The organism is Sphingomonas adhaesiva, from assembly GCF_036946305.1.
GTDB lineage: Bacteria > Pseudomonadota > Alphaproteobacteria > Sphingomonadales > Sphingomonadaceae > Sphingomonas > Sphingomonas adhaesiva_B.
Genome location: NZ_JAQIJJ010000004.1, coordinates 164,919 through 221,283 on the forward strand (window position 1 = coordinate 164,919; position 56,365 = coordinate 221,283).

Annotated in this window: 50 protein-coding genes and 2 tRNA genes (2 of these 52 only partly in view); 24 read left to right on the forward strand and 28 right to left on the reverse strand. The window is 69.6% G+C overall.

Going from position 1 to position 56,365, the window contains the following annotated elements:
* The 5 genes in view from PGN14_RS07225 to PGN14_RS07245 are tightly spaced (at most 32 nt apart) and all read right to left on the reverse strand, a layout consistent with a single transcriptional unit that may run on beyond the window.
* A protein-coding gene (locus PGN14_RS07225) for an acyl-CoA dehydrogenase C-terminal domain-containing protein (protein WP_335298799.1) crosses the window boundary here: on the reverse strand, positions 1 to 872 show its beginning. Its footprint begins 931 nt before the window's first position; the window shows 872 of its 1,803 coding nt (coding positions 1-872); its start codon is at positions 870 to 872; its stop codon lies beyond the left edge, outside the window.
* A 4-nt stretch (positions 873 to 876) separates the two neighbouring features.
* Complete coding sequence (locus PGN14_RS07230; RefSeq protein ID WP_335298801.1) at positions 877 to 1,296, reverse strand: MerR family transcriptional regulator; 420 nt, start codon at positions 1,294 to 1,296, stop codon at positions 877 to 879.
* A 32-nt stretch (positions 1,297 to 1,328) separates the two neighbouring features.
* Positions 1,329 to 1,835: a hypothetical protein gene (locus tag PGN14_RS07235; protein ID WP_335298802.1), complete on the reverse strand. Its 507-nt coding sequence runs from the start codon at positions 1,833 to 1,835 to the stop codon at positions 1,329 to 1,331.
* On the reverse strand, positions 1,832 to 2,194 hold the full coding sequence (gene hisI, locus PGN14_RS07240) for a phosphoribosyl-AMP cyclohydrolase (protein ID WP_335298803.1): 363 nt from the start codon (positions 2,192 to 2,194) through the stop codon (positions 1,832 to 1,834). The genes PGN14_RS07235 and hisI overlap by 4 nt, the downstream gene beginning before the upstream one ends.
* A gap of 32 nt (positions 2,195 to 2,226) precedes the next feature.
* Positions 2,227 to 2,475 (reverse strand): DUF7218 family protein, encoded by a 249-nt coding sequence (locus tag PGN14_RS07245; RefSeq protein WP_335298805.1) that lies wholly within the window; start codon positions 2,473 to 2,475, stop codon positions 2,227 to 2,229.
* Positions 2,476 to 2,591: 116 nt separating this feature from the next.
* On the opposite strand from PGN14_RS07245, the gene purF reads away from it, so the two are divergent.
* A complete protein-coding gene (gene purF / locus PGN14_RS07250) occupies positions 2,592 to 4,049 on the forward strand; it encodes an amidophosphoribosyltransferase (RefSeq protein ID WP_335298806.1) in 1,458 nt (485 codons plus the stop codon).
* Positions 4,050 to 4,056: 7 nt separating this feature from the next.
* On the forward strand, positions 4,057 to 4,767 hold the full coding sequence (locus PGN14_RS07255; RefSeq protein WP_335298808.1) for an SDR family NAD(P)-dependent oxidoreductase: 711 nt from the start codon (positions 4,057 to 4,059) through the stop codon (positions 4,765 to 4,767).
* 3 nt (positions 4,768 to 4,770) lie between these two features.
* On the opposite strand, the gene PGN14_RS07260 is transcribed toward PGN14_RS07255, so the two are convergent.
* From PGN14_RS07260 to PGN14_RS07280, 5 genes are read right to left on the reverse strand one after another with little or no spacing between them, the layout of a single operon-like run.
* Complete coding sequence (locus tag PGN14_RS07260; RefSeq protein WP_335298809.1) at positions 4,771 to 5,982, reverse strand: cyclopropane-fatty-acyl-phospholipid synthase family protein; 1,212 nt, start codon at positions 5,980 to 5,982, stop codon at positions 4,771 to 4,773.
* An 11-nt stretch (positions 5,983 to 5,993) separates the two neighbouring features.
* Positions 5,994 to 7,334, reverse strand: coding sequence for a cryptochrome/photolyase family protein (locus PGN14_RS07265; RefSeq protein WP_335298810.1), 1,341 nt, complete (start codon positions 7,332 to 7,334; stop codon positions 5,994 to 5,996).
* A gap of 17 nt (positions 7,335 to 7,351) precedes the next feature.
* Entirely contained in the window at positions 7,352 to 8,374 is a 1,023-nt protein-coding gene (locus tag PGN14_RS07270) for a 2-oxoacid:ferredoxin oxidoreductase subunit beta (protein WP_335298811.1), read from the reverse strand.
* 51 nt (positions 8,375 to 8,425) lie between these two features.
* Complete coding sequence (locus PGN14_RS07275) at positions 8,426 to 10,411, reverse strand: 2-oxoacid:acceptor oxidoreductase subunit alpha (protein ID WP_335298812.1); 1,986 nt, start codon at positions 10,409 to 10,411, stop codon at positions 8,426 to 8,428.
* Between the two features lie 31 nt (positions 10,412 to 10,442).
* Positions 10,443 to 11,396, reverse strand: a complete 954-nt coding sequence (locus PGN14_RS07280) for a histone deacetylase family protein (RefSeq protein WP_335298813.1) — start codon at positions 11,394 to 11,396, stop codon at positions 10,443 to 10,445.
* A 54-nt stretch (positions 11,397 to 11,450) separates the two neighbouring features.
* Between PGN14_RS07280 and PGN14_RS07285 the strand changes: the two genes are divergently transcribed.
* The 8 genes from PGN14_RS07285 to PGN14_RS07320 all read left to right on the forward strand — a co-directional run bounded on the left by PGN14_RS07285 (position 11,451) and on the right by PGN14_RS07320 (position 20,177).
* Positions 11,451 to 12,431, forward strand: a complete 981-nt coding sequence (locus PGN14_RS07285) for an alpha/beta hydrolase (protein WP_335298815.1) — start codon at positions 11,451 to 11,453, stop codon at positions 12,429 to 12,431.
* Positions 12,432 to 12,588: 157 nt separating this feature from the next.
* Entirely contained in the window at positions 12,589 to 13,074 is a 486-nt protein-coding gene (locus PGN14_RS07290; RefSeq protein ID WP_335298816.1) for an RNA pyrophosphohydrolase, read from the forward strand.
* Between the two features lie 2 nt (positions 13,075 to 13,076).
* Complete coding sequence (locus PGN14_RS07295) at positions 13,077 to 14,024, forward strand: DUF481 domain-containing protein (RefSeq protein WP_335298817.1); 948 nt, start codon at positions 13,077 to 13,079, stop codon at positions 14,022 to 14,024.
* A 38-nt stretch (positions 14,025 to 14,062) separates the two neighbouring features.
* Positions 14,063 to 15,265, forward strand: a complete 1,203-nt coding sequence (locus PGN14_RS07300) for a hydrolase (protein ID WP_335298818.1) — start codon at positions 14,063 to 14,065, stop codon at positions 15,263 to 15,265.
* Entirely contained in the window at positions 15,262 to 16,281 is a 1,020-nt protein-coding gene (locus tag PGN14_RS07305; RefSeq protein ID WP_335298819.1) for an arginine N-succinyltransferase, read from the forward strand. The genes PGN14_RS07300 and PGN14_RS07305 overlap by 4 nt, the downstream gene beginning before the upstream one ends.
* Positions 16,282 to 16,283: 2 nt before the next feature.
* Complete coding sequence (locus PGN14_RS07310; protein ID WP_335299185.1) at positions 16,284 to 17,540, forward strand: N-succinylarginine dihydrolase; 1,257 nt, start codon at positions 16,284 to 16,286, stop codon at positions 17,538 to 17,540.
* A gap of 77 nt (positions 17,541 to 17,617) precedes the next feature.
* Complete coding sequence (locus tag PGN14_RS07315; RefSeq protein WP_335298820.1) at positions 17,618 to 17,845, forward strand: hypothetical protein; 228 nt, start codon at positions 17,618 to 17,620, stop codon at positions 17,843 to 17,845.
* A 211-nt stretch (positions 17,846 to 18,056) separates the two neighbouring features.
* Entirely contained in the window at positions 18,057 to 20,177 is a 2,121-nt protein-coding gene (locus tag PGN14_RS07320) for a TonB-dependent receptor (protein WP_335298822.1), read from the forward strand.
* Between the two features lie 133 nt (positions 20,178 to 20,310).
* Here PGN14_RS07320 and PGN14_RS07325 read toward each other — a convergent pair whose 3' ends face one another.
* The 4 genes from PGN14_RS07325 to dksA all read right to left on the reverse strand — a co-directional run bounded on the left by PGN14_RS07325 (position 20,311) and on the right by dksA (position 22,165).
* On the reverse strand, positions 20,311 to 21,099 hold the full coding sequence (locus PGN14_RS07325) for an SDR family oxidoreductase (RefSeq protein WP_335298823.1): 789 nt from the start codon (positions 21,097 to 21,099) through the stop codon (positions 20,311 to 20,313).
* Between the two features lie 67 nt (positions 21,100 to 21,166).
* Positions 21,167 to 21,250, reverse strand: a tRNA-Leu gene (locus tag PGN14_RS07330).
* A 73-nt stretch (positions 21,251 to 21,323) separates the two neighbouring features.
* Entirely contained in the window at positions 21,324 to 21,638 is a 315-nt protein-coding gene (locus tag PGN14_RS07335) for a PilZ domain-containing protein (RefSeq protein WP_335299186.1), read from the reverse strand.
* A gap of 101 nt (positions 21,639 to 21,739) precedes the next feature.
* On the reverse strand, positions 21,740 to 22,165 hold the full coding sequence (gene dksA / locus PGN14_RS07340) for an RNA polymerase-binding protein DksA (RefSeq protein WP_335299187.1): 426 nt from the start codon (positions 22,163 to 22,165) through the stop codon (positions 21,740 to 21,742).
* 435 nt (positions 22,166 to 22,600) lie between these two features.
* Between dksA and PGN14_RS07345 the strand changes: the two genes are divergently transcribed.
* A complete protein-coding gene (locus tag PGN14_RS07345; protein ID WP_335299188.1) occupies positions 22,601 to 23,554 on the forward strand; it encodes a hypothetical protein in 954 nt (317 codons plus the stop codon).
* A 192-nt stretch (positions 23,555 to 23,746) separates the two neighbouring features.
* Here the strand turns inward: PGN14_RS07345 and PGN14_RS07350 are convergent, their stop codons facing one another.
* Positions 23,747 to 24,178: a host attachment family protein gene (locus PGN14_RS07350; protein ID WP_335298824.1), complete on the reverse strand. Its 432-nt coding sequence runs from the start codon at positions 24,176 to 24,178 to the stop codon at positions 23,747 to 23,749.
* A gap of 110 nt (positions 24,179 to 24,288) precedes the next feature.
* Here PGN14_RS07350 and serS point away from each other — a divergent pair, with 110 nt between their 5' ends.
* The 4 genes from serS (at position 24,289) to PGN14_RS07370 (ending at position 28,385) form a co-directional block, all read left to right on the forward strand.
* Positions 24,289 to 25,569 (forward strand): serine--tRNA ligase, encoded by a 1,281-nt coding sequence (gene serS / locus PGN14_RS07355; RefSeq protein WP_335298825.1) that lies wholly within the window; start codon positions 24,289 to 24,291, stop codon positions 25,567 to 25,569.
* A 155-nt stretch (positions 25,570 to 25,724) separates the two neighbouring features.
* Entirely contained in the window at positions 25,725 to 26,741 is a 1,017-nt protein-coding gene (locus tag PGN14_RS07360) for a peptidoglycan DD-metalloendopeptidase family protein (RefSeq protein ID WP_443019490.1), read from the forward strand.
* 24 nt (positions 26,742 to 26,765) lie between these two features.
* The gene (tyrS, locus tag PGN14_RS07365; RefSeq protein ID WP_335298826.1) at positions 26,766 to 27,995 is read left to right on the forward strand and encodes a tyrosine--tRNA ligase; all 1,230 of its coding nucleotides are present in this window, start codon (positions 26,766 to 26,768) and stop codon (positions 27,993 to 27,995) included.
* A gap of 84 nt (positions 27,996 to 28,079) precedes the next feature.
* Positions 28,080 to 28,385 (forward strand): PilZ domain-containing protein, encoded by a 306-nt coding sequence (locus PGN14_RS07370; RefSeq protein ID WP_335298828.1) that lies wholly within the window; start codon positions 28,080 to 28,082, stop codon positions 28,383 to 28,385.
* Between the two features lie 116 nt (positions 28,386 to 28,501).
* On the opposite strand, the gene recG is transcribed toward PGN14_RS07370, so the two are convergent.
* Positions 28,502 to 30,556 (reverse strand): ATP-dependent DNA helicase RecG, encoded by a 2,055-nt coding sequence (gene recG, locus PGN14_RS07375; RefSeq protein WP_335298830.1) that lies wholly within the window; start codon positions 30,554 to 30,556, stop codon positions 28,502 to 28,504.
* A gap of 123 nt (positions 30,557 to 30,679) precedes the next feature.
* Between recG and PGN14_RS07380 the strand changes: the two genes are divergently transcribed.
* A complete protein-coding gene (locus tag PGN14_RS07380; protein ID WP_335298831.1) occupies positions 30,680 to 30,955 on the forward strand; it encodes a succinate dehydrogenase assembly factor 2 in 276 nt (91 codons plus the stop codon).
* A 125-nt stretch (positions 30,956 to 31,080) separates the two neighbouring features.
* Entirely contained in the window at positions 31,081 to 34,542 is a 3,462-nt protein-coding gene (mfd, locus tag PGN14_RS07385; protein WP_335298833.1) for a transcription-repair coupling factor, read from the forward strand.
* Between the two features lie 137 nt (positions 34,543 to 34,679).
* Here the strand turns inward: mfd and PGN14_RS07390 are convergent, their stop codons facing one another.
* A complete protein-coding gene (locus tag PGN14_RS07390; protein ID WP_335298834.1) occupies positions 34,680 to 35,090 on the reverse strand; it encodes a YybH family protein in 411 nt (136 codons plus the stop codon).
* Positions 35,087 to 36,373, reverse strand: coding sequence for a GGDEF domain-containing phosphodiesterase (locus PGN14_RS07395; RefSeq protein ID WP_335298835.1), 1,287 nt, complete (start codon positions 36,371 to 36,373; stop codon positions 35,087 to 35,089). The genes PGN14_RS07390 and PGN14_RS07395 overlap by 4 nt, the downstream gene beginning before the upstream one ends.
* 89 nt (positions 36,374 to 36,462) lie before the next feature.
* Here PGN14_RS07395 and moaA point away from each other — a divergent pair, with 89 nt between their 5' ends.
* The 5 genes from moaA (at position 36,463) to PGN14_RS07420 (ending at position 40,350) form a co-directional block, all read left to right on the forward strand.
* Positions 36,463 to 37,470: a GTP 3',8-cyclase MoaA gene (moaA, locus tag PGN14_RS07400; protein WP_335298836.1), complete on the forward strand. Its 1,008-nt coding sequence runs from the start codon at positions 36,463 to 36,465 to the stop codon at positions 37,468 to 37,470.
* Positions 37,467 to 38,246, forward strand: a complete 780-nt coding sequence (locus PGN14_RS07405) for an NAD kinase (protein WP_335298837.1) — start codon at positions 37,467 to 37,469, stop codon at positions 38,244 to 38,246. The genes moaA and PGN14_RS07405 overlap by 4 nt, the downstream gene beginning before the upstream one ends.
* A 146-nt stretch (positions 38,247 to 38,392) precedes the next feature.
* A complete protein-coding gene (locus tag PGN14_RS07410; RefSeq protein WP_335297500.1) occupies positions 38,393 to 39,391 on the forward strand; it encodes an IS30 family transposase in 999 nt (332 codons plus the stop codon).
* Positions 39,392 to 39,511: 120 nt separating this feature from the next.
* Positions 39,512 to 39,586: transfer RNA gene (locus PGN14_RS07415), tRNA-Asn, on the forward strand.
* Between the two features lie 149 nt (positions 39,587 to 39,735).
* Positions 39,736 to 40,350, forward strand: a complete 615-nt coding sequence (locus PGN14_RS07420) for a CC0125/CC1285 family lipoprotein (protein ID WP_335298838.1) — start codon at positions 39,736 to 39,738, stop codon at positions 40,348 to 40,350.
* A 99-nt stretch (positions 40,351 to 40,449) separates the two neighbouring features.
* Here PGN14_RS07420 and PGN14_RS07425 read toward each other — a convergent pair whose 3' ends face one another.
* The 3 genes from PGN14_RS07425 to PGN14_RS07435 all read right to left on the reverse strand — a co-directional run bounded on the left by PGN14_RS07425 (position 40,450) and on the right by PGN14_RS07435 (position 44,747).
* Positions 40,450 to 41,448, reverse strand: coding sequence for an IS30 family transposase (locus PGN14_RS07425; protein ID WP_335297500.1), 999 nt, complete (start codon positions 41,446 to 41,448; stop codon positions 40,450 to 40,452).
* Positions 41,449 to 41,635: 187 nt separating this feature from the next.
* On the reverse strand, positions 41,636 to 44,374 hold the full coding sequence (gene secA, locus PGN14_RS07430; protein ID WP_335298839.1) for a preprotein translocase subunit SecA: 2,739 nt from the start codon (positions 44,372 to 44,374) through the stop codon (positions 41,636 to 41,638).
* 103 nt (positions 44,375 to 44,477) lie between these two features.
* Entirely contained in the window at positions 44,478 to 44,747 is a 270-nt protein-coding gene (locus PGN14_RS07435; protein WP_335298840.1) for a hypothetical protein, read from the reverse strand.
* Positions 44,748 to 44,836: 89 nt separating this feature from the next.
* Here PGN14_RS07435 and argJ point away from each other — a divergent pair, with 89 nt between their 5' ends.
* Together argJ and PGN14_RS07445 are read left to right on the forward strand one after the other, a co-directional pair.
* On the forward strand, positions 44,837 to 46,063 hold the full coding sequence (gene argJ, locus PGN14_RS07440; protein WP_335298841.1) for a bifunctional glutamate N-acetyltransferase/amino-acid acetyltransferase ArgJ: 1,227 nt from the start codon (positions 44,837 to 44,839) through the stop codon (positions 46,061 to 46,063).
* Between the two features lies 1 nt (position 46,064).
* Positions 46,065 to 46,676 carry a glutathione S-transferase family protein gene (locus PGN14_RS07445; RefSeq protein ID WP_335298842.1) on the forward strand — a complete coding sequence of 204 codons (612 nt, stop codon included), beginning with the start codon at positions 46,065 to 46,067 and terminating at the stop codon, positions 46,674 to 46,676.
* 49 nt (positions 46,677 to 46,725) lie between these two features.
* Here the strand turns inward: PGN14_RS07445 and trxA are convergent, their stop codons facing one another.
* The 7 genes from trxA to PGN14_RS07480 form a co-directional block, all read right to left on the reverse strand.
* A complete protein-coding gene (gene trxA, locus PGN14_RS07450) occupies positions 46,726 to 47,049 on the reverse strand; it encodes a thioredoxin (protein ID WP_335298843.1) in 324 nt (107 codons plus the stop codon).
* Positions 47,050 to 47,094: 45 nt separating this feature from the next.
* Positions 47,095 to 50,514, reverse strand: coding sequence for a double-strand break repair helicase AddA (gene addA / locus PGN14_RS07455; RefSeq protein ID WP_335298844.1), 3,420 nt, complete (start codon positions 50,512 to 50,514; stop codon positions 47,095 to 47,097).
* 111 nt (positions 50,515 to 50,625) lie between these two features.
* Entirely contained in the window at positions 50,626 to 53,610 is a 2,985-nt protein-coding gene (addB, locus tag PGN14_RS07460) for a double-strand break repair protein AddB (protein WP_335298845.1), read from the reverse strand.
* Complete coding sequence (locus tag PGN14_RS07465) at positions 53,603 to 54,358, reverse strand: nucleotidyltransferase family protein (RefSeq protein WP_335298846.1); 756 nt, start codon at positions 54,356 to 54,358, stop codon at positions 53,603 to 53,605. Before PGN14_RS07465 ends, addB begins: the two co-directional genes overlap by 8 nt.
* Positions 54,355 to 55,350, reverse strand: coding sequence for an aminoglycoside phosphotransferase family protein (locus PGN14_RS07470; RefSeq protein WP_335299190.1), 996 nt, complete (start codon positions 55,348 to 55,350; stop codon positions 54,355 to 54,357). The genes PGN14_RS07465 and PGN14_RS07470 overlap by 4 nt, the downstream gene beginning before the upstream one ends.
* Positions 55,347 to 55,808 carry a tRNA (adenosine(37)-N6)-threonylcarbamoyltransferase complex ATPase subunit type 1 TsaE gene (gene tsaE, locus PGN14_RS07475; RefSeq protein ID WP_335298847.1) on the reverse strand — a complete coding sequence of 154 codons (462 nt, stop codon included), beginning with the start codon at positions 55,806 to 55,808 and terminating at the stop codon, positions 55,347 to 55,349. Before tsaE ends, PGN14_RS07470 begins: the two co-directional genes overlap by 4 nt.
* A protein-coding gene (locus PGN14_RS07480) for a sensor histidine kinase (RefSeq protein WP_335298849.1) crosses the window boundary here: on the reverse strand, positions 55,805 to 56,365 show its 3' end. It continues 1,773 nt past the right edge of the window; the window shows 561 of its 2,334 coding nt (coding positions 1,774-2,334); the start codon falls outside the window, past its right edge — the gene reads right to left on this strand; it ends in the stop codon at positions 55,805 to 55,807. The genes tsaE and PGN14_RS07480 overlap by 4 nt, the downstream gene beginning before the upstream one ends.

Sequence of the window (56,365 nt, forward strand, 5' to 3'; positions counted from 1 at the left end):
ATGATGAACATCGCGGCGAGGCCCTTCATCTCCTCGCCGACCAGCCAGCCCTTCGCGCCGTCATAGTTCATGACGCAAGTCGCGCTGGCGCGAATGCCCATCTTGTGCTCGATCGAGCCGCACGACACCGCATTGCGCTCGCCCAGCGAGCCGTCGTCGTTCACCATGAACTTTGGCACGACGAACAGGCTGATGCCCTTGCTGCTGTCGGGCGCGCCCGGCGTCTTGGCCAGCACCAGATGGACGATATTCTCGGTCAGGTCATGCTCGCCCGCCGAAATGAAGATCTTCGTGCCGGTGATCGCATAGCTGCCGTCCGCCTGCGGTTCCGCCTTGGTGCGGATCAGGCCCAGATCGGTGCCGCACTGCGGCTCGGTCAGGTTCATGGTGCCGCCCCATTCGCCCGACACCATCTTCGGCAGATACTTCTGCTGCTGCTCGGCCGAGCCCTTCACCACCAGCGCCGCGATCGCACCATGCGCCAGCCCGGGATACATGGCGAACGCCATGTTGGAGGAGATCATATATTCCTGGAACGCGGTCGAGACGACGTGCGGCATCCCCTGCCCACCGAACGCCTCCGGCGCGCTCAGCGTGCCCCAGCCCGATTCAACGAAGCGGTCATAGGCCTGCTTGAACCCGGCGGGCGTCGTGACGCTGCCGTCGTCATGCCGCTTGCAGCCTTCCTGATCGCCCGACTGGTTGAGCGGGAACAGCACCTCGGCGACGAAGCGGCCGCCCTCCTCCAGCACCGCGTCGACCGTGTCCGGCGTGGCGGCGGCAAACCCCTCGACATTGGCATAGCGGTCGAGCCCGACGACATGCTCCAGCACGAAGCGGGTGTCGCGGACGGGCGGCGTGTACTGCGGCATGGGGTCAGTCTTCCTTGGCTTGCGCGCTCTCGACCACGCCGAGGAAGGCGGTCAGCTCCTCGATCGCGGCGTCGATGTCGCGCTTCTGGTTCTTCAATGCGTCGATCCGCGCCTTGCAGCGGTCGATCGTGACGGCGCGCTGGACCTGTCGCCCGTCGCCGATGTCGTAGAGGTCGATCATCTCGCGGATCTCGGCGAGGCTGAAGCCGACGCGCTTGCCGCGCAGGATCCAGGCGACGCGCGCGCGATCGCGCTGCGAATAGATGCGCGCGAGGCCGCGCCGCTCCGGCGCGATCAGCCCCTCATCCTCATAGAATCGCAGCGCGCGTGGCGTGATGCCGAATTCGCTCGACAGATCGGTGATGCTGAAGCTGTCGCGGTCGGGCCGCGGCGGGACGACGGCATAGGCGGCGGACGAACTCATGCCCTCGCTTCTACATTCCGCTTACGTGAACGTCAATCGGCGCACAGCAGCTTCCCGTCGGCACCGCGCAGGCGCGATGCCTCGGCTGCGGCATCGCTCAACCGCTCGACCCGCAACGCCGCCAGCGTCGCGCGCCCCTCACATACCGTCTCGCACGACGCCGGCAGGACGCTGGGAAAGACGAGCCGATCGCCATCGCTTTGCGCATCGAACCGGCATCCGCTGCCGAAGTCCACCGCCATCGTGCTACGCCCGGTCGCGGCGCCGCGCGCCGTGCAGCGCTGACCCTCGCCATAATCAACGCTGGCGCCCAGCCGATAGCCATCCTCCGCGTCGCGCCCCTTGGGCACCACACAGACGCGGTCGCCATCCGCGACGAACACGCCGACCGGCGAAACCCGGGCGGGATCGGGGACGAGGTCGGCGGTCCGGGCCGCTTGCTCCAGCGCCTGACCACCGCGCGGATCCGCCGCGCCCGCCTCCCCCGACCGATCGCAGCCGGCGAGCAGCAGCAGCACGGCGCCCGCGATGGGCCTCAATCGACGCGCTCCAGCCCGTCCGCGCCGACCCGGCGATAGAAGCAGCTCGTCGCCCCGGTATGACAGGCGGGACCGGCGGCATCGGCGACGATCCACAGCGCGTCCTGATCGCAGTCGACGCGCATCTCCACCACGCGCAGGACGTTGCCGGAGGTTTCCCCCTTCCTCCACAACCGCCCGCGGCTGCGCGAGAAGAAGGTTGCCTCGCCGCTGCTGCGGGTCGCCGCGATCGCCTCGGCGTTCATATGGGCGACCATCAGCAGCGCGCCCGACGCGCGGTCGGTGACGACGGCGGTCACCAGCCCCGCGGCATCGAACTTCGGTTGAAAAATGCTGCCCTGCTCACGATCGTCGGCCATGGCACGTCGCCTAGCACCGCGGCGACCATGTGTCAGCGGTCGCGGATCGCCGCGATCAGCTCGTCCTTGGTCATTCCGGACCGGCCCTCGATGCCGATCTCTTTCGCCTCGTCGTACAATGCCTGCTTCGTGCGATCCTCGAGCCGGGTCGATTCGTGATCGAGCGAGCCGTTGGCTTTTGCGTTGGCGATTCGCGCCGCTTTCTCCTTGGACGCGCCCTGATGACGCAGCTCCTCGTACAGCGCGTCGTCCTTGATCTGCGATCCGTGGTCCCTGGCCATCGCGAACCTCCTGTCGAACCGACCGGAACGCGGCGTGCGGCGAAACGCTCCGCGATTTGATGACATTCGCGCGTCAGTCGCTATATGCGGCCCCGCACGATGGAAGCCCCCGCCACATGCTGACCACACATCCGTTCGACGACGACCATTTGCACGAGGAGTGCGGCATCTTCGGTGCCTCCGGCTCCGACGGCGCCGCCGCCCTCGTGGCGTTGGGGCTGCATGCGCTCCAGCATCGCGGTCAGGAGGCCGCCGGCATCACCAGCTTCGACGGTCGCGAGTTCCACACGCACCGCGCGATGGGGCATGTCGCGGGCAATTTCGACCGCGACGAGGTGATCCGCGCGCTCCAGGGCGATGTCGCCTGCGGCCATGTCCGCTACTCGACCACCGGCGAGACCGCGCTGCGCAACGTCCAGCCGCTCTATGCCGAATTGCAGTCGGGCGGGTTCGCGATCGCGCATAACGGCAACATCTCCAATGCCATGCGGCTGCGGCGCGAGCTGGTGCGGCGCGGGTCGATCTTCCAGTCGACCTCCGATACGGAAACGATCATCCACCTGGTCGCGACCAGCCAGTATCGCACCCTGCTCGACAAGTTCATCGACGCGCTGAAGCAGGTCGAGGGCGCCTATGCGCTGATCGTCATGACGCCCGACGGCATGATCGCCTGCCGCGATCCGCTCGGCATCCGTCCGCTGGTGATGGGCAAGCTGGGCGATGCGGTGATCTTCGCGTCCGAAACCGTGGCGCTCGACGTCGTGGGTGCGGAGTTCGTCCGCTCGGTCGAGCCGGGCGAGCTGGTGATCGTCCAGGGTGACGAGATCCGCTCGATCAAGCCGTTCGAAAAGGTCGCCGCGCGCCCGTGCATCTTCGAATGGGTCTATTTCTCGCGCCCCGATTCGATCGTCGAGGATCATTCGATCTATTCCGTGCGCAAGAATATCGGCGCCCAGCTGGCGATCGAGGCGCCGGTCGAGGCCGATCTGGTGATTCCGGTGCCCGATTCGGGCGTCCCCGCCGCGATCGGCTATGCGCAGGAAAGCGGCATCCCGTTCGAACTGGGCATCATCCGCTCGCATTATGTCGGCCGCACCTTCATCCAGCCGGGCGACAAGGTTCGGCACCTGGGCGTGAAGCTGAAGCACAACGCCAATCGCGCGCTGATCCAGGGCAAGAAGGTCGTCCTGATCGACGATTCGATCGTGCGCGGCACCACCAGCCTCAAGATCGTGCAAATGATGCGCGACGCGGGTGCGGCCGAGGTGCACATGCGCATCGCCTCGCCGCCGACGCGGCACAGCTGCTTCTATGGCGTCGACACGCCGGAACGCGCGAAACTGCTCGCCGCGAAGCTCGACCTGGGCGGGATGACGGAGTTCATCCATGCCGACAGCCTCGCCTTCGTGTCGATCGACGGGCTGTACAAGGCGCTGGGCGAGACGCACCGCGCCGACATCCGCCCCAAATATTGCGATGCGTGCTTCACCGGCGACTATCCGACCGCGCTGACCGACCATGACGAATCGAGCGCGGTGGACCAGTTCGCGCTGCTCGCCGAACGGGTGAACTGACGCGACGATGACGCAGGATCTGAAGGACAAACTGGCGCTGGTCACCGGCGCCAGCCGCGGCATCGGTGCGGCGACCGCGATCGCTTTGGCCGCGCGGGGGGCGCATGTGATCCTGACCGCGCGGACCGCGGCGGCGCTGGAGGAGGTCGAGCAGGCGATCTTCGACGCGGGCGGATCGGCGACGATCGCGCCGCTCGATCTGGCGCAGAGCGATTCGATCGCGAAGCTGGCGACGGCGATCGGCGAGCGCTGGCAGGCGCTGGACGTGATGGTGCTGAACGCGGGGATGCTGGGAACGCTCGCGGCGGTGCCGGCGATCGACGCCAAGGAATTCGCGCAGGTACTGACGCTCAACGTCTCCGCGCAACTGGCGCTGTTGCAGGCGTTCGATCCGATGTTGCGGCGGTCGGACGGCGCGCGCGTGATCGGGGTCACCTCCTCGGTGGGGCGGACACCGCGCGCCTATTGGGGCGCCTATGGCGCGTCCAAGGCGGCGTTCGAGACGCTGCTGGAGGCCTATGGCGACGAGATGGCGGAGATCGGCCGCATCCGCGTCGCGGTGCTCGACCCCGGCGCTACGCGCACCAAGATGCGCGCGCGCGCCTATCCGGGCGAGGATCCCGCGTCGGTGAAGCCGCCGGAGATGGTGGCGGAGCGGATCGCGACGCTGGCGGTGGACGGCTTCGAGCCGAACCACCGCGAGCGCGTCGCGGGCTGATGCTCATTCCCTGACCAGCGTCACCTGCATCACGTCGATTCCGCCGCCGCGGAAGCCGCCCTCGCAATACATCAGGTAATAGCGCCACAGCCGCTGGAAGCGCGCATCGAAGCGCGATGGCAGGCGCCCCTGTGCGACCGCTGCATCGAACCGGTCGCGCCATTGGCGAAGCGTTTCGGCATAATCCTCGCCGAACGACAGCGCGTCCTGCCATGACAGCCCATGGCGTTGTGCGATCGCGCGGAAGCGGCGTTCGGAGATCAGCGATCCGCCCGGGAAGACATAGCGCTGGATGAAGTCCACGCCGCCGGCATAGGCGTCCCACACGTCGTCCGCGATCGTGATCAGCTGGAGCGCGGCGCGACCGCCCGGCTTCAGCACGCGGGCGATCGTCGCGAGATAGGCGGACCAATATTCGGGGCCAACCGCCTCCACCATCTCGATGCTGGCGACTGCGTCGAACGTGCCCTGGACATCGCGATAATCGGTCAGCCCCACCGTCACGTCGGGCAGCCCACGCGCCAGCACATGGTCGCGCTGCTCGGTCGACAGCGTCAGCGCATGGACCCCCACCCCCGCCGCGGCGGCGGTCGCGGCGAAGGAGCCCCAGCCGCAGCCGATCTCCAGCACGCGCTCGCCGGCCCGGGCGCCGGTGCGGCGCAGGATCGCGTCGAGCTTCGCCTGTTGCGCGGCGGCGAGCGGCTGATGGGGATCGGTGAACAGCGCGCTGGAATAGGTGAGCGTCGGGTCGAGCCATTCGCGGTAGAAATCGTTGCCCAGATCGTAATGCGCGGCGATGTTGCGCTTCGCCCCGGCGCGGTCGTTGCGGCGCAGGCGGTGGAGAAGGCGCGCCGCCAGCTTCGCACTCGCCTTCGCGCGGGCGACGTCGCCCAGCGCGGCGCGGTTGCGCATGAACAGGTCGAAGATCGGCACCTCGTCCGGGCTGGTCCAGTCGCCCGCCTCCCACGCCTCGTACCAGCCGATCGAGCCGCCGCTCACCAGCCGCCACAAGGCGCGCCAGCGTACCACCCGGACGATCGTGAGCGGGCCGGCGGCGTGGCCGCCCAGCAGGCGGCGCGTGCCGTCGGGGAGTTGTGCGTCGATCGCGCCCTCGCGCAGACCCGCGTCGATACGGTCGAGCACGCGATGAAATACCCGGCCGAGCCACCGCGCGGCGGGAGGAGGAGGAGTGATCCGGGTGGTCGCCGCGTCCATGCGCAGCGCGCCTATCGCACCTTCCGCCCCGCCGCCAGCGCGCGTTCGCGTGCTTCGCGATGTCCGATCAGCGGCGCGGGGTAATCGCGTGGGCGGCACCCTGCCCCCTCAGGATCATGGATGACGTCGTCGGCCAGCCCGGCAAGTTCCGGCACCCATTGGCGAATATAATCGCCGGCGTCGAATTTCGCCGATTGCGAGAGCGGCGCCATGATCCGGCCGAACATGTTGGCGTCCACCCCGGTGCCCGCCACCCACTGCCAGTTGACCGCGTTATTGCCGTAATCGGCGTCGACCAGCGTGTCCCAGAACCAGCGCTCCCCCTCGCGCCAGTCGATCAGCAAGTGCTTGATGAGGAAGGAGGCGGTGATCATGCGGACGCGATTGTGCATCCAGCCGGTGGTCCATAGCTGGCGCATCCCGGCGTCGACGATGGGGTAGCCGGTGCGGCCCTGCTGCCATGCCTTGAGGTCACGCCGCGCCTCCGCGCCGGTGCGCCAGGGGAGCTTGTCGAAGGCGGGGCGGCCGTTTTCCTCGCCGTATCGGGGGAGCGCCCGGATGACGCCGCTGGTAAAGTCCCGCCACGCCAGTTCCTTGCGGAAGGTGGTGTCGCCACGTCCGGTGGCCTGCCAGACGGTGCGCGGCGACACCTCGCCGAAGTGGAGGTGGGGCGACAGACGCGAACTGCCCTCTTGCGAGGGCATGTTGCGGGCGGTGTCGTAGTCGTTGATATCAAGCGACTTTACCTTCGCCAGTGCGGCCGCTTCGCCGGGTGTCCAGTCGAAGCCGCCGGACCAGTCGGGACTGGTCGGCAGCAGGTTCCAGTCGGCCAATCTGTCGCTCTTCGGCCACGTATCCGGGGCCGGGATCGAGCGGGGCATGGGGAGCGGGTCGTCGGGAGGAAGCTGCTGCTGGAGCGCCTTCCAGAAGGAGGAATAGATGCGATATTGCCCGCCCGATCCGGTGGTGACCTGCTCCGGCGGGGCGAGATGGTTGCCGTCGTGGAGGCAGAGCCGATCGCCGAGCGCATCTTCGAGCTTGCGCCACCACGGCTCGTAATGGCGGATGGCGTGGATCGTCTCCGCACCCGTTTCGGTGGCAAGGTCGGCCAGCACCTCGGCCGCGTTACCGCGGCGTAGGATCAGCTTACTTCCTTTCTCTTTCAGTGACTTAGATAAGGGTGTTAAGCTGTGATGGAGCCACCATCGCTGCGCCCCGCCCATGCGCCACGCGCCCGGTGCTTCGTCGTCCAGCACATAGACCGGGATCACCGCGCCGGCATGAGCGGCGGCGGTGAGCGCGGGGTGGTCGTGGAGGCGGAGGTCCTGGCGGAGCCATAGCAGACTGGTCATCGCCGGACGCTACGCGGCTACTCCACCCGCGGTTCCTTCTCGACCATCCACGTCTGGCCCTTGGCGAGCAATTTGGCGAGATCGGGGGTCTTGCCGGCGGCGACCTGCGCATTCTGGGTCACGACAGCGCTTTCGAAGGTGGGTGCAGGGTCCTCGTAAATGACGCCAAGAGCCATCGGAAAGGTGCCGAACGGCATCTCGACCAGCAGATGCGCAATGGCGCGGTTGGCCTTGTCGTGGACCAGCACGTTCGCGTCATCGCCGGCAACCACCTTGAGCGACAGCGTCGCGGGATCGAGCGCCAGTCCCTTGGCGCCGTTCGCGAAGGTCAGCGGCTTGCCGTGTTCGACCCACATCTGCCCCTCGGCCGCGTTCGCCTTTTCGGTGAAGGGCGCAAAGACGTCGTCGTTATAGACGATGCAATTCTGGAAAATTTCGACGAAGCTGGCGCCCTTGTGCGCATGGGCCGCCTTCAGCACGCCGACCAGATTCTTGTGGACGTCGATGCCGCGCGCGACGAAGCGGGCGCCGGCGCCGAGCGCGAAGGCGCAGGGGTTGGCGGGACGGTCGACCGAACCGAACGGTGTCGAGGGCGATTGCGTACCCACCCTGGATGTTGGCGAATATTGGCCCTTGGTGAGGCCGTAGATCTCGTTGTTGAACAGCAGGAGTTGGCAATCGAGGTTACGACGCAACAGGTGCATCGTGTGATTGCCGCCGATCGACAGCGCATCGCCATCGCCGGTGATGATCCAGACATCGAGGTCCGGATTGGCCAGCTTCACCCCCGTCGCCACCGCGGGCGCGCGACCGTGGATGGTGTGGAAGCCGTAGGTCTCCATATAATAAGGAAAGCGAGAAGAGCAGCCGATCCCGCTGACGAAGACGGTGTTTTCCGGCCGCACGCCGAGTTCGGGCATGGTCCGCTGCACCGCCTTCAAAATGGCATGGTCGCCGCAGCCGGGGCACCAGCGGACTTCCTGATCGGTCTCCCAATCCTTGGGCTTGGTCACCGCGAAACCGGGAGTCATGTCGTTCATCGGGCGGGTCCTGCTGGGCGGATGTTGGCGATGGTGGCGCGAAACGCGACCTCAAACACTTTGCGGAGAATGCGCCTCCGGTCGGAGCGAGCCGTCGTCATGGCCCGATTGCGGGGTCGGCAGTTGGGCGGCGTCGGCCGGCACCTCCCCGCCCTCGTTGCCCGGCACGCCGTCGAAGAAGGTCGCGATCGCGGCCTCGATCTCAGAAATGCGGAAGGGCTGGCCCGACACCTTGTTGAGCGGTTTGGCGTCGACCAGGAACTGGTCGCGCAGCACGGTCTTGAGCTGGCCGGTGTTCATCTCGGGCACGAGGATATGCTCAAAGCCGCGGAGTAGGACAGCGAGATTGTGCGGCATCGGCCAGATATGGCGGATGTGGATGTGGCTGACGTCCAGCCCCTTGCGGCGCGCGCGGCGCACCGCCTGATGGATCGGGCCGAAGGTGGAACCCCAGCCGACGACCGCGAGCGTGCCCGAGGTATCGCCGAGTTCGACCTGCTGATCCGGCACGCGGATACCGTCGATCTTCGCCTTGCGGGTGTCGGTCATCTCCTGATGGTTGGCGGGCGAATAATCGATGTTGCCGGTGCCCTGCTTCTTCTCGATCCCGCCGATGCGGTGGAGCAGCGCGGGGGTGCCGGGCTTGACCCAGGGGCGCGCCAGCTTGTCGTCGCGGGCGTAGGGCTGGAACCCGCCCTCCGGCACATCTTGCAAGAACGCAACAGGAAACGGATCGAAGCTGTTGGGATCGGGGACTTTCCATGGCTCCGCGGCATTGGCGATATAGCCATCGGTCAGCAGCATGACGGGGGTCATATATTGGGTGGCGATGCGGCACGCCTCGATCGCGACCTCGAAGCAATCCGCCGCCGAGCGCGCGGCGATCACCGGCATGGGCGCGTCGCCATTGCGGCCATAAACCGCCTGATAGAGATCGGACTGTTCGGTCTTGGTCGGCAGGCCGGTCGAGGGGCCGCCGCGCTGCGAATTGACGATGACCAAGGGCAGTTCGGTCATGATCGCAAGGCCGATCGCCTCGCCTTTCAACGCGATGCCGGGGCCGGAGGAGGAGGTGACGCCGAGTTGCCCGGCGTAGCTGGCACCGATCGCGGAGGCGATGGCGGCGATCTCATCCTCCGCCTGGAAGGTGGTGACACCGAATTCCTTGAGCCGCGACAGATGGTGGAGGATCGCGGACGCGGGCGTGATCGGATAGCCGCCGAAGAACATCGGCAGTTCGGCGAGCTTCGCGCCGGCGACGAGGCCGAGGCTGATCGCCTCCGCGCCGGTCACGGTGCGGTAGAGGCCGGGTTCGGCGGGCGCGGCGGGGAGCGCGTGCTGCTTGACGGTCTGGCCCAGTTCCGCCGTCTCGCCATAGGCGTGGCCGGCGTTGAGCGCGGCGATGTTCGCCTCCGCCAGCGTCGCGTTCTTCGCGAACTTCGCCTTGAGCCAGTCGACCAGCGGCTGCCGGTCGCGGTCGAACATCCAGAGCGCGAGGCCCAATGTCCACATGTTCTTGCAGCGCAGCGCCTCCTTGTTGCCGAGGCCGAAGGGCTTCACCGCGTCGAGCGTGAGTTGCGAGATGTTGAGGCGGATCACCTGCCAGCGCGCGAGCGTGCCGTCGTCGAGCGGGTTGGCCGGGTATTTCGCCTTGTCGAGGTTGCGCTGACCGAACTCGCCCTCATCCGCGATGATGAGGCCGCCCGGCTTGAGCGCATCGACATTGGTCTTGAGCGCAGCGGGGTTCATCGCCACCAGCACGTCGAGCATGTCGCCCGCGGTCTCGATCGACGTCGAGCCGAAGTTGATCTGGAAGGCGGAGACGCCGAACAGGGTGCCGAGCGGCGCGCGGATCTCCGCGGGGAAATCCGGGAAGGTGGCGAGGTCGTTGCCCGCCAGCGCGGTGGAGAGCGTGAATTGCCCGCCGGTCAGCTGCATCCCGTCGCCGCTGTCGCCGGCGAAGCGCACGACCATCGACTCCGGTGCGGGTGACGCGGCCGCCTCTTCGGGCGTGACCTGATGCGCGGCGGTGGCCATCGGCTCTCCTTCGTTTTCTTTTGCCACCTTCTTACGCGGGTGGCGCTTCACCGGCCAAGGTAAAAGGATATTGCGTCGGCGCAACCTCCGCTTGTCCGAACATGTCGGAAAGCGTCCCGATGACGCGCACATGCCGCTGCGCCAGCGCCATGACGTCATCGCCATAGCCGCCGCCCACGGTGCTGGCGACCGGCACACCGCGCGCGATGGCGAGCGCGGCGATCAGACGGTCGCGGCGGACCAGCCCGTCCTGCGAAAGCGCGAGACGGCCGAGGCGATCGTCGGCGAACGGGTCGACGCCGCCCTGGTAGAGGATGAGGTCGGGACGGTGCCGGTCGAGCAGCGGGGTGAGCGTGGTGGCGAGCGTGTCGATATAGTCGTCGTCGCCGGTGCCGTCCGCCAGCCCGACGTCGAGCGTCGAGCGCGCCTTGCGAACGGGAAAGTTCTTCTCGGCATGGATCGAATAGGTGGCGATGCGCGGGTCGGCGGCGGTCAGCGCGGCGGTGCCGTCGCCCTGATGGACGTCGACATCGACGATCAGGAGGCGCGCGACGCTCCCCTCCTCCACCAGCCGCGTCGCGGCGATGGCGAGGTCGTTGAACACGCAATAGCCCGCACCGGTGGTGGCAAGCGCATGGTGGCTGCCGCCCGCGGTGTTGGCGGCGAAGCCGTGGCGCAGCGCGAGGTGCGCGGCGAGCCAGGTGCCGCCGGGGACGACCTGCGACCGGCGCGCGACGGTGGCGGTGACGGGGAAGCCGATGCGGCGTTCCTTCTCGCGCGGGACGGCGGCGGCGAGCACCTCGGCGACATAATCGGGGTCGTGCGTCGCCTCCAGCCAGTGTTGCGGCATCGGCTGGGGTTCATGCCACGCGACGTCGGTGCGCCGGCGCAGCAGGTCGCGGATCGCGCCGTTCTTGCCCGAGCGATAGGTGCTGCGCCCCGGTGCCTCGGTCACGTAATCGGGGTGGTGGACGACGTGGATCATATCGATAAGATAGGTTGCAAAGGCGAACGCGCCACCTGAGCAGGAGAGACGTGCATGACCGATACCGGCCCCTTCGTTCGCGCGGACGTGCGCGGGTTCCTCGACTATCTCAACAGCGTTCCGGGTCCGAAGATGCACGAGCAATCGGCGGCGGATGCGCGCGCGGTCTATTATGCGATGAAGGACGTGGCCGATCCGCCGGTCGGCGCGCTCGCGGTGATCAAGGACCTGTCGATCCCGGGGCCGGGCGGCGACATCAAGGCGCGGCTGTTCGATGCGCGCGAGACGCGCGCGCCGGGGCCGGTGGTGGTCTTCTATCACGGTGGCGGGTTCGTGATCGGGGACATCGACACGCATGCCAGCTTCACCGCGGAGATGGCGCGGTTGCTCGACCTGCCGGTGGTGTCGGTCGACTATCGCCTTGCGCCCGAGGCGAAATGGCCCGCCGCGCCCGACGATTGCGAGGCGGCGGCGCGCTGGGTCGCGGGCAATCCGGCGGAACTGGGGCGGACCGCGACCTCGCTGGTGCTGTCGGGCGACAGCGCGGGCGGCAATCTGACGATCGTGGTGGCGATGGCGCTGCGCGACGATCCCGCGGCGGTGCCGGTGGTGGTGCAGGCACCGATCTATCCGGCGGCGGACATGGCGAAGGAATATCCCTCGTTCAACGACTTCGCCGACGGCTTCCTGCTGACGCGCGACGGGATGATCTGGTTCGGGGAACATTATGGCGCGGACCCGGCGCACCCGCGGTCGTCGCCGCTGGCGGGCGAGCTGAAGGGGCTGCCCCCCGCGGTCGTCATCACCGCGAGCCTGGACCCGATCCGCGACCAGGGGCGCGCCTATGCCGCAGCACTCGCGCTGGCGGGGGTGCCGGTGACGTTCCGCGAGGCGCAGGGGATCGTCCACGGCTTCATCACGCTGCGGCAGGCGATCCCGTCCGCGCAGGGCGATGTCGCGGGCTATCTGGCGGCGGTGAAGGCGGCGATCGTCGAGGCGGAGGCGCAGCGGGTGATGGCGCAGGCGGCGGGATAGGATCAGGGCGTTCCTCCCCTGCAAGGGGAGGTGGCGGGCCGCAGGCGCCGACGGAGGGGCGTCGCGCCAACGATCGCGCGCCCCCCCTCCACCACCGCTTCGCGGCGGTCCCCCTCCCCTTGCAGGGGAGGATAGGGTCCGTGCTAGGGAGCGAGGCATGACCGATCATGCCTCCCTCCCCTATCGCCCGTGCGCGGGCGTCATGCTGCTCAATCGCGAGGGCCGGGTCTTCGTCGGGCAGCGGCTCGATAACGTGCTGGAGGCGTGGCAGATGCCGCAGGGCGGCGTCGATCCGGGCGAGGACGCGCGAGACGCCGCGGTGCGCGAATTGTGGGAGGAGACCGGCGTCACCGCGGACAAGGTGACGCTGATCGCGGAGGCGCCGGGCGAGTTCGTCTATGACCTGCCGCCCGAGATGATCGGGAAGGTGTGGAAGGGGAAATATCGCGGGCAGGTGCAGCGGTGGTTCCTGTTCCGCTTCGACGGCACCGACGACGACATCCGCATCGACACGCCGCACCCGGAGTTTCGCGCGTGGCGCTGGGCCGATGCCGCGGACCTGCCGCACCTCATAGTGCCGTTCAAGAAGAAGCTGTATGAGGATGTGATCGCGGCCTTTTCCGGGCATCTGCCGATCGCCTGACGATGCTGGCCGCCTCCCTGACCCTGGCCGCGGCGCAGGTCGTGGCGCCACCGCTCGACGTGCCGGCGCCGGTGCTGACCGATGTCGGCGTCGCGCTCGACACGATCCCGCAGCCGGAAATCCCGCCCGAGGTGCGCGCGATGCTCGACGCGGCGATGCAGACCGGGGACGAAAGCGGGGTCGATACGATCGTCAAATATTCCCGCGTCGCCGATCCGGGATCGGGCGACCTGGTGCTGCGCCGCGCGACCGAGTGGCGCGAGGCGCGCGCCCGCGCGCGCGACCAGCGGGTGCGCCGCGCGGGCGCGCTGGAGCTGTGGAGCGGGCGGATCGAGGCGGGTGGCTTCGCCTCCAGCGGCAATACCGACGTCACCGGGCTGACAGGCACACTGGACCTGACGCGCGAGGGGCTGCGCTGGCGCCACCGCGTGCTGGCGCAGGCGGATTTCCAGCGCACCGCGGGCGTCACCAGCCGCGAACGCTACGTCGCCGCCTATCAGCCGAACTACAAGATCGACGATCGCAGCTATATCTACGGCAATGCGCAATATGAGGCGGATCGCTTCCTGGGCTATGACAATCGCTATTCGGTGTCGGTCGGCGCGGGCTATGGCGTGCTGCGGCGGACCGGGCTGACCGCGGATGTGGAGCTTGGCCCCGCCTTTCGCGAAACCGACTTCACCGACGACACGATGCAGCGCAGCCTCGCGGTGCGCGGCAGCCTGGACCTCGACTGGACGCTGGTGAGCGGGCTGGTCGTCACGCAGGACGCCGCGATGTATCTGGAGCGGTACAACAGCACGATCCGCAGCGTCTCCGCGATCGAGGCGAAGCTGCTCGGCCCGCTTTCCGCCCGGCTGTCCTATACGGTGCAATATGAAAGCGCGCCGACCGCGGGACGGGTGCCGACCGATCGCACCAGCCGCGCGTCGCTGGTCTATACCTTCTGACGGTTCCGTTCGCACGCCGCGGTCGCTAGGCTGACCACATGGATCAGCTTTCCCCGAACGAACGTGACGCGATCGAGCGCTTGGATGCCGCGGCGATGCTGGCGCGGGTGGAGCGCTGGGCGGCGGTGAACAGCGGGACGCGCAACGTCGCGGGGTGCGCGACGATGGCCGGGCTGCTGGCGGACGCCTTTGCGGCGCTGCCGGGTGAACTGTCGCTGGTCGAGCCGGCGGCGGCGGAGAGCGTGGGCGTCGACGGCACGGTGACGGCGCTGGCGCATGGGCGCCACCTGCATCTGTCCGTGCGGCCGGAGGCGGCGGTGCGCGTGCTGCTGACCGGGCATATGGACACGGTCTATCCGGTCGATCACCCGTTCCAGACGCTGGCGTGGCGCGAGGAGGGCGTGCTCAACGGCCCGGGCGTCGCCGACATGAAGGGCGGGCTGGCGCTGATGCTGGAGGCGCTGCTGGCGGTGGAGGCGGGCGGCATCGCGATCGGTTACGACGTGGTCATCAATTCGGACGAGGAGACCGGCTCCTTCTCCTCCGCCGCGCTGCTGGCCGATGCGGCGCGCGGCAAGGTGGCGGCGCTGACCTACGAACCCGCGCTGCCCGACGGCACGCTGGCGGGCGCGCGCGGCGGCACCGGCAATTTCTCGATCGTGGTACGCGGGCGTGCGGCACATGCCGGGCGCAACCCGGAAGACGGTCGCAACGCGATCGCGGCGGCGGCGGCGCTGGCGGTGCGGCTGCACGCCGCGCGCTCGCCGCGGCTGGCGGTGAACCCGGCGCGGGTCGACGGCGGCGGGCCGAACAACGTCGTCCCCGACCTCGCCATCCTGCGCGTCAACTTCCGGCCCAAGGATGCGGGCGAGATCGCGCGCGCCGGGGCGCTGATCCGCGAGACGGTGGCGGCGGTGGCGAGCGAATATGACGTCGCGATCGACACGCATGGCGGGTTCAACCGCCCGCCCAAGCCGATCGACGCGGGTGCCGCGCGGCTGTTCGCCACGGTGCGCGACGCCGGCGCGGCGCTGGGGCAGGCGATCGCGTGGCGCGACACCGGCGGGGTGTGCGACGGCAACAACATCGCCGCCTGCGGCGTCCCCGTGGTCGACACGATGGGCGCACGCGGCGGGGCGATCCATTCGAGCGAGGAGTTTCTGATCGTGGACAGCCTGTCCGAACGCGCGGCGCTCTCCGCCGTCACGCTGCTGCGCATCGCTGACGGAGCGATGGCATGACGTTCGTGGTGCGTGCGGCGCAGGACGACGACCTGCGTCATCTGTACGAGATGGCGAAGCTGACCGGCGGGGGGTTCACCAACCTGCCCGCGGATCGCACATCGCTGCGCAACAAGCTGGCGCTGAGCCGAGCCGCGTTCGAGCGCGACGACACGGCCCTGTCGGACGAGCAATTCGTGCTGATGCTGGAGAACACCGCCAACGGCGACGTGCGCGGTACGTGCCAGCTGATCACGCATGTCGGGCAGAAGCACCCCTTCTATAGCTATCGCATCGGCACCCTGACGCAGCACAGCCGCGAGCTGGAGCGGACGTTCCGTGCCGAGATGCTGTCGCTGACCACCGACCTGGAGGGAGCGAGCGAGGTCGGCGGGCTGTTCCTCCACCCCGGCGAGCGCGCGGGCGGGCTGGGACTGTTGCTGGCGCGCAGCCGCTATCTGTTCATCCGCGCGCATCGCCCGCGATTCGCCGACCGCGTGCTGGCGGAGCTGCGCGGGGTGATCGACGAGGCGGGCGGGTCGCCGTTCTGGGACGGGCTGGCGGGCCGCTTCTTCGGGATGAATTTCCAGGCGGCGGACGAGTTCAATGCGATCAACGGACACCAGTTCATCGCCGACCTGATGCCCAAGCATCCGATCTATACCGCGATGCTGTCGGAGACCGCGCGCGCCGCGATCGGCCTGCCGCACCCTTCCGGACGCGCGGCGATGAGAATGCTGGAAAACGAAGGCTTTGCGTTCGAAAGCTATATCGACATCTTCGATGGCGGGCCGACCATGACGGCACGCACCGACCAGGTGCGCACGATCAAGGAAGCGCGCGACGGCAAGGTCGCCGCGATCGCGGACACGCCCGGCGGCACCGAGGCGCTGGTGGCGACCGGGCGGCTGAAGGCGTTCCGCTGCGCCTATGGCACCGTCGGCGAGCGCGACGGGGCGGTGACGCTGTCGTCCGCGGCGGCGAGCGCATTGGGGGTCGCTCCGGGCGACACGATCAGCTGGATCGCGCGGCTGTGAGCATGATGCGCGAGATCAACTTCGACGGGATCGTCGGGCCGAGCCACAATTATGCCGGCCTCAGCCCGGGCAATCTGGCCGCGACCGGCAATGCCGGCGCGGTAGCGCACCCGCGCGCCGCGGCGTTGCAGGGCGTGGCGAAGATGCGCGCGAACATCGCGCTGGGGCTGGTGCAGGGCGTGTTCGTTCCCCACCCCCGCCCCGATCATGCATGGCTGGCGGCGCTGCATAGCAATTATGCCGATGCCGATACCTTCCTGAAGGCGCGCGCGCTGTCCGCCTCGGCGATGTGGGCGGCGAATGCGGCGACCGTATCGCCCGCGCCCGACTGCGGCGACGGACGCTGCCACCTGACGGTCGCCAATCTGGTGACGATGCCGCATCGCAGCCACGAATGGCCCGCGACGCTGGCGCAACTGCGCCTCGCCTTCGCGCATCCGGCGTTCGCGGTCCACGCCCCGGTCCCGGCGCCGTTCGGCGACGAGGGCGCGGCCAACCATATGCGGCTGACGGAGCGGCATGGCGCGGCGGGGGTCGAGCTGTTCGTCTATGGCACCGCGGGCGGCGCCTTCCCCGCGCGCCAGCATCTGGAGGCATGCCGCGCAGTGGCGCGGGCGCACCGGCTGGATCCGGCGCAGGTGCTGTATGTCGAGCAATCGGCGCAGGCGATCGCGGCGGGCGCGTTCCACAACGACGTGGTGGCGGTGGCGAACGAGCGTATCCTGTTCGCGCATGAGCAGGCGTTCGCGAACCGCGACGCCACCCATGCCGCGATCCGCGCGCTGATGCCCGACGTGGAGATCGTCGAGGTGCCCGCCGCGTCGGTGTCGCTGGCGGATGCGATCGGCTCCTATCTGTTCAACGCGCAACTGGTGACACCCGCGGACGGCGCGCCGACGCTGATCGTGCCGGGCGAGGCGCGCGACAACCCGCGCGTGTGGCAATGGCTTCAGGGGCATCTGGCGGGCAATGGCGCGATCCGCCGGGTCGAGGTGGTCGACGTGCGCGAATCCATGGCCAATGGTGGCGGGCCGGCGTGCCTGCGGCTGCGCGTGGTCGCCGATCCGGCGACGGTCGATCCGCGCTTCCTGGTCGATGCGGCGAAGCTGGACCGGATCGCCGGGGTGATCGAGCGCCACTGGCCAGAGGCGATCGCGGCGGAGGCGATCGGCGACCCCGTGCTGATCGCGCAGATCGAGGCGGCGCATCGCGCGCTGCTCGACGCGCTGGACCTGGGCGCGCTATATCTGTCGGATTAACTGACAGGTAACCATGTCCGATGGCCAGAGACTCGCGCTTTTCCGCCGCTGGCACGGTCCTTGCGGCGGTGCGGGGCATGTTGACCCGCCTCGGCCGCCTGTTCGTGATCAAGACCCGGTTCGAGGCATTTCTCGTCATCTATGCGCTCGCCGCGGGCGCGGTGGAGCGGGGCATGGGGTATCTCCATCGCTTTCCGGGGACGCAAGGGTGGATCCTGTTCGCGGCCTGCACCGCGGCGGTGTTCATGGCCGGGGGCAAGATCCTCGACGCGGTGGCGTATGAACGGGGCGACGCGGTGCGCTGAGGGTGACCGTCATGCCGGGCTTGACCCGGCATCCATCGATCCGCGCACACCGACGCCGATGCGCAGGCGGCAGGTTGGACCCCGGGTCAGGCCCGGGGTGACGATGAACGCGCGATCATGACATTCCTGCAACACATTTGCCGCAACCGCGAACATGCCTTGATACGTTGTAACATTCCGTTATCAGGCACCCCAGTTCATGGAGTTGCCGATGAAGACCTTGCTGCTTGCCGCCGTCGCCCCGCTTGCGATCGCCCTGCCCGCCACCGCGCAGGACGTGCGCCAGCCCGATCCGCATCGCTCCGACGATATCATCGTCTCCGCGCCGATCCGGCAGAGCGAGGCGGACGTGTTGCAGGGCACGTCGGTGCTGGCGGGCGAGGACCTGACGCGCGAGCTGCGCTCCACGATCGGCGAGACGCTGGCGCGGCTGCCGGGCGTGTCCTCCACCTCGTTCGGCCCCAATGCGTCGCGCCCGATCCTGCGCGGCTTCCAGGGCGATCGCATCCGCGTGCTGACCGACGGCATCGGGTCGATCGACGTGTCCAACACCTCGGTCGACCATGCGGTGATCATCGATCCGCTGCTGTCGGAGCGGGTCGAGGTGCTGCGCGGGCCAGCGGCGCTGCTGTACGGTTCCTCCGCGGTGGGCGGCGTGGTCAATGTGGTCGACCGCCGCATCCCGCGCGCGCTGCCGGAGAAGGGATATCGCGTCGATGCGCTGGCCAATTACGGCAGCGCGGCGGACGAGCGCTCGGTCGCGGGCGCGGCGGACGTGGTGGCCGCCGGGCCGCTGGTGCTGCACGTCGACGGATCCTATCTGAAGGCGGACGACCTGCGCATCGGCGGTCCGGTGCTGTCCGCGCAGGCGCGGCGCGATGCGCTGGCCTCGGTCGGGCTGCCGCAGCCGGACGCGGACGAGCCGATCGATTTCGCCGCCACCGCCGCGCTGCGCGGGCGCCTGCCCAATACCGCGGTCGAGACGTGGACCGCAGGCGCAGGCGCGGCGATCGTGACCGATGGCGGGACGCTGGGCGTGTCCTATGGCCATTATGACAGCGTCTATGGCCTGCCGATCCGCTACGCGACCGCGCCGGGACAGGAGCAGGAGGCGCCGCGGCTCGACGTGGTGCAGAACCGCTACGACCTGCGCGCCGAGGTGACGCCGCGCGGCAGCGTGATCGATGCCATCCGGCTGCGCGCGGCGCATGCCAATTATCGCCATTTCGAGCTGGAGGAGGATGGGTCGGTCGGCACCGCCTTCTACAACAAGGGGCTGGAAGGCCGGCTGGAGGTCGTTCAGGCGAAGCGCGGCGGCTGGCAGGGGGCGACCGGCGCGCAATATTTCAGCCGCGCGTTCAACGTCGTGGGCGAGGAAGCCTTCCTGCCGCGCAACGACACGCAGCAGGTCGGGCTCTTCACGCTGCAGCAATATGACGACGGCCGCTTCAAGGCCGAAGGCGGCGTGCGGTACGAGAGCACGACGCTGAACGCCAAGCCGGTGACCGACGATCGCGGGTTCTTCGGCGGGCAGCGGCGGTTCGATACCTGGTCGGGGTCGATCGGCGCGAGCTATGCGCTGGCGGAGGGCGTGCGCATCGGGCTGAACGGATCGCGTACCGAGCGCGCGCCGTCGGCCGAGGAGCTGTTCGCCAACGGGCCGCATGCGGGGACGCAGGCCTATGAGCTGGGCAACGCCGATTTCCGCGCCGAGAAATCCTGGGGGCTGGAGGCGACGTTCCACGCGCACAGCGACGCGTTCAGCCTGGACGCATCGGCCTATTACAACTGGTTCGACGATTATATCTACGAGACGCGGGTCGTCGATACGGTGTGCCAGGCGGCGACGCCATCGGGCGATATCGATGGCCTGCCCTGCTTCCAGTACAGCCAGGCCAAGGCGCGCTATTACGGGTTCGAGGCGGATGCGTCGGCGCGACTGGCGACGGTGGGCGCGCATGTGATCACGGCGGACCTGCTGGGCGATTACGTCCATGCCGAGGTGGTGGACCGCGGCCCGGTGCCGCGCATCCCGCCGCTGCGGCTGCTGGGCGGGCTGGAGGCGCGCAGCGCCACCAGCAGCGCGCGCGTCGAGGTGGAGCATGCCTTCGCGCAGCGCCGGGTGGCGCCGCTGGAGACGACCACCGACGCCTATACGCTGGTCAACGCCTCGCTGTCGTTCCGCCCGTGGGGCGACGGCGACCGGCGCAGCATCCTGCTGGCGGCGAACAACATCTTCGACGTCGAGGCACGGCGCGCGACCAGCGTGCTGAAGGATTTCGCGCCGCTGGCGGGGCGCGATATCCGGGTGACGCTGCGGGTGGGGATTTGATCCGTTTTCCAGCCCCTCCCCTTCAGGGGAGGGGTTTGGGGTGGAGTGGGTCTCGCAGAGAGTGTCGCGTATGACTGCCTCCGGCGGACTGCCCCACCCCTAGCCCCTCCCCTGAAGGGGAGGGGAACTTTGGTCAGCGCGTCGGCACGGTCAGCGCGTCGGCGCTGGCGTCGCCCAGGTCGCTGCCGCCGTCGACGTTCAGGATCGTGCCGGTGATGTATTTCGCCGCCGGGCTGGACAGGAACATCGCCGCCTCCGCGATATCGGCCTTGGTGCCATAGTCGCGCAGCGGCAGCGATTTCTTGATCTTCGCCTCGCGCTCCGGATCGGCGAGGCGGCGCATCCCCTCCGTATCCGCGATCGGGCCGGGCGAGATCGCGTTGACGCGCACGCCGGCCGGACCCCATTCCAGCGCCAGACACTTGGTCACCATATTGACGCCCGCCTTCGCGGCACAGGCGTGGATCTGGAACGAGGACGCGCGCACCGCCTGTCCCGCGGTGATCGCGATCAGCGACGCCCCCGGCTTCACCAGATGATCCCAGCTGGCGCGGAACACATTGTACGTGCCCAGCAGGTCGATATCGATCACGGTCTTGAACGCATTGGCGCTGACGCCCAGCGCAGGCGCCAGGAAATTGCCCGCGGCGCCCGACACCAGCACGTCGATCGCGCCGTGCGCGGCCACCGCCTGCGCGAACGCCGCCTCCAGCCCGGCATAGTCGCGCACGTCGCACGCGATGCCGAGCGCGGTGGCACCGGCGTCGCGCAGCCCCTGCGCCGCCGCCTCGATCTTCTCCGCGCTGCGGCTGAGCACGGTGACCTTCGCCCCCTCCGCCGCGAAGCCGTGCGCGATCGCCAGGTTGATCCCGCTGGAGGCGCCGGCCACGAACACGTGCCGACCGCTGAACTCGCCCATCATCACTCTCCCTTTACGTTGGTAAAAGGATGGCGCGTGGCGCGCGCGGGCGCAAGTCGATCGTTTTAGCTGGTACGGGCGGTCGGACTCGAACCGACATGTATTGCTACGGCGGATTTTGAGTCCGCTGCGTCTACCATTCCGCCACGCCCGCGTGGAAGAGCGCGCGCCTTGCCACGGTTGCGCCCTGCGCGTCCAGAGCGGAGTTGACGCGCAGGACGATCAGTTCAGCGCGACGGGCCGCCGTCGCCGTCGATCAGATCGGGATCGATCGCGCGATCGAAGGCGATGCCGGCGCGCCCCTCCGTCTGCCACACGACGCGGCCCGCGACCCAGCCGACCTGCGGCAATTCCACCTCGACCGCGCTGTCGGGTGCGATCGCATGCGGCAGTTCCGCCATCAGCCCGCCCGACGAGAAGTTGCGTACCCGCACCTCGAATCCGTCCTGCCCGATCAGGCGCAGCTGCGCGATCGCGAAGACACTGCGGCGTCCGCCGACCCGGATCGGCTGCTGGTGTGGCGTCCTTGAACAAGCCTCGATCGATTCGTCCCATTGCTCTCACCGCGGATGTCATTTGCGGGGCGGTACCGCGATCCGGGTAAAGCCGAAATTAATCTGGCGCAATTTCGCGACGAAGCGCCTCAATCGTCGCGTGAAATCTTTTCGTTGCGTTCATGACGCTCCTGCGCCTCGACCGTCATGGTCGCGATCGGGCGCGCTTCCAGCCGGCCCAGGCTGATCGGCTCGCCGGTCACCTCGCAATACCCGTATTCGCCCTCGTCGATGCGGCGCAGCGCGGCATCGATCTTCGAGATCAGCTTGCGCTGGCGATCGCGCGTGCGCAGTTCCAGCGACCAGTCCGTCTCGCTCGACGCGCGATCGTTGAGATCCGCCTCGCGCAGCGAATCGAGCTGGAGCTGCGACAGCGTGCCGAGCGATTCGCGCAGGATCGCCTCCTTCCACGCCAGCAGCTTGGCCCTGAAATAGGCCTGTTGCCGCACATTCATGAACGGTTCGTCGGCGCCGGGACGATAACCGTCCGCGGCATCGTTCGCCGGAACCGTCATTCCGCCGCGCCCATTGTCGATATCCGTCACCGCCGTTGCCATGACCATCTCCCGCCCCCGGAGCCGGCAGACCATTGGCCTTACCGGTATGCCCCGGGCCGCGCCTATAAAGAGGCGCGCGTGCGCCGACAAGCGAGGATGCCGTCGGATCAGACGCTTGGCGGCACGTCCTGCCGCTCCGCCCGCCGCCCGTCGGCGTTCCGCAGTCGAACGCGCGTCGCGCCCGCGATCTTCCGCCCCATGATGGGACGTTAACCATGTTCTTCTACGCGACTCCCGATGAATACAGGCTGCACGCGGCAATATGGTGGTAAACGAGCTTGCGCTTAATCCTTTGTTTCGCACTTTGGCGGATGAGGACGACCATCATTCGTCTTTGATTCCACGGCGCAAGTTCCGCGTCGTCAACGAAAGAACGACGTTATGTCCGTGCGCATGGCTCTTGCGAAACTTTGTGCCTGCACCTGCGGCGGCGCCCTGATCGGCGGCGGCGCGGTGCATGTGGCGGAGCGCAACCACACGCGCACCGTCTATGCGAAGAAGGCGACCGCGCGCGTCGTGCGCCGTTCGGTGGCGAGCAACAGCAAGGTGCGCCGGGTGGTGAAGGCGCGCGGCGCGGGCGCCTGCGCCGCGACGACGGTGACGATCGCCAGCCAGGGCGCGCCGGTGCCGATCCCGCTGGCCCCCGCCCCCGTCTATGCCGCGGCCGACAGCGGCCCGGGCTTCGTCGGCGGGACGGGTGGCGGCTTCGGCGGTGGTGGCTTCGGCGGCGGCGGGTTCTTCGCGGGCGGCTTCTTCGGCGGATCGGGCGGGAGCAGCGGCAGCAGCGGGGGGATCGTGATCTCGTCCACCTCCAGCTCTAGCACCAGCGGATCCAGCTCCACCTCGTCGTCGGGGAACGTGTCCAGTTCCACCAGCAGCTCCACGGGCGGGGCCACGGTGGACATCGACAATTCAAATTCCAACACCAGCAACAATAACAATTCGAGTAACAACAGCAGCAACAATACGAACAACAACAATAGCAGCAGCAACAACACCAACACGAACAACAATTCGAACAAGAACAACAACGAGCAGAGCCAGAACCAGGGCCAGCAGCAAGGCCAGCAACAGGGGCAAGGTCAGGGTCAGGGTCAGGGTCAGAGCAGCACGTCCAGCACCTCCTCCTCGTCCTACGGCTCCAGCTCCAAGGGGTGGGGATCGAACCACGGCTGGTCGTCGAACGGCGGCTGGCACGGCAGCAGCGGGGGCAAGCCGCCGTCGAGCAGCGGGTCGAGCAGCGGCTCCCCCGCGCCGGTGCCGGCCCCGCCGATGATCCTGCTGTTCGGCGCCGCCGCCGCGGGGCTGGTGGCGCGGCGCCGGTTCGCGCGGAAGGCGGCGGCGTAGGCGGGACCCCGGCGGACGTCCCAACCCCTTCCGTTCCCCGGCGAAGGCCGGGGTCCAGTTGCGATCGGTTTTAGTATCTTACAAGCCGGCCGTTACTGGCCCCCGGCCTTCGCCGGGGAACAAGTGAGGGGTCCGCAGAGGTTTTAAAACACGTCCGGGGTGACGACAGAATCAAGGTAGCCGCCCCCTCCCCTAGGCGTTGAGCAGCGCCTGTTCGATATCCGGGATCGGATGGCCGGTCAGGTCCTTGCTGACCTCGCCGGTCAGCCGCTGCGTCACCTCCTTGTGATAGTGTTTGCGCAGCTCGCCGAGCGTCTTCGGCGCGGCGACGATGATGAGCGACTCGAACTCGTTGGCCAGTGCGCGGCGCTTGAGCAGGTCGGCCGCGTCGGCGGCGAAGCGGTCTTCCTCCTGCTGATGGAAATCCACCTCCTCCATATTGCCCGACCGGGTCGACGACGCGCTGCCCGCGGCGTCGGTCTTCTGGTCGCGATCGGCCGGGTTCTCGCGCTCCTCGGCATGTTCGACCTGGAGGTTGGGATAGTCCGCGTCGCCTTCGTTGCGCAGGAACAGCAGCTTGCGCCCGTCGACCACCAGCACCACGGATTGATGCGGGACCTGCATGGCTCGTTCTCCTTTTCTCGTTGGCGTTCGGGAAGGAGAACCCGCGGCGGCGGCGTGGGTTGCGGGGCGCGGGTTGCGCACGCCCTGCCCGCCCGTCATAGCGCGGCGCCATGCACGACATCCGCCTGATCCGTGACGATCCCGCCGCCTTCGACGCCGCGATGGCGTTGCGCGGTGCCCCTGCCTCCGCCGAGGCGCTGGTCGACCTCGACCGCCGCCGCCGCGAGGTGACGACCGAGGCGCAGGGAGCGCAGGCGCGCCGCAACGAGGCGTCGAAGGCGATCGGCGCGGCCAAGGCGCAGAAGGACGAGGCGACCGCCGCCGCGCTGATGGCGGAGGTCGCCGCGCTGAAGCAGCGGCTGCCCGAGCTGGAGGCGGAGGAAGCGCGGCTGGGCGCGGCGCTGGACGCGGCGCTGGCGGCGCTGCCCAACATCCCCGCCGCCGACGTGCCGCAGGGCGCGGACGAGGACGACAATGCGCTGGTGCACGAACGCGGGCGCCGGCCGGCGTTCGATTTCGCCGCCCGCGAGCATGATGCGATCGGGCCGGCGCTGGGGCTGGATTTCGAGACGGGCGTGGCGATCGCGGGGGCGCGGTTCACGCTGGTGCGCGGGCACGCGGCGCGGCTGCAACGCGCGCTGGGGCAGTTCATGCTCGACCGGCTGACGCGCGACCATGGTTATGAGGAGGTCGCCCCGCCGCTGATGGTGCGCGACGAGGCGGTGTTCGGGACCGGACAGCTGCCGAAGTTCGCCGACGACCTGTTCCGCACCACCGACGGGCGCTGGCTGATCCCGACCGCGGAAGTGTCGCTGACCAATATCGTGCGCGAGAAGATCCTGGGCCACGACGTGCTGCCGCTGCGGTTCGCGGCACTGACGCCGTGCTTCCGGTCGGAAGCGGGGGCGGCAGGGCGCGATACGCGCGGCTATATCCGCCAGCACCAGTTCGAGAAGGTCGAGATGGTGTCGATCGTCGCGCCCGAGGCGAGCGAGGACGAGCATGAGCGGATGACCGCGTGCGCCGAGGGCGTGCTCGACGCTTTGGGGCTGGCCTATCGGCGGATGAAGCTGTGCACCGGCGACATGGGGTTCACCGCGGCGCGGACCTATGATCTGGAGGTGTGGCTGCCGGGGCAGGCGCGGTATCGCGAGATTTCGAGCTGCTCGACCTGCACCGACTTTCAGGCGCGCCGGATGAATGCGCGCTACCGGCCGGAGGGCGAGAAGGCGACGCGGTTCGTCCATACGCTCAACGGGTCGGGGCTGGCGGTCGGGCGGACGCTGGTGGCGGTGCTGGAGAATTACCAGCAGGCGGACGGGTCGGTCGCGGTGCCCGACGTGCTGCAGCCGTATCTGGGCGGGCTGAACCGGCTGGAGCCGCGAGCGTGATCCTCCCCGGTACGGAGAGGGGGACCGCTCGCGCAGCGAGTGGTGGAGGGGGATCGCCACGAGCGATGCATGTGCGGAAGCCCCCCTCCACCAGCCTGCGGCTGGTCCCCCTCCCCGTGCCGGGGAGGATATTGTCCGCGGCGCTGGCGGGATCGATCGTGCTGGCGGGGTGCGTTCCCGCGGGGCGGCGTTCCGCCCCCGTGCCGCCGCCCGCCGCCGCGCCGGCACCGAAGCCTGCGCCGACCCCCGACGAGGTGGCGCAGCTGCCTGCCCCCGCGCCGGCGTGGGAGACGCGGCCGGTCGACGCCGATGCGAAGACGATCGCGGCGCAGCGCTATGTCGTGCGCAAGGGCGATACGCTGCGCGGGATCGCCGACCGCACCGGTTCCGCGTCAGAGGCGATCGCGCGTGCCAACGGGCTGTCGGCGCCGTTCGTGGTGCGCAGCGGGCAGACGCTGTCGATCCCGGGCGGGCGCTACCATCTGGTGCGGCCCGGCCAGACCGGCATCGCGATCGCGCGCGCCTATGCGCTGCCGTGGACGCGGATCGTCGCCGCCAATGCGCTGGTCGAGCCCTATATCCTGCGCGCGGGCCAGCGCATCCTGATCCCGGTCGATACCGCGCAGCCCGTGAGCGCGGCGGAGCGTGCCGCGGCCTTCACGCTGGACGTCGATTCGATCCTGACCGGGGGCGAGCCGGCGGTGGCGGCGAACCAGCCCCCTGCCCGCCCGGTCGCCTCCCCGCGCCGCGTGCTGCCCGCGACCGCGGCGGTGGTGGCGCCCGCGGCGCTGCCGGGACGGTTCATCTGGCCGGTCGACGGGCGCGTCATCCGCCGCTTCGGCCCGGGCGCCAGCGGCGAGCGCAACGACGGGATCAAGATCGCGGTGCCGCTCGATACGCCGATCAGGGCGGTGGCGGACGGCACGGTGGCCTATGTCGGCGACGGGATCGCGGCGCTGGGCGGGCTGGTGATCGTGAAGCACGGTGGCGGCTGGACCTCGGTCTATGGCCATGCCGCCAAGCTGTCGGTGCAGCGCGGGCAGGCGGTCACGAAGGGCCAGACGATCGCGCTATCGGGAGAAACCGGCTATGCCGATCGTCCCGAACTGCATTTCGAGCTGCGCCGGGGGCGGACGCCGGTGGACCCCACGACGCAATTGCCGCGACGCTGACGCGTGTGTAACCGCGGTCTCATCATGACGACCACTTATCAGTCCGACCTGCTGCGCCTGCTGTCCGAGCGTGGCTACATCCATCAGATGACCGACGCCGCCGCGCTGGACGCGCTGGCCGCGAAGCAGGTGGTGCCGGGCTATATCGGGTTCGATCCGACCGCGGCTTCACTTCATGTCGGCAATCTGGTGCAGGTGATGATGCTGCGTCGGCTGCAACAGGCGGGGCACAAGCCGGTCGTGCTGATGGGCGGCGGCACCGGCAAGATCGGCGATCCCAGCTTCAAGGACGAGGCGCGCAAACTGTCGTCGGAGGAGACGATCGCGGCCAATATCGCGGGCATCCAGCGCATCTTCGAACGCTTCCTGACGTTCGGGGACGGGGCCTCCGATGCGGTGATGGTCAACAACGCCGACTGGCTCGACAAGCTGGAGTACATCCCCTTCCTGCGCGAGGTGGGGCAGCATTTCAGCGTCAACCGGATGCTGTCGTTCGATTCGGTGAAGCTGCGGCTGGATCGCGAACAGTCGCTGAGCTTCCTGGAATTCAATTACATGATCCTCCAGGGCTACGATTTCCGCGAGCTGGCGCGGCGCAGCGGCGTGCGGTTGCAGATGGGCGGCAGCGACCAATGGGGGAATATCGTCAACGGCGTCGAGCTGGCGCGGCGGATGGACGGGGCCGAGGTGTTCGGCGTCACCACGCCGCTGCTGACCACCGCGTCGGGCGAGAAGATGGGCAAGACGGTCGCGGGCGCGGTGTGGCTGCACGAGGACCAGCTGCCGCATTTCGATTACTGGCAGTTCTGGCGCAACACCGACGATCGCGACGTGGGGCGGTTCCTGCGGCTGTTTACCGACCTGCCGCTGGACGAGATCGCGCGGCTGGAGTCACTGGGCGGCGCGGAGATCAACGAGGCGAAGAAGGTGCTGGCCAACGCGGCGACCGCGATGTGCCGCGGCGAGGACGCGGCGCGCGAGGCGGCGGAGACGGCGCGGCGCACGTTCGAGGAAGGTGCGGCGGGCGACACGCTGCCGACGATCGCGGCATCGGGCGCGATCGCGCTGGTCGATGCGCTGGTCGGGCTGGGCTTTGCGGCGTCGAAGGGCGAGGCACGGCGGCTGATCAAGGGCGGCGGCGCGCGCATCGACGGCGAGAAGGTGGCGGACGAAGCCGCGACGGTGACGATCGCGGGCCAGCCGGTGCGTATCTCCGCGGGCAAGAAGCATCACGGGATCGTCGTGCCGGCGTAGTTAACGCGCCGGTGCCGTAACGATTCATCATGGGTTAAAGCCGATCCTGCGACAAGGCGGACCGCTTTGTTGAAGGAAGTGCGTATGCGTCCCGCGATCGCCGTGTTCGAGGAGCGAGTCGAACCTCGCGACGAAACCCTGTTCCGCACCCGGTTGCGGCTGGAGGACGGATCGGCGCATGCCGCGACGATCGTCAACGTGTCGCCCAACGGGTTCATGGCGCGGTGCGACGCGGTGGTGGCGATCGGCGACCGGGTGGCGGTGACGCTGCCGGTGGTGGGCGATTTCTCCGGCGAGGTGCGCTGGACATTGGGCGGGCGCATCGGGTGCCGCTTGACGCGCGAGGTGCCGCCGGCCTTGTACCAGTTTGCGCTCGCGGCGATGCGGTGAATTAAGCCCCTCCCCTTCAGGGGAGGGGTTGGGGTGGGGCCGTCAGGAGCCAAAAGCGCTGGTCTCTGCGAGGCTCACCCCACCCCCACCCCCTCCCCTGAAGGGGAGAGACTTTATCACCCCGACCGTAACCGCGCCACGCCGGCGTCGCGTTCGAACAGGTAGAGCGCGGTCCGCGCGGCCTGCCCGCGCTCTCCGCTCAGGCCTCCGTCGCGGTCGATCAGCAGCCGCGCGTCGTCGGTCGCCGCGGGCAGCAGTTCGGCCAGCAGGTCCGGCGTCGCGAGGCGGAACATCGCCTCGCCCGACTGGCGGGTGCCGAGCAGTTCGCCGGCGCCGCGCAGGCGCAAGTCTTCCTCCGCGAGGCGGAAGCCGTCGTTGGTTTCGCGCATCAGCGCCAGCCGGGCGCGCGCCGTTTCGCTGAGCGACGGACCACGCAGCAGCAGGCAGACCGAGCGCCCTCCCCCGCGCCCTACGCGCCCGCGCAGCTGGTGGAGCTGCGCCAGCCCGAAGCGGTCGGCATGTTCGATCACGATCAGCGTGGCATTGGGGACATCGACCCCGACCTCGATCACCGTCGTCGCCACCAGCACGCCGAGGTCGCCGGCGGAGAAGCGCGCCATCACCGCGTCCTTCTCGGCCGGCTTCATGCGACCGTGGACCAGCCCCACCCGGTCGCCGAAGCGCGCGGCGAGCGAGGCGGCGCGGGCCTCCGCCGCCTGAAGATCGCTGGTCTCGCTTTCCTCCACCAGCGGGCAGACCCAATAGGCCTGTTTCCCCTCCGACAGATGGCGGCCGAGCGCGTTGACGACCTCGTCGACGCGCTCCTCGGAGACGACGCGCGTCTCGATCGGCTCGCGGCCCGGGGGCATTTCGTCGAGCCGGCTCTGGTCCATTTCGCCGTGGAGCGCGAGCGTCAGCGTGCGCGGGATGGGGGTGGCGGTCATCGCCAGCACGTGCGGCGGCGTCTTCCCCTTGTCCTGCAACAGCAGGCGTTCGGCGACCCCGAAGCGATGCTGCTCGTCGACCACCACCAGCCCGAGATCACGATAGGCGACCGCCTGCTGGAAGATGGCGTGGGTGCCGACCAGGATGTGGATCGAGCCGTCCGCCAGCCCCATCAGCGTCGCCTCGCGCGCGCGGCCCTTGTCGCGCCCGGTCAGCACCGCGATCTCGACCGGCAGCCCGGCGAGCAGGCGGCGCAGCGTTTCGTAATGCTGGCGCGCGAGGATCTCGGTGGGGGCGAGCATCGCGCCCTGCGCACCTGCCTCGACCGCGATCAACAGCGCCATCGCGGCGACCAAGGTCTTGCCCGAGCCGACGTCGCCTTGCAGCAGGCGGAGCATCGGCGCGCTCTGTGCCATGTCGCCTTCGAGTTCGCGGACGGTGCGCGCCTGTGCGCCGGTCATCCGGTAGGGCAGCCGCAGCAGGTCGCGCAGGCGGCCGTCGCCCTGCAACGCGCGACCGCGACGGCGGCGGGTGTCGGCGCGGACCAGCGCGAGCGCGAGCTGGTTTGCGAAGACTTCGTCATAGGCGAGCCGCGCACGGGCGACGGCATCGGCGGGGTCGGCGTGGATCCGCGCCATCGCCTCGCGCCACGATGGCCAGTCGCGTTGCGCCTTCAACGACGGTTCGATCCATTCGGCGAGGTCGGGCGCGCGTGCCAGCGCCTGTTCGACCAGCGCGGCGAGGCGGCGCGAGGTCATCCCCTCGGTCAGCGGATAGATCGCCTCGCGCGCGCGGAAACTGTCGTCGTCGGCGACGATCTCCGGATGGATGATCTGGAGGTCCTGGCCATATTGCTCCAGCTTGCCCGAGATGCGCTTCGTCTCGCCGAGCGGCAGCAGCTTCTTCACCCAGCCCGACGAGCCGCCGAAATAGACGAGGCTGACATGGTTGCCGAACTGGTCCTCCGCCTGCACCCGCGTCGGCGCGCGCGGCGAGGAGGAGGTGCGATGATCGCGGATCGTCAGCGTGATCGCGATGGTGCGGCCGACGTCGCCCTGCATCAGCTCGTCGCGTGCGAGGCGGTCGATCCAGCCCGACGGCAGATGGAACAGCAGATCGAGCGCGCGCGCGATTCCCAGCCGGTCGAGCGGCTTCTTCAGTGCCGGACCGACGCCTTTGAGCGCCTCCACCTCGGCGAACAGCGGATTGAGGATATCGGGTCGCATGACTATGTGGTCGCGATTATTCCGCTACCCTCCGTCATGCCAGCGAAAGCTGGCATCTTCCGGTGGATCGGGTGCGACCTAACCCCGAGATGCCAGCCCGCGCCGGCATGACGAAGGAATGTGATGGACCACGACATCAGCCTGAAACGCCTGCGCTTCCGCAGCTGGCACCGCGGCACGCGCGAGGCCGACCTGATGATCGGCGGCTTCTTCGACACGCATGGGCACACATGGAACGCGGCGCAGCTCGACTGGTTCGAGGCGCTGCTGGAGGAGCAGGACGTCGATATCATGGGCTGGGCGATCGGCTCGATCCCGTGCCCGCCGGAATGGGAGGGCGAGATGATGCAGACGATGCGGCGGGTGGATTTCGTGACGGTGCTCGATACGGGCATGTGAGATGCAATGGCTCCCTCTCCCCCGCGGGGAGAGGGCCGGGGTGAGGGGCCACCCCGGGCAATAGCGTTTGTGGCCGCCCCTCACCCAACCCTCTCCCCGCAGGGGAGAGGGCTAAAAGAGAAATGATGCCCGACCTTTCCTCGATCCTGAAGGCCACCCGCCCCCTCACCCTTTCCGGCGTGCCGGCGGGGTTCCTGCCGTCGCTGCTCGCCGACCTTGCGCGCGCGGCGCCCACCCGCGCGGTGTTCGTCGCGTCGGACGAGGCGCAGATGCGCAGCATCGCCGCCACCGCGCCGTTCTTCGCGCCGGAGCTGGAGGTGGTGCAGCTGCCGGCGTGGGACTGCCTGCCCTATGACCGCGCTTCGCCGACGTTGCGGGTGATGGCGGAGCGGATCGGGGCGCTCCACCGGCTCCAGCAGGCGCCACGCGCGGCGCAGCTGGTGGTGACCACCGTCAACGCGCTGACGCAGCGCACGCTGACGCCGTTCCGCATCCGTCAGCTGGTCGCGGAGCTGAAGCCCGGCGCGCGGCTGGGGATCGAGAAGCTCGCCGCATTGCTCCAGGCGAACGGCTATGTCCGCACCGACACCGTCCACGACCAGGGCGAATACGCGGTGCGCGGCGGGCTGGTCGACCTGTTCCCCAGCGGCGAGGAACAGGCGCTGCGGCTCGACTTCTTCGGCGACGAGATCGAGAGCGTGCGGACGTTCGATCCCGCCGACCAGCGCACCACCGGGCGGGTCGAGCGGTTCGTGCTGCTGCCGGCGTCGGAGGCGCTGCTCGACGAGGACAGCGTCAAGCGCTTCCGCACGCGCTATCGCGAGACGTTCGGCGCGACCGCGACCGGCGATCCGCTGTACCAGGCGGTCAGCGACGGACGGCGGCTGGCCGGGATGGAGCATTGGCTGCCGCTGTTCGAGGAGCGGCTGGCGACGTTGTGGGACCATCTGGGCGACGATGGGGTCATCGTGCGCGACAGCGGCTCGCCCGCGGCGGCCGAGGCGCGGATGGAGGCGGTCGCCGATTATTACGAGAACCGCAAGCGCGCCGAGGCGGCGGAGCCGGGCAGCTATCGCGCGTTGCCGGCGAAGACGCTGTACCTCGACGCGGATGAGTGGGCGCAACAGGTGGCGGAGTTTCCCGCGCATCTGGTGACGCCGTTCCACGAGCCGGAATCGGCGACGGTGCTGGACTTCGCGGTCGACGGGCCGCGCGATTTCGCGCCGGAGCGGGCGAACCAGGCGAATGTGTACGAGGCGGTGGTGGCGCATGTCGCGCGGTTGCAGCGCGAGCGCCGCAAGCCGGTGCTGGCGAGCTATTCCACCGGCGCGCGCGAGCGGTTGAAGACGTTGCTGGAGGATCACGGGCTGGCCGGTGCGCGGCTGGTGGAGACGTGGCAGGAGGCGTTGGGGGTCGCGGGGGGCGCCGCGGGTGTTTCGCTGATCGTCCTGCCGCTCGACCATGGCTTCACCGCGCCGGATGTCGCGGTGCTGACCGAGCAGGACATGCTGGGTGACCGGCTGATCCGGCGCGCCAAGCGGCGCAAGTCGGCGGATGCGTTCCTCGCCGAGCTGGCGACGCTGTCGCCGGGCGATCTGGTGGTGCATTCCGACCATGGCATCGGGCGCTATGTCGGGCTGACGCAGGTGCCGGTGGCGAAGGCGCCGCACGATTGCGTCGCGCTGGAATATGCCGGGGGCGACAAGCTCTACATTCCGGTCGAGAACCTCGAAGTGCTGTCGCGCTACGGCTCGTCGGAGGAGGGCGCGGCGCTCGACCGGCTGGGCGGCGAGGCGTGGCAGCGGCGCAAGAGCCGGATGAAGGAGCGCATCCGCGAGATCGCGGGTGAGCTGATCGCGGTCGCCGCCGAACGCGCGCTGCGCCCGGGCGAGATCGCGGAACCGGACAGCGCGGGCTATCCCGCCTTCGTCGACCGCTTCCCCTATGAGGAGACCGACGACCAGGACCGCGCGATCGGCGACGTGCTGGCGGACCTGTCGGCGGGCAAGCCGATGGACCGGCTGATCGTCGGCGACGTCGGCTTCGGCAAGACCGAGGTCGCGCTGCGCGCCGCCTTCGTCGCGGCGATGGCGGGGATGCAGGTGGCGGTGGTGTGCCCCACCACGCTGCTGGCGCGGCAGCACCATATGAACTTCACCGGCCGGTTCGAGGGCTTCCCGATCAACATCGGGCGGCTGTCGCGGCTGGTGCCCGCGGCGGAGGCGAAGCGGGTCAAGGATGGCCTCGCCGACGGGTCGATCGACATCGTCATCGGCACCCATGCGCTGCTGGCGAAGACGGTCGATTTCAAGCGGCTGGGGCTGGTCATCGTCGACGAGGAGCAGCGCTTCGGGGTGACGCACAAGGAGCGGCTGAAGACGCTGCGCGCCGACGTCCATATGCTGACGCTGACCGCGACGCCGATCCCGCGGACGTTGCAGATGGCGATGAGTGGCTTGCGCGAACTGTCGGTGATCCAGACGCCGCCGGTCGATCGGCTGGCGGTGCGCACCTATGTGATGCCGTGGGATCCGGTGGTGCTGCGCGAGGCGCTGCTGCGCGAACATTATCGCGGCGGGCAGTCGTTCCTGGTGACGCCGCGGATCGCCGACCTGCCCGATATCGAGGAGTATCTGCGCCGCGAGGTGCCCGAGATCCGCTATGTCGTCGCGCACGGCCAGATGGCGCCGACCGAGGTCGAGGAGCGGATGAGCGCCTTCTACGACCGCAAGTTCGAGGTGCTGGTGTCGACCACGATCATCGAGAGCGGGATCGACATCCCGTCCGCCAATACGATGATCGTCAACCGCGCCGATCGCTTCGGACTGGCGCAGCTCTATCAGCTGCGCGGGCGGGTCGGGCGGTCGAAGACGCGCGCTTATGCCTATATGGTGTCGCCGCCCGAGCGGCAGATGACCGAGGCGGCGGAGAAGCGGCTGAAGGTGCTGTCCGACCTCGATTCGCTCGGCGCCGGGTTCCAGCTTGCCAGCCACGATCTCGACATTCGCGGCGCGGGCAATCTGCTGGGCGACGAACAGTCGGGGCATATCAAGGAGGTCGGCTACGAACTCTACCAGTCGATGCTGGAAGAGGCGATCATGGAGGCGAAGGCCGGCGGCATCCGCGAGCGCCAGCGCGACTTCTCGCCGCAGATCAGCGTCGATGCGCCGATCCTGATCCCGGAGGACTATGTCCCCGACCTCGACCTGCGCATGGGCCTGTATCGCCGGTTGAACGAGGTGGACGAGGTGCGCGGGCTGGACGAATTCGCCGCGGAGATGATCGACCGCTTCGGCGCGCTGCCCGAGGCGACCGACAATCTGGTCAAGGTGATGGAAATCAAGCTGAACGCGCGCAAGGCGTGCGTCGCGAAGCTGGACGTCGGGCCGAAGGGCGCGCTGGTGACGTTCCACGACGATACGCCGCCGAACGTCGCGGGGCTGCTCGCCTGGGTCGACAAGCTGGGCGGAATCGCGAAGCTGCGCCCGGATTCGAAGCTGGCGCTGACGCGCGCATGGGGCGACCCCAAGGCGCGGCTGCACGGGGCGTTGCAGCTGTCGAAGGGGCTGGCGAAGGCGGCGGGGTGAGGTGGTCGACCACCTCCGTTCGAAGCGAACGGTTGGGGGAACCCGTCACCCCGGACTTGATCCGGGGTCCCGCTTCTTCTGCGGCGTTGGCGAGACAGCGGGACCCCGGCTCAAGGCCGGGGTGACGGGCGTCGCGTTCAGCTGCTATGGTCGGAAATGATCCGCCATCCTTCCTTGCGGCGTTCGAACAAGAGCGAGGTCATGCCCGATTGCGCGGGCTTGCCGTCCGCCGGCGTCAGCGTCCAGCGCGCGACATAGAGGATGTGGACCGCGCTCAGCGTGCGCCAGGCAACCGATTCGAAGGTCAGCTTGCCGCGACTGTTGGCGCCGGGCGTGAAGCTCCTGGCGAAGCGGGCGGCGATCGCGTCCTTGCCGCGCACCACGCCGTCGCGGCCGACGAAGATCGCGTCGGGGGCATAGACCGCGACGAAGCGTTGCAGGTCGCCCGTGTCCCAGCCCGCCGCACTGTCCTTCATCGCCGCCTCGATCGCGGCGGTGGGCGACGGGGCGGGCGCCACGACCGCCGCGGCGGCCAGCAGGTGGATCATGCTCGTCCCTCCTCGATCAGCGCGATCAGCCCGGCATCGTCGAGCGGGCCGGCGCACAGGAATCCCTGATAATAGGTCGCGCCGCGCGCCGCCAGCAGCTCACGCTGGGAGATCGTCTCCACGCCCTCGACGATCGTCTCCAGCGACAGGCCCGCGGCGATCGACAGCACGCCTTCCACCACCACGCGCTCACGCGTGTCGCCGGTGATCGCCTGCGTCAGGCTGCGGTCGATCTTGAGATAGTCGAGCGGCAGCCGCGTCAGATAGGCGAGGTTGGAATAGCCGGTGCCGAAATCGTCCAGTGCGACGCGGCACCCCGCCGTGCGCAGCGCCGCCAGCGTGGCAGCGGCGGCGTCCAGATCGTGGATCACCCCGCTCTCGGTCACCTCCGCGGTGACGCGATCGGGCGCCAGCCCGGAGGCGGCGATGCGCGCCAGGAAGCGCGGCACGAAGTCCTCGCGCGCGATATCGGCGGCGGTCACGTTGACCGCGACGCGCAAGGCCGCCAGCGGCGCCGGCCAGACGGCGGCGCGCGCCAGCGCCAGCGCCTGGACATGATCCGACAGCGCCACGCCCAGATCAGCGCGCTCCGCCGCGGCGAGCAGCGTCGCCGCGCCCAGCCCGCCCAGCTTCGGGTGGCGCCAGCGCGCCAGCGCCTCCACCCCGGTAATCGCACCGTCGCGCAATGCCACCTGCGGCTGGAACAGCACGTCGATCTCACCGCGCCCGATCGCGCGGTGGAGGTCCGCCGCCAGCGCCGCCAGCGGCACCCCCTCCCCCACGCCGGCGACGCGCGTGGTGGCGCCGTCGCTGGCGCGCGCGCGCGCCAGCGCATCGGCGGCGCGGCGCAGCAGGTGATCGCCGGGTTCGTCCGGCGCCATCCGCGCCACGCCGATCCGCGCGCCGACATGGATCGTCGCTGCGCCGATCGGAAAGGGCTCCGCCAGCGCGCGCTCCACCGCCGCGACCGCCGCATCGCCGCGCGCGCCGGTGCCGACCACCGCCAGCGAGAAGGTCGCGCCGTCGTGCGCGATCGACACCCGGAACGGCGACAGCGCCTGCCCGATGCGATCGGCGATCGCCTGGATCAGCCGGCTGCCCGCGGCGCGGCCATAAGCGGCATTGACGATCTCGAAACTGGTCGGCGCGGCGACGATCGCGGTCACGCCGTCCGCGGCATGGGCATGGATGAAGCGTATCTGATCGTCCGCCGCCCCCTGTTCGGAACGGCGACGGCCCTCGCGGTTTCCGGCGCGATCGCCGGTGGTGCCCTGACGCTTCATCGCGCCCGCTGGTAGGCGGGGCGAAGGGCGCGGGCAATCGGCTCTTGCGGGTCGATGAACGAGCGCCTAGCTCCTGCGTTGTGCAGGGGATGACCGAAAACAGGACGGTTCGCCCGTTGATCGACGGCTTCGGCCGCACCATCCGCTACCTGCGCGTATCGGTGACCGACCGGTGCGACCTGCGCTGCCGCTATTGCATGGCCGAGCACATGACCTTCCTGCCGCGCGAGAAGATCGCGACGCTGGAGGAACTGGCGGTCATCACCGAGCGGTTCATCGCGCGCGGGGTGCGCAAGGTGCGGCTGTCGGGCGGCGAGCCGCTGGTGCGGCGCGACGTGATGATGCTGGCGGAGCGGATCGGGCGGCATGTCGGCACCGCGCTCGACGAGCTGACGATGACCACCAACGGCACGCGGCTGCGCCAGTACGCGCCCGAGCTGGCGGCGGCGGGCATCCGGCGACTGAACGTCAGTCTGGACACGCGCGACGCGGAGCGGTTCCGCTTCGTGACGCGGCACGGCGACGTCGCGCAGGTACTGGACGGCATCGCCGCGGCGCGCGAGGCCGGGCTGGCGGTCAAGATCAACATGGTCGCGCTGAAGGGCATCAACGACGACGAGATCGCGGCGATGCTCGACTGGTGCGTGGCCGAGGGTCACGACCTGACGCTGATCGAGACGATGCCGCTGGGCGCGATCGACGAGGATCGCACCGATCGCTTCCTGCCGCTGACCCCGGTCAAGGAGATGCTGGAGGGGCGCTTCGTGCTGGAGCGCGATGCCAACGGCACCGGCGGGCCGGCGCGCTACTGGCGGGTGAACGGCAGCGCCACGCGGCTCGGCCTCATCTCGCCGCTGACCGCCAATTTCTGCGACGGGTGCAACCGCGTGCGGCTGACCACCGAGGGGCGGCTGTACACGTGCCTGGGGCATGACGATCAGCGCGATCTGCGCCAGGCGTTGCGCGATGGCGGGGTCGAGGCGCTGGACGCGGCGATCGAGGATGCGCTGCTGACCAAGCCGCGCCGCCACGATTTCCGTATCGAGCGTGACGCGGCGCCCGCGGTCGCCCGGCATATGAGCGTTACGGGCGGATGAGCAGATATCCGCGGCGGGCGCTGGTCGCCTCGCCCACCCCGCCCGCGCAGGCGGCGCGCGCCGAGCTGGCGGATGCGTGGGACTGGTGCACGCTGGACGAGGCCGATCTGGTGATCGCGCTGGGCGGCGACGGCTTCATGCTCCAGACGCTGCACACGCTGCTGGAGCGGCGCAAGGCGCCCGTCCCGGTGTTCGGGATGAACCTGGGCACGGTCGGCTTCATGATGAACGAATGGCGCCGCCACGACCTGGACGGGCGGCTGGAGCGCGCCAAGGCGTTTCAGGTGACGCCGCTGCTCGCGACCGCGACCGGGGTCGACGGGCGCATCCACACGCTGCCCGCGATCAACGAGGTGTCGCTGCTGCGCGAGACGCGCCAGACCGCGAAGATCGAGGTGAAGGTCAACGACCGCATCGTGCTGGACGAGCTGTCGTGCGACGGCATCCTGGTGGCGACGCCGGCGGGGTCGACCGCGTACAATCTGTCCGCGCACGGCCCGATCCTGCCGCTGGGATCGCAGATGCTGGCGCTGACCGCGATCAGTGCGTTCCGCCCGCGGCGCTGGCGCGGCGCAATCCTGCCCGACAAGGCGCGCGTGTCGCTGCGCGTGCTGGATGCGGGCAAGCGCCCGGTGTCGGCGGTGGCGGACCAGCGCGAGATCCGCGACGTGGCGCAGGTCGACATCGCGATGGACCGCGCGCGCGAGCTGACATTGCTGTTCGATCCGGAGCATGCGCTGGACGACCGGATCACGATGGAGCAGTTCGTCGCGTGATCGATGTCGCGCCACCATCATCTCATCCGTCATTCCCGCGAAGGCGGGGATCCATAAACGCTGCCGTATCGATTCCTTCGAAGACCTGCGCGTATGGATCCCCCGGACTCACGAAAGAAGTGCACCACCGATAGGGTGGTGGCGCGATGGGACACAGCTACAGGCAGCTCGGCCTTGACGAGCGGATGGAGATTGCGCGGCTTCGGGAGGCGGGCTGGTCATCGCGGCGGATCGGCGCGGCGATCGGGCGCTGCCACACGACGGTCAGCCGAGAGGTAAGTCGCAACAGCCGTGCGACCAGGGCCTGGCCTGGCGGCTATGCGCCAGCGCGCGCGCACGAACTGGCGCAGCGGCGACGACGATGGGACTGCCGCTTCAAGCTGGTGCGCCAACCGGACCTGCGGGACCAGGTGAGGCAAAGCCTTGCGATGGGACATTCGCCCGAGCAGATCGCCGGCCGGCTGGCGCGCGAGACGGGTCGCACCGTCATCAGCCACGAGTCAATCTACCGCTTCGTCTATCATCGCTCAGGCCAGAAGGATTACTGGCACCGCCTGCTGCCCCGCGCCAAGTCCCGGCGCGGTCGGTACCGCATGCAGGGCGGCAGCCCGGCCAGCTTCATCCGCCAGCGCCGCCCCCTCACCGAGCGCCCGGCCGAGGCGACGACGCGCCAGCAGCCCGGTCACTGGGAAGCCGACTACATGCTGTTCGCCGCCTACGGCCACAACATCCTCGTCCTGCACGAGCGCACCACCCGCTTCACCCTGCTCGACCACCCGCCCACGCGCAAAGCAGCGATCACCGCACAGCGCATCGAACGCCAACTCCGCGACGTTCCACAGGTGCTCCGCCGCACCATCAGCTTCGACAACGGAACAGAGTTTGCCGAGCATCAGCGCCTGCATCACCTCGGCCTGCAGACCTTCTTCTGCGACGTGCGCAGCCCCTGGCAGAAAGGCGGCATCGAGAACACCATCGGTCGCTTGCGACGCTTCCTGCCCCGCAAGGCCAACCTCGACAACCTCTCGCCCGCACAATTGCGTGCCTATGCCCAGCGGCTCAACGACACGCCCAGAAAATGCCTCGACTTCCAAACCCCCGCCGAGGCATTTCTCCAAGCCTCAACCGGTGCACTTCAAACGTGAATCCACATCCCCGCCTCCGCGGGGATGACGGTGTGGGTCGGGAGACGGCACCATCGCAAAAACGTCCAAATAACGGGTTGCGCCCCGCGATTCCGGCTTTATAGACGCCCTCCACGGTGTTCCCTGATAGCTCAGCGGTAGAGCTCTCGACTGTTAATCGAGCGGCCGTAGGTTCGAATCCTACTCAGGGAGCCACCGTGTTTCACCCCACATCGCCGGTCATGTTGCGCGATCGTGTCGTATCGTGCGCCGACGTTCGTCGCGGGAGAAATTCCGTTCATCGCACGTTCCACTCGCATGATCTATGCGACGGGCAGTCGCACCGCCCGGGTGCGATAGGAGTGATGCAGATGCTGAAGAATGTCGGCCGCAAGGCCATCGTGCTGGCATTGGCGGCGAGCACGACGCTGGTCGCCGCCTGCGCGACCGAGACCACCTACCGCCCCGCCACCGGGCAGGGCTTCTACCGCACCGGCTACAGCGACCTTCGGATCGAGCCGAACCGCTACCGCGTCACCTTCGCCGGCAATACCGTCACCGATCGCGACGTGGTCGAGCGCTATCTGCTGTTCCGCGCGGCGGAGCTGACGCTGCAGAACGGCTATGATTATTTCGTCATGGCCGATCGCGACACCGATCGGCAGGCGCGCACCTATTCCACGCCGGGCGCATGGGGCGGCGGCTGGGGTCCGGGCTTCGGCGCGTGGGGCGGCGGGCTGTGGGGGCCGCGCTGGGGCTTCTACGGCCGCGGCTTCGGCTATCGCGCCTGGGACCCGTTCTGGGGCGATCCGTGGGGCTGGGGCGGCGGCGGTGCCGACATCCGCACCGTCGACCGCTACGAGGCCTCGGCCGAGATCGTGATGTTCCGCGGCACGCCGGAGCGCGGCAACGTGCGGGCGTTCAACGCGCGGGCGGTGGTGGAGTCGATCGGGCCGACGGTGAAGCTGCCGAAGCCGTAAACCGGGCCAGGTTGCGATGACATGAGGGGCGCTCGCCGGTGTGGCGGGCGCCTCTTTTTTGTGCGCGTTCGTCATCCCCGCGGAGGCGGGGATGTGGATTCACGTTTGAAGTGCACCGGTTGAGGCTTGGAGAAATGCCTCGGCGGGGGTTTGGAAGTCGAGGCATTTTCTGGGCGTGTCGTTGAGCCGCTGGGCATAGGCACGCAATTGTGCGGGCGAGAGGTTGTCGAGGTTGGCCTTGCGGGGCAGGAAGCGTCGCAAGCGACCGATGGTGTTCTCGATGCCGCCTTTCTGCCAGGGGCTGCGCACGTCGCAGAAGAAGGTCTGCAGGCCGAGGTGATGCAGGCGCTGATGCTCGGCAAACTCTGTTCCGTTGTCGAAGCTGATGGTGCGGCGGAGCACCTGTGGAACGTCGCGGAGTTGGCGTTCGATGCGCTGTGCGGTGATCGCTGCTTTGCGCGTGGGCGGGTGGTCGAGCAGGGTGAAGCGGGTGGTGCGCTCGTGCAGGACGAGGATGTTGTGGCCGTAGGCGGCGAACAGCATGTAGTCGGCTTCCCAGTGACCGGGCTGCTGGCGCGTCGTCGCCTCGGCCGGGCGCTCGGTGAGGGGGCGGCGCTGGCGGATGAAGCTGGCCGGGCTGCCGCCCTGCATGCGGTACCGACCGCGCCGGGACTTGGCGCGGGGCAGCAGGCGGTGCCAGTAATCCTTCTGGCCTGAGCGATGATAGACGAAGCGGTAGATTGACTCGTGGCTGATGACGGTGCGACCCGTCTCGCGCGCCAGCCGGCCGGCGATCTGCTCGGGCGAATGTCCCATCGCAAGGCTTTGCCTCACCTGGTCCCGCAGGTCCGGTTGGCGCACCAGCTTGAAGCGGCAGTCCCATCGTCGTCGCCGCTGCGCCAGTTCGTGCGCGCGCGCTGGCGCATAGCCGCCAGGCCAGGCCCTGGTCGCACGGCTGTTGCGACTTACCTCTCGGCTGACCGTCGTGTGGCAGCGCCCGATCGCCGCGCCGATCCGCCGCGATGACCAGCCCGCCTCCCGAAGCCGCGCAATCTCCATCCGCTCGTCAAGGCCGAGCTGCCTGTAGCTGTGTCCCATCGCGCCACCACCCTATCGGTGGTGCACTTCTTTCGTGAGTCCGGGGGATCCATACGCGCAGGTCTTCGAAAGGCGCGGGTGCTCAGCGTCAATGGATTCCCGCCTTCGCGGGAATGACGAGGGAGGGAAGAAGCGAGACCCCGGCTCAAGGCCGGGGTGACGGGGGGTGGTGACTCACCCCCTGCCCTCACGCCGCGCCGTGGCAGTGCTTGTACTTGCGTCCCGACCCGCACGGACAGGGTGCGTTGCGGCTGACCATGCCGTCCCAGCCCGACGGATCGTCGCCCAGATCGGCGGGCGCGTCGGGCTGGACGATCTGGAGCGGCGGGAGTTGCGTCGTCACCAGACCCAGCGTGCCGGCATCGACGTCGTTCGAATTGTCCTCGCCCGTGAACGGGTCGAAATGCGTCGTGATGAAGTCGGGCAGCTCGGGCAGCGGCGGCGGCTCCTGCATGCGGAACTGGGCGTGCGCGATCGTCTTGGTCACGTCCTCGCGGATCGCGTCGAGCATCCGCTGGAAGAGGTTAAACGCCTCCTGCTTATATTCGTTGATCGGCGTCTTCTGCGCATAGGCGCGCAGGTGGACGACCTGACGCAGCGCGTCGAGCATCGCGAGATGCTCCTTCCAGTGATGATCCAGATTCTGGAGCAGGATCGACTTCTCGACCTGGGTCCAGGTATCGGGATCGAGGTCCGCGGCCTTGGTCGTCACCGATGTATCGGCCTCCGCCTGGACGCGCTCGGTCACGATCTCGGGATCGATCGTGTCCTCCTTGAGCCAGTCGTCGATCGGCAGTTCCAGATTGAGGACATCGGCCAGCCGCTCCTTCATCCCCGCCACATCCCATTGCTCGGGATAGGAATTGGGCGGGCAGGCATCGCCGACGATCGCATTGACCGTCTCGGCGCGCATGTCTTGCACCACTTCGCCGACGGTCTCGGCATCCATGATGTCGGCGCGCTGTTCGTAGATGACTTTGCGCTGGTCGTTCATCACGTCGTCATATTCGACGACCTGCTTGCGGATGTCGTAGTTGCGCGCCTCGACCTTCTTCTGCGCGGTCTCGATCGCCTTGGTCAGCCACTTGCTGCCGATCGCCTCGCCATCGCCGATGTTGTTGCGCATCATCTTGGCGAACAGCGTATCGGGTCCGAAGATGCGCAGCAGGTCGTCGTCGAGGCTGAGGTAGAAGCGCGACAGGCCCGGGTCGCCCTGACGCCCCGAACGGCCGCGCAGCTGGTTGTCGATGCGGCGACTCTCGTGCCGCTCGGTGCCGAGCACGAAGAGGCCGCCGGCCTCCAGCACGCGCTGCTTTTCCGCCGCGATCTCGGCCTTGATCTGCTCGATCGCGGCGTCGCGCTCCGGTCCCTCGGGCATCCCGGCCAGCTCGTCCTCGACGCGGAACTCCAGGTTGCCGCCCAGCTGGATGTCGGTGCCGCGGCCCGCCATGTTGGTGGCGATCGTCACCGCGCCCAGCCGGCCCGCCTGCGCCACGATATGCGCCTCGCGCTCATGAAAGCGCGCGTTCAGCACCGAGTGATCGACGCCTTCCTGCCGCAGGAACTCGCTTAGCAGCTCCGACTTCTCGATCGAGACGGTGCCGACCAGCACCGGCTGGCCCTTCTCGGCATGTTCGCGGATGCGCTTGGCGATGGCGCGGAACTTGTCCTGCGTGTCCTTGTAGAATTCGTCTTCCTCGTCGACGCGATGCACCGGCTTGTTGGTCGGGATCGTGACGACGTTCATCTTGTAGATGTCGTAGAATTCGGCCGCCTCGGTCGCGGCGGTGCCGGTCATGCCCGCCAGCTTGGGGTACATGCGGAAATAGTTCTGGAAGGTGATCGAGGCCATGGTCTGATTCTCAGGCTCGATCTGGACGCCCTCCTTCGCCTCGACGGCCTGGTGCAGGCCGTCCGACCAGCGCCGGCCGTCCATCATGCGCCCGGTGAATTCGTCGATGATGATGACCTTGCCGTCCTTGACGATGTAATCGGTGTCGGCCTTGAACATCACGTTCGCGCGCAGCGACTGGTTCAGGTGGTGGACCACCTGCGTATTCTCGAAATCGTAGAGGTTCGCGCCCTGGAGCAGCCCGGCGGCCTCCAGCATCCGCTCGGCACGCTCGGTGCCGTCCTCGGTCAGGACGATCGTCTTCTGCTTCTCGTCCTTCTCGTAATCCTCCTCCGACAGCTGCTTCACGATCGCGTCGACGCCGATGTACAGCTCGCTCTTGTCGTCGGTCGGGCCGGAGATGATGAGCGGGGTGCGCGCCTCGTCGATCAGGACCGAATCGACCTCGTCGACGATCGCCATCGCAAAGGCGCGCTGCACCATCGACGCGCGATCATATTTCATGTTGTCGCGCAGATAGTCGAAGCCGAATTCGTTGTTGGTGCCGTAGGTGATGTCCGCGGCATAGGCAGCGCGGCGCTCGTCATCGGTCAGATTGGGGACGATGACGCCGGTGGTGAGGCCGAGGAAGCGATAGACGCGGCCCATCCAGTCGGCGTCGCGGCTGGCGAGGTAATCATTGACGGTGATGACGTGGACGCCCTCGCCCGGCAGCGCGTTGAGATAGGTGGCGAGCGTCGCCACCAGCGTCTTGCCTTCGCCGGTGCGCATCTCCGCGATCTCGCCGCGGTGGAGGACGATGCCGCCGATCATCTGGACGTCGTAGTGACGCTGGCCGAGCACGCGGCTCGCCGCCTCGCGCACGGTCGCGAACGCCTCGGGCAGCAGCTGGTCGAGCGTCTCGCCATTCGCCAGCCGCTCGCGGAAGAGGACGGTCTGGTGCGCCAGCGTGGCGTCGTCCATCGCCTGGAGCGTCGGCTCGAACGCGGCGATCTTCGCGAGCACGGGGTTGAGCGACTTGACGTAGCGGTCGTTGGACGACCCGAAGAGCGACTTGGCAATACCGCCGAACATGGGCGTGATCCTGTGATTTGCGGACGGCGCGGCACCGCCGTGATGCGGTCCGCGCGCGGGAAAAACGGTGAAAGCGGGCGGCAGGTTGCCGCCGGACGCGACACTATTCGCGCCGGCGCGTCGCGTAGGCGGGTTCCGCGGGGAACAGCGCGAGGGCGGCGGCGATCGGGGCAACCGCGCTGGTCGAGAGCGTCGCGAGCACCTGCACCGGACGCGCCGCGACACGCTGCGCCACGGTCGCGGCGACCGCGGCGCGCGTCTGCTGCGCCACCGCCTGCGCCACCGGCGGCTGGCGCACGCTGCCGCCGATGCCGGTCAGCGCCGACAACAGGGCAGAAAGGAGCAGCAGCAGGTTCATCGCGGACACGGACATAGGGGCAGACGCGCGAAGGTCCAAGCGCTTCGTGCGATCGGGATCGCCGATATGGCGGTGTCGCGGCGAGCGCGCTAAAGCCCGCCGCCATGTCGCATGCCGTCTCTCCGCTCGCCCTGCCCTTTCCCGATATGCCGCCGATCGCGGGCGTCACGCTGCGCGTCGCGCGGGCGCGGTACAAGGAATGGGATCGCTGTGACCTGACCTTTGCCGAACTGGCGCCCGGCACGACGGTGGCGGGCGTGACGACGCAGTCGAAATGTCCCTCCCCGGAGGTGGAATGGTGCCGCCGCGCACTGGTGCTGGGGCAGGCGCGCGCGCTGGTGGTCAATGCGGGCAATTCCAACGCCTTCACCGGCAACCGCGGGCGCGCGGCGGTGGAGGCGATCGCGGCGCAGGCGGCGGCGGCACTGGACTGCCAGCCGTCCGACATCTTCGTCGCCTCCACCGGGGTGATCGGCGTGCCGCTGCCAATCGACAAGGCACAGGCGGGGCTGGCCGCCGCCTTCGCCGCGCCCGCGACCGACTGGCGCGCGGCGGCGGAGGCGATCGGGACGACCGACACCTATGCCAAGGGCGCGACCGCGACCGCGGTGGTCGATGGGCGCACCGTCACCATCGCGGCGATCATCAAGGGCAGCGGCATGATCGCACCCGACATGGCGACGATGCTGGGGTTCGTCTTCACCGATGCCGCGGTGGAGGCGCCGTTCCTTCAGGTCGCGCTGTCGGCGGCGAACACGCGCACCTTCTCGTGCATCACGGTCGACAGCGACACGTCCACCAGCGACACGGTGCTGGCGTTCGCCACCGGCGCGGCGGGCAACACGCCGCTGACGGACGACGACAGCGCGGGGGCGGACGCATTCCGCGCGGCGCTGGCGGATGTGTGCCGGCAGCTCGCACTTCTGGTGGTGCGTGACGGCGAGGGCGCGTCCAAGCTGATCGAGATCACCGTCGAGGGCGCCGAGAGCGACGCGTCGGCGCATCGCGTCGCGCTGTCGATCGCCAATTCGCCGTTGGTGAAGACCGCGATCGCGGGCGAGGATGCGAACTGGGGCCGCGTGGTGATGGCGGTCGGCAAGGCGGGCGAACCCGCCGAGCGCGACCGGCTGTCGATCCGCTTCGGCGCGACGCAGGTGGCGCAGGGCGGACTGGCGGTCGAGGGCTATGACGAGGCGCCGGTCGCCGCGCACCTGAAGGGGCAGGAGGTGGAGATCGGCGTCGACCTGGGGCTGGGCGACGGTCGCGCCACGGTGTGGACGTGCGACCTGACGCACGGCTATATCTCGATCAACGCCGATTATCGCAGCTGACATGCTGACGATCTGGGGCCGGCTCAACTCGCACAACGTCAAGAAGGTCGTCTGGCTGGCGCAGGAGATCGGCGTGCCGTTCGTCCGCCACGACGTCGGCGGCGCCTTCGGCATGGACGATGCCTATCGGGCGAAGAACCCGAACGCGCTGGTCCCGACGATCGAGGACGATGGCCTGATCCTGTGGGAGTCGAACGCGATCCTGCGCTATCTGGCGGCGCGACACGGGGATCGGCGCTGGTGGCCCGACGATGCGGCGGTGCGTGCGGTGGCGGATCGCTGGATGGACTGGCAGTTCGGCTATGCCGAGGCGCAGCGCGATGCCTTCGTCCAGCTGATCCGCACACCGGCTGAAAAGCGCGACGAGGCGGTCGTGGCCCGCTCCGCCGCCGCCAGCGCGGCGTTGATGACGATCCTGGATCGCCAATTGGCACAGACCGAGTGGCTGTCGGGCGACGGTTTCGGTCTGGGAGACATACCGATGGGCGTCTATGCCCATAGCTGGTTCACGCTGGCCATCGATCGACCCGACCGGCCGCATGTCGCGCGCTGGTATCGGCAATTGCGGGAGCGGCCCGCCTATGCCGCGACGGTGATGATCCCGCTGACGTGATCGTGTCGTCCGTCATCCCGCGACGGCGCGGGATGACGGATGTCGCACGTCAGCCCAGCTCGCCTTCCAGCCAGGCCTTGATCCGGCCCTTCGGCTCGGCACCGACCTTGGTCGCGGCGGGCGCGCCGGCCTTGAACAGGATCATCGTCGGGATGCCGCGCACGCCGTAGCGGCCGGGCGCGTCGGGGTTTTCGTCGATGTTGATCTTGGCGATCGTCACCTGCTCGCCCAGTTCGTCGCTCAACTCCTCCAGCGACGGGCCGATCATCTTGCACGGCCCGCACCATTCGGCCCAAAAATCGACCAGCACCGGCTTGTCCGCGGACAGCACGTCGTTCTGGAAGCTGGCGTCGGTGATCGTCTTCGTGGCCATGTCTATCTCCTTCGATCCGCCATCTAGGGTGCGGTACAGGCCCACTCAACCGTCAAACGGCAAGCTTTGCTCCGACGCGCCAAAGCCGCGCTTGGCACGCTCCAGCAGCGCGGGCGGCAGCACGATCAGCCGCGGGCCGGCGGTGTAGAGCAACGCCGCCTCGACCCGCGCCGCGGGGAAGATCACCGACAGAGCGGCGTGATAGGCGGCCATCTGCTTGAGGTGATAGTCGGGCACCGCGTCGGCGCCGGCGGGCACCGCGCGCCCGGTCTTGTAGTCGACGACGCGCACCACCCCGTCACCGACCAGCAGCCGGTCGATCGTGCCGGCGATGACGCGGCCGTCGGGCAAGGTGGCGGTGATCGGCGTCTCGGTCAGCGCGCCGGGCGCGAACAGATCGGCGAAGGCGGGGTCGTCCATCACCGCCAGCACCGGGGCGATCACCGCCGCCGGATCGGCGACGCCGCGCGCGTCGAGCCAGGCGCGGGCCGCGGCGGCGCGGTCGGCGGGGGTGAGCGGGGGCAGCCGCTCGAACAGCGCATGCATCAGCCGGCCGCGCTCGGCGGCGTCGCGCATCGCGGGGCCGGGCGGCGGATCCGCCACCGCATCCTCGCCGATCGCGGAGGGCGACAGCGGACGCGGCGGCAACGACTCGCGCGGCGCGGCACGGCGCGCCCAGTCGGGCAGCGCGGCGGCGGTATCCCCGTCGGCGTCGGCGTGGGGCTTGCGCGTCACGGGGGCGGCGGGATGGCGGCCGGGGAAGACACGCTCGCCCTCCCCCGCCGCGACACCCAGCGCGTCGAACGTGCGCGCGGCGGTGGCGTACCAGCTCGCTTCCGGGGGCACGCCCTGCCACTTGGCGGAGAGCGACCCGGCGATCACCAGCCGCTCCTCCGCCCGCGTCGCGGCGACGTAGAAGAGGCGCCAATGCTCCTCGCGCTCGCGCCGCTCCACCTCGGTCAGCGCGGCGTCGATCGCGCCGGCGCGCTCTTCCTTGCGCGGGCGGAACACGGGGATCGGGCGCTCCATGCCGTCGGGCGTCCACATCAGCACCGAGCGCGGCGCGGCATCGGGGTCGCTGGTGGCGTCGGCGAGGATGACGACTGGGGCCTGCAACCCCTTGCTGCCATGCGCGGTCATCACGCGGACGGCGTCGAGCGGGGCGGCGGCGTCGCGCACGATCTCCACCTCGTCGCGCTCGAACCAGTCGAGGAAGCGTTGCAGCGACGGCGTGGCGGTGGTCTCGAAATCGAGTGCGGCGTTGAGCAATTCCTCGATCGGGTCGCGCGCCTCCTCGCCCAGCCGTGCGAGCAGCCGGCGGCGGCCGTCGAGCGGGCCGGAGAGGATCATCTCCAGAAAGCGGTACGGCGTGTCGTAGTCGGCACGTGCGAGCAGGTCGTCGAGCGCGCCGAGATGCTCCGGGCAGGTGCGCGTCAGGTGGCGCCACAGCGGCCCCTTCCGGTCGGCGGCGCGCGCCATCAATTCGTCCTGCGTCCAGCCGATCAGCGGGGAGACGAGCAGGCTGGCGAGCGAGAGGTCGTCGTCGGGCTGGAGCACGAAGCGCACCGCCGCGAGCAGATCCTGCACCGCGAGCGGCGCGGACAGCCGCAGGCGATCGACGCCCGCGACCGGCACTCCCTCCGCATAGAGGCGCGCGACCAGCAGCTGTGCCAGTTCGCCGCGGCGCTTGACGAGGATCATGACGTCCTCGGGGCGCAGCGGGCGGCCCTTGCTTTCCAGCATCACGCCCGCGTCGAGCCAGCCCCGCACCGCCTTCGCGATGCGGGTGGCGTTGGTGCGGACGGCGTCGTCGATCCAGCCTTCCTCGCCGCCGTCGTCGGCCTCGGTCGCGTCGGCGACGATCGGAGGCCACAGCACGACCTGCCCCGGCCCGGCGACGCGGCTGGCGTGGAGCGGCACGTCGTCGGCCGCCCCCAGCCCGGCGGCACCGACGGTGGCGATGGCGGCGTCGACGAACTCCAGCACCGGCGCGGTGGAGCGGAACGAATCGGTCAGCGAGAGGCGGTCGAACGGCAGCCCGCGTTCGTCGTCGGGCATGTGATCCTCGCCCGCGACCTCCGCCGCGCGCGCCTGAAAATAGCGTTCGGCGGCGAGGAAATTGACCGGATCAGTGCCCTGAAAGCCGAAGATCGCCTGTTTGAGGTCGCCGACCGTGAACAAGGTACGCACAGAGGGCGCGTAGATGCCGCGACCGACGAAATATTCGTCCACCAGCGCGCGGATGATCGTCCATTGCGCGACGTTCGTATCCTGCGCCTCGTCGACCAGCACATGTTCGGTGATCTGGTCCAGCTTGTAGCGGATCCACTCGCCGATCCCGTCCTGCTGGAGCAGCGCGACCGCGGCGCCGATCAGATCGTCGAAATCGACCGCCCCGGTGCGCCGCTTCGCCAGCGCATAGCCGCGCGCATAGTCGCGCCCCACCTCCAGCGCGGCGCCGAGCCGGTCGGCGTAGGCGGCGCGGATGCGCAGTTGGAGCAGCGCGGCGCAGCCTTCGCCGAGGTCGATCGCCAGTTCCTCGTAATCGGGATCGGCGGCGGTCAGCTTGGCGGACACCTTGCGCGGGGCGCCGGTGGCGGTGCGCACCACCGCCATCAGCGCGGGGAGCGCGGCGACGCGCGCGGTCAGGTCGCCGGCCAGCCAGCGCGCGATCGTATCGGCATGGCCGGTGCCGGTGGCGGTGGCCCATGTACGGTTCGCGGCGCCGATCCGCTCGATCGCATCATGGTCGAGGTCGTCGCAGCCCTGCGCGATGACCTCCTCGACATCGCCCAGCGGCACGCCCAGTTGCGCGCGGACGAAGGGTGCGATGCCGGTCGGCAGCGCGTCGAGCGCGGTGCCGGCGCGCGCGCATTCGGCGAGGAATTGCTCGGCGCCCTGCTCGCCCAGCCGGACGCTGAGCGCGCCGATCGTCTCGACCGGCGCGGTGCGCCCCTCGCGCTCGGCATCGACCAGCAGATCGGAGAGCGCCTGACGGCGGAGCAGCGCCTCCTCGCGCGGTTCGATCGGGCGGAAGCCCGGGACCAGCCCGGCCTCAATCGGGAAGGCGGCGAGCAGCCCCTGGCAGAAGCCGTGGATGGTCTGGATACGCAGGCCACCGCCGGGCGCGTCGAGCACCTTGGCGAACAGGGTGCGCGCGCGGGCGACCAGCGCGGGCGTCGGGCGCTCGCCCAGCGCGGCGAGGTCGCGGGCGAGGTCGGTGTCGGGCATCCGCACCCAGGCCGCGAGCTGCCGGCTGACGCGCGCCGCCATCTCCGCCGCGCCCGCCTTGGTGAAGGTGAGGCACAGGATCGATCCGGGCGCGACGTCGCGCAGCAGCAGGCGGAACACGCGCGCGGCGAGCACCTGCGTCTTGCCGGTGCCCGCGGAGGCGGAGAGCCAGACGTGCGCGTCGGGACGGCTGGCGCGGAGCTGCTCGCCCTTGAGGGACGGGAGGGGGTTCATGCGCGTGCGTCCCATAGGCCGTCACCCCGGGCTTGACCCGGGGTCCCGCTGTTCGACCGCGGACAAGAAGAAGCGGGACCCTGGGTCAAGCCCGGGGTGACGGGCCGGAGATCACCGGTCACGGCCATACCATTCGTCGCGGCGCATCAGCTGGTCGTATTCCGCATAGGGCGCGAATTCCGGATGGAGCTTCGCGACGAACGCCTCCTCGCCGGTCAGCCAGCGCGCCGCCGCCTCGGCGAAACTGTCGCGCGCGGCGCGGACGAAGTCGTCGGTGACGATGCGGCCGCCCTTGCCCGCGGGATCGGCGGGGCTGGAGACGGCGCCGAACGCATCGCCCTTCTTCGCCAGCGACCAATATTCGAACGCGGTGGCCTTGCCCGACACGTCGGCAAACCCGCCCTGCTCCGCGATCGCGCCCAGCAACCCCAGTTGCAGGTTGAACCCGCCGCGCACCGCGGCGACGGAGGGGGCCTTGCCGGTCTTGTAGTCGACGATCCCCAGCCCGCCATCGGGCATGCGATCGATGCGATCGAAACGGCCGTTGAGGCGGATGCCGGACAGTTCCGCCTCGCCGCGGCCCTCGACCGCGAGCACCTGACGCCCCTCGGCCCGTTCGGCGAGGGTGCGCGCGGCGATCCATTCGAAGGCGGCGATCAGGCGCGGTTGCCACAAGGCGCGCAGCAAGGGGTGCGCCGCAGGATCGGACAGCAGCGTCAGCGCGCGGGGCAGCAGCGCATCGGCGTCGCACGCATCCTCCTTCGCCCACGCTTCCAGCACGGCATGGACCGCGGTGCCGCGCCATGCCGCGCTGGGATCGGCATCGACCGGGTCGAGCGGCATCAGCTTCAGGATACGGCGCGCGTAGAAGGCGAAGGGGTCGGCCTTCAGCCGGTCGACCTCGGTGACGGAGATGCTGGTCGGGCGCAGCCGCCGGGGTGGCAGCGGCGCGGGGCGATCGGCGGGCCGGGGGGCGCCGGCATGGTCGAGCGCGTGGCTCCACGCCGCCCAGTGCGGGGCACGCGGGAAGCGCTCGCCCGCCATCGCCTCCAGCCGCAGCCAGAAGCGCGAGGCGAGCGCGGGCGAGCGCGCGTCGCGGCGGCTGCGCGTCAGGATCACACGCGGCGCGCCCAGCGCCTGCCCGAAGTCGTGCGCGGCGACCCCGATCGCGCGCTCCAGCCCGGGCAGCCCCAGCTCCGCGCGGATCCGCGGCGCGAGCCATGGGTCGGGCGCGGGGATGCCGGGCCAGACGCCCTCGTTGAGCCCGCCGAGGATCATCAGGTCGGCGGATTGGAGGCGCCCCTCGATCAGGCCGTAGATGGCGAGGCGTGGATGGCGGTCGCGCGGGGGGCGGCGGATCGCGATCTCGTCCATCAGCAGCCGCAGCATCGGCACGAACCCCGCCGGGGTGATGCGGCGCGGGCCGACGGGCGCCTGCTCCTCCAGCGCGGCGAGCAGGTCGGCGGCGGCGCGCCCGGCGGGGCCGCGCCATGCCTCCTCGCCCGCCAGCAGGTCGGCCGCCTCGCGCAGACCGGCGACCAGCCCGGGAAGCGTCGCCGCGCCGTCGCCGAAGACGCGCGCGACCGGCTCCAGCAGCGTGCGCGCGCCCTTCCACCAGTCGGCGGCGCGCGCGCGGATGTCGCGCTCGCGCTCGGGCGCGTCGCGCAGGTGGCGGTCGATGCCGTCGAGGCTGGGCGCGGGCCGCGGGCCGCGCAGCGCGCGGTCGAGACGGCGGACGCCCTGCAACCACTCGCGTCGCTGCGCGCCCGCACGCACCAGAGGATGCTTGAGCAGGGTCAGCAGCGCCATCGGCGCGAAGTCCTGCGCCGCCGCCTCGACGATCGCGGTCAGCAGCGTGCCGGCGGGCAGGATGGCAAGCGCGCGGCCGGCGGAATCGTCCACATCGATGTTCCAGCGCCGGCAATGCGCCGCGACGCGCCGCGCCAGCGCACGGTCCGGGGTGATGAGCGCGGCGGTGCGCCCCGGTTCCTCCAGCGCGCCGCGCAGCGCCAGCGCGATCGCCTGCGCCTCCTGCGCCGGGGTGGCGAGTTCGGCCGCCTCCACCCCGGTCAACCGGCGTTCGGCGGCGTCGAGGCGGGTCCATTTGGCGGTGAAGGCGGCGGGCGTCAGCGCGTTGGCGATCGCCTTGCCGCGGGTGGCGGTGGCGTCATGCTCGCTGGCGTCGGTCCAGCGCGCCACCTCGCCGCGCGCGACGCCGATCCGCTCCAGCAGCAGCTTGAGGTGGAATTGCGGATGCACCTCGATCGCGCGGCGGACGAGGCCGGTGGCGGGATCGGGCGCGTGCGGGCCGAGCGCGTCCCATTCCTCCTCCGGCAGCGACAGATCGAGGTTGGCGAACACGACCATGCCGTGCGGCAGTTCGGCGACGGTGCGCAGCAGCCGCGCGACCGCGGGCGCCGGATCGGTGATCCCCGCCGCGCAGACGAAGCCGGCAGGCGGCATGGCGCGCCAGCGTTCCGCCTGACGATCGAGCAGCGTCACGCGGCGCTGCGCGGCGTCGACACGACCCAGCGCGGTGCGCTCCGCGGGCCAGCGGTCGAGCACGATGCGGAACAGGCGCAGCGCGGTTTCCCAATGATCGGACAGCCCCTCCCCGGGGTCGATCGCGGCCAGCCGCTCGGGCGCGACCTCCTCGACGATCAGCTGGTCCAGCGTGTGCGCCAGGTCGCCCGCCAGCCGCACCGCCTCCGCCGCATCGACGGGGCGCCCGGCGGCGGCGCGCTCCTCCTCGACCAGCCGCGCCAGGATCATACGGCGCTGGAGCGGGTCGATCGCGGGCGGCAGCGGGGGTACGGCATCGGCGGGGTCGAGCGCGGCGCCCAGTGCCCCCTCCAGATCCTCCGCGCCGACCGCGACGATGCGCGGCAGCAGCAGCGCACCGCCGCTGGCGCGCACGAACGCCTCCTGCACCGCCAGCGCGCCGCGATTGTTGGGGACCAGTACGACGCCGCGCGCCAGCGCCAGCCGGTCGGTGCTGCCGAACCGGCGGATCAGCCCCGCGACCAGCGCATCGGCAAAGGCGCGGTGCGCGGGGATCGTGAAGAGGCGCGGACGGGGGCGAATGCCCTCAGCCATCCGCCAGCAGCGCCTCGGTCCTGGCGATGGCGGCGGGGACGTTGACCTCGGACCACAGCCCCTGATGGACGACGCCGAAGGCACGGCCGCCCTCGATCGCGCGGTTCCAGAACAGGTTGGTGGAGAACGGGCCGTCCGGCCAGTCGCGGATCAGCCGCGGCGACACGATCTGCAACCCCGTATAGACGAACGGCGCGACCCGCCCCGGCTTGCGCCGCCCGGTGATCCGCCCCGCGGCATCGAGGTGGAAATCCCCCTGCCCGCCGTGATTGTGCGCGCGCGCATAGGGGACCAGCAGCAGCAGCGCATCCATCGCCTCGTCGTTCCAGCGCGCGGCGAGCTGACGGATGGCGTCGGTCGGCCCGTCGACCCAAAAATTGTCGCTGTTGACGACCAGGAACGGTGCGTCGCCCAAGAGCGGCAGCGCCTTGGCGAGCCCGCCACCGGTCTCCATCAATTGCTCGCGCTCGTCCGAGACGATCACGTCGATGCCATGGACGCGATGCTTGAGATGCGCCTCCAGCGCGTCGGCGAGATAATGGACGTTGACCACCGCGCGCCGCACGCCCGCCGCGCGCAGGCGATCGAACGTATGGTCCAGCAGCGTGCGCCCGGCGACCTCCACCAGCGGCTTCGGCCGGGTGGCGGTCAGCGGGCGCATCCGCTTGCCGATGCCCGCCGCCATCACCATCGCGGTGGTGGGCACGGCGGCACCCGGATCGGGGCGGATATAGCGCGGACGCGTCATGCGATTCCCTTTGCGGCGGCGATCGCGACCGGATCGCCGCGCCATTCCGGCGGCAGGTTGGCGGCGAACCAGCGCGCGACCGGCGCCAGCACGGGGTGGGTCAGGTCGCGCTCCAGATAGCCCCAGACGCGCGGGCACAGCGCCGGGTAGCGCGGCTTGCCGTCGCGCTTCCACAAGCGGGTGAAGATGCCGATGATCTTGGCGTTCCGCTGAGCGCCCAGCACATGGTAGGCGTCCATGAACGCGTCGCCCTCCCCGGTCGCGGCGCGGTAGCGCGCCAGCATCGCCTCCTCCAGCGAGGGATCGACGTCGCGGCGCGCATCCTGCAACAGCGACACGAGGTCGTAGGCCGGATGCCCCGCGAGCGCGTCCTGAAAATCGAGCAGCCCCAGCGTGCGGTCGGCGCCGACCAGCATCAGATTTTCGGCATGATAGTCGCGCAGCACCGTCACCGGCGCCTGCGGCGCGGCGCGCGACAGCACCTGATCCCAGGCGGCGACATAGCCCGCGACGTCGGGCACGACGCCGACCGCGGGGCAATACCATTCGGTCAGCAGCCCCGCCTCGCGCTGCAATTCGGCACGGTCATAGGGGCGCCAGTCGCCCGCGGGATGCGCGCGGAGCGCCACCAGCAGGTCGACCGCGGCCTCGTACAGCGGCAGCGTCGCATGCGGCTCGGCATCCACCGTCTCGCGCATCCGCGCATCGCCGAAGTCCTGCAACAGCACGAAGCCGCGCTCCAGATCGGTCGCCAGGATGGCGGGCGCGGCGAAGGAGCGGTCGGTCAGCCAGCGCGCCACCTCCACGAACGGGCGCGGATCCTCGTGCGGCGGCGGCGCGTCCATCAGGATCGCGCGGCGCTCCCCCCCCACCCCATCGGCCACGATGCGGAAGTAGCGGCGGAACGAGGCATCGCCGGCCAGCGCGTCGATGCGCGCGCCGTGCCAGCCATGAGCGGAGAGGAAATGCGCCGCCCCCTCGGGCGGCGTCATTGCGGGGGTGGCCATCGCGCTTCCCATGCCGCGGGCGCCTGCCAAGTCAAGCGGCGCGCGCCGTCCGGCAGCACCGCGAGGTCGAGCGCCAGCGCATCGCGCCAATAGCCAGGGCCGGCGCGCTCCGCCCATTCGACCAGCAGCGCGGCATCGTGGCGCGCCTCGTCCAGCCCCAGTTCCGCGACCTCGTCCGCGTCGTCGAGGCGGTAGAGATCGACGTGGAGCACCGGCACGCGCACCTCGGGCGGGTCATAGGGCTGGACGATCGCGAAGGTCGGGCTGGGCGCTTCCTCCGCCAGCCCCAGCGCGGACAGCACGCCGCGTGCGAGGCTGGTCTTGCCCGCGCCCAGCCCGCCCGCCAGCGTCACCACGTCGCCCGCGCGCAGCACCGCGGCCAGCCGCGCACCCAGCGCCGCGGTGGCCGCGACATCGGCCAGGATCAGGTCGCCGCCCGTCACCGCCGCGGCAGTTCCACCGTGACGAGCGTGCCCTCGCCCGGCTCGCTGACCAGCGAGATCGTGCCGCCATGCGCCTCGACGAACTGCTTGGCGAGCGGCAGGCCCAGTCCCAGCGCGCGATCGCTGCCGACCGCGCGGCCTTCCTGCGCGAAGCGGTCGAACGCGCGTGCCGCGGCATCCGCAGTCATGCCCGTACCATCGTCGGACACCACGATCCGCGCCGCCTTCGCATTGCCGTCGACGTGAAGCAGCACGCGGCCGCGCTCCCGCGTGGCGCCGACCGCGTGGCGCAGCAAATGCTCCACCACCTCGCGGATGCGCCGCGCGTCGCCCGACAGTCGCCCGGCGGAGCGCTGCACCTCGACCACGAATTCCAGATGGCGGCGCTTGGCGGTGGCACGCACCGCGTCCGCCGCCGCGCGCGACACCGCGCCGACGTCCACGTCGCCGCGCTCCAAGGGGCGCGCGCCGCTCTCGGTCGAGGTGAGGTCGAGCACGTCGTCGATCAGCAGCCCCAGCCGCTCGACCGCATCGAGGATCGCATCGAGATAGCCGAC

Excerpts from the sequence above, each read along its gene's own strand:
- argJ (WP_335298841.1), top strand. The coding sequence starts at position 44,837 with ATGTCGCATGCCGTCTCTCCGCTCGCCCTGCCCTTTCCCGATATGCCG.
- PGN14_RS07345 (WP_335299188.1), top strand. The coding sequence starts at position 22,601 with ATGGCTCTTGCGAAACTTTGTGCCTGCACCTGCGGCGGCGCCCTGATC.
- PGN14_RS07425 (WP_335297500.1), bottom strand. The coding sequence starts at position 41,448 with ATGGGACACAGCTACAGGCAGCTCGGCCTTGACGAGCGGATGGAGATT.
- PGN14_RS07380 (WP_335298831.1), top strand. The coding sequence starts at position 30,680 with ATGGACCACGACATCAGCCTGAAACGCCTGCGCTTCCGCAGCTGGCAC.
- PGN14_RS07420 (WP_335298838.1), top strand. The coding sequence starts at position 39,736 with ATGCAGATGCTGAAGAATGTCGGCCGCAAGGCCATCGTGCTGGCATTG.
- PGN14_RS07300 (WP_335298818.1), top strand. The coding sequence starts at position 14,063 with ATGGATCAGCTTTCCCCGAACGAACGTGACGCGATCGAGCGCTTGGAT.
- PGN14_RS07255 (WP_335298808.1), top strand. The coding sequence starts at position 4,057 with ATGACGCAGGATCTGAAGGACAAACTGGCGCTGGTCACCGGCGCCAGC.
- PGN14_RS07370 (WP_335298828.1), top strand. The coding sequence starts at position 28,080 with ATGCGTCCCGCGATCGCCGTGTTCGAGGAGCGAGTCGAACCTCGCGAC.
- PGN14_RS07295 (WP_335298817.1), top strand. The coding sequence starts at position 13,077 with ATGCTGGCCGCCTCCCTGACCCTGGCCGCGGCGCAGGTCGTGGCGCCA.
- addA (WP_335298844.1), bottom strand. The coding sequence starts at position 50,514 with ATGAACCCCCTCCCGTCCCTCAAGGGCGAGCAGCTCCGCGCCAGCCGT.
- PGN14_RS07270 (WP_335298811.1), bottom strand. The coding sequence starts at position 8,374 with ATGAACGACATGACTCCCGGTTTCGCGGTGACCAAGCCCAAGGATTGG.
- secA (WP_335298839.1), bottom strand. The coding sequence starts at position 44,374 with ATGTTCGGCGGTATTGCCAAGTCGCTCTTCGGGTCGTCCAACGACCGC.
- PGN14_RS07315 (WP_335298820.1), top strand. The coding sequence starts at position 17,618 with ATGTTGACCCGCCTCGGCCGCCTGTTCGTGATCAAGACCCGGTTCGAG.
- PGN14_RS07445 (WP_335298842.1), top strand. The coding sequence starts at position 46,065 with ATGCTGACGATCTGGGGCCGGCTCAACTCGCACAACGTCAAGAAGGTC.
- moaA (WP_335298836.1), top strand. The coding sequence starts at position 36,463 with ATGACCGAAAACAGGACGGTTCGCCCGTTGATCGACGGCTTCGGCCGC.
- PGN14_RS07395 (WP_335298835.1), bottom strand. The coding sequence starts at position 36,373 with ATGAAGCGTCAGGGCACCACCGGCGATCGCGCCGGAAACCGCGAGGGC.
- PGN14_RS07320 (WP_335298822.1), top strand. The coding sequence starts at position 18,057 with ATGAAGACCTTGCTGCTTGCCGCCGTCGCCCCGCTTGCGATCGCCCTG.
- PGN14_RS07465 (WP_335298846.1), bottom strand. The coding sequence starts at position 54,358 with ATGACGCGTCCGCGCTATATCCGCCCCGATCCGGGTGCCGCCGTGCCC.
- PGN14_RS07260 (WP_335298809.1), bottom strand. The coding sequence starts at position 5,982 with ATGGACGCGGCGACCACCCGGATCACTCCTCCTCCTCCCGCCGCGCGG.
- hisI (WP_335298803.1), bottom strand. The coding sequence starts at position 2,194 with ATGGCCGACGATCGTGAGCAGGGCAGCATTTTTCAACCGAAGTTCGAT.
- PGN14_RS07390 (WP_335298834.1), bottom strand. The coding sequence starts at position 35,090 with ATGATCCACCTGCTGGCCGCCGCGGCGGTCGTGGCGCCCGCCCCGTCG.
- purF (WP_335298806.1), top strand. The coding sequence starts at position 2,592 with ATGCTGACCACACATCCGTTCGACGACGACCATTTGCACGAGGAGTGC.
- PGN14_RS07325 (WP_335298823.1), bottom strand. The coding sequence starts at position 21,099 with ATGATGGGCGAGTTCAGCGGTCGGCACGTGTTCGTGGCCGGCGCCTCC.
- dksA (WP_335299187.1), bottom strand. The coding sequence starts at position 22,165 with ATGACGGTTCCGGCGAACGATGCCGCGGACGGTTATCGTCCCGGCGCC.
- PGN14_RS07290 (WP_335298816.1), top strand. The coding sequence starts at position 12,589 with ATGACCGATCATGCCTCCCTCCCCTATCGCCCGTGCGCGGGCGTCATG.
- addB (WP_335298845.1), bottom strand. The coding sequence starts at position 53,610 with ATGGCTGAGGGCATTCGCCCCCGTCCGCGCCTCTTCACGATCCCCGCG.
- PGN14_RS07285 (WP_335298815.1), top strand. The coding sequence starts at position 11,451 with ATGACCGATACCGGCCCCTTCGTTCGCGCGGACGTGCGCGGGTTCCTC.
- PGN14_RS07275 (WP_335298812.1), bottom strand. The coding sequence starts at position 10,411 with ATGGCCACCGCCGCGCATCAGGTCACGCCCGAAGAGGCGGCCGCGTCA.
- PGN14_RS07265 (WP_335298810.1), bottom strand. The coding sequence starts at position 7,334 with ATGACCAGTCTGCTATGGCTCCGCCAGGACCTCCGCCTCCACGACCAC.
- PGN14_RS07405 (WP_335298837.1), top strand. The coding sequence starts at position 37,467 with ATGAGCAGATATCCGCGGCGGGCGCTGGTCGCCTCGCCCACCCCGCCC.
- PGN14_RS07410 (WP_335297500.1), top strand. The coding sequence starts at position 38,393 with ATGGGACACAGCTACAGGCAGCTCGGCCTTGACGAGCGGATGGAGATT.
- serS (WP_335298825.1), top strand. The coding sequence starts at position 24,289 with ATGCACGACATCCGCCTGATCCGTGACGATCCCGCCGCCTTCGACGCC.
- PGN14_RS07470 (WP_335299190.1), bottom strand. The coding sequence starts at position 55,350 with ATGACGCCGCCCGAGGGGGCGGCGCATTTCCTCTCCGCTCATGGCTGG.
- trxA (WP_335298843.1), bottom strand. The coding sequence starts at position 47,049 with ATGGCCACGAAGACGATCACCGACGCCAGCTTCCAGAACGACGTGCTG.
- PGN14_RS07230 (WP_335298801.1), bottom strand. The coding sequence starts at position 1,296 with ATGAGTTCGTCCGCCGCCTATGCCGTCGTCCCGCCGCGGCCCGACCGC.
- PGN14_RS07350 (WP_335298824.1), bottom strand. The coding sequence starts at position 24,178 with ATGCAGGTCCCGCATCAATCCGTGGTGCTGGTGGTCGACGGGCGCAAG.
- PGN14_RS07245 (WP_335298805.1), bottom strand. The coding sequence starts at position 2,475 with ATGGCCAGGGACCACGGATCGCAGATCAAGGACGACGCGCTGTACGAG.
- PGN14_RS07305 (WP_335298819.1), top strand. The coding sequence starts at position 15,262 with ATGACGTTCGTGGTGCGTGCGGCGCAGGACGACGACCTGCGTCATCTG.
- PGN14_RS07280 (WP_335298813.1), bottom strand. The coding sequence starts at position 11,396 with ATGATCCACGTCGTCCACCACCCCGATTACGTGACCGAGGCACCGGGG.
- PGN14_RS07435 (WP_335298840.1), bottom strand. The coding sequence starts at position 44,747 with ATGTCCGTGTCCGCGATGAACCTGCTGCTGCTCCTTTCTGCCCTGTTG.
- PGN14_RS07310 (WP_335299185.1), top strand. The coding sequence starts at position 16,284 with ATGATGCGCGAGATCAACTTCGACGGGATCGTCGGGCCGAGCCACAAT.
- tyrS (WP_335298826.1), top strand. The coding sequence starts at position 26,766 with ATGACGACCACTTATCAGTCCGACCTGCTGCGCCTGCTGTCCGAGCGT.
- mfd (WP_335298833.1), top strand. The coding sequence starts at position 31,081 with ATGCCCGACCTTTCCTCGATCCTGAAGGCCACCCGCCCCCTCACCCTT.
- recG (WP_335298830.1), bottom strand. The coding sequence starts at position 30,556 with ATGCGACCCGATATCCTCAATCCGCTGTTCGCCGAGGTGGAGGCGCTC.